At 69.2% G+C, this 57,671-nt stretch carries 41 protein-coding genes (2 of these 41 cut by a window edge); 25 read left to right on the forward strand and 16 right to left on the reverse strand.

The features are described 5' to 3' along the window. The 3 genes from KEG38_RS12310 to KEG38_RS12320 all read right to left on the reverse strand — a co-directional run. Positions 1–590, reverse strand: the 5' portion of a protein-coding gene (locus KEG38_RS12310) for a beta-ketoacyl-[acyl-carrier-protein] synthase family protein (RefSeq protein ID WP_272419576.1). 1,441 nt of this gene lie to the left of the window's left edge; only the first 590 of its 2,031 coding nucleotides appear in the window; it begins with the start codon at positions 588–590; the stop codon falls past the left edge of the window. Between the two features lie 26 nt (positions 591–616). Then, on the reverse strand, positions 617–1,615 hold the full coding sequence (locus KEG38_RS12315; protein WP_272419577.1) for a hypothetical protein: 999 nt from the start codon (positions 1,613–1,615) through the stop codon (positions 617–619). A 63-nt stretch (positions 1,616–1,678) separates the two neighbouring features. After that, positions 1,679–5,599, reverse strand: a complete 3,921-nt coding sequence (locus KEG38_RS12320; RefSeq protein WP_272419578.1) for a serine/threonine-protein kinase — start codon at positions 5,597–5,599, stop codon at positions 1,679–1,681. A 118-nt stretch (positions 5,600–5,717) separates the two neighbouring features. Between KEG38_RS12320 and KEG38_RS12325 the strand changes: the two genes are divergently transcribed. Both KEG38_RS12325 and KEG38_RS12330 read left to right on the forward strand, forming a co-directional pair. Then, positions 5,718–6,623: a DMT family transporter gene (locus KEG38_RS12325; RefSeq protein WP_272419580.1), complete on the forward strand. Its 906-nt coding sequence runs from the start codon at positions 5,718–5,720 to the stop codon at positions 6,621–6,623. A 189-nt stretch (positions 6,624–6,812) separates the two neighbouring features. After that, positions 6,813–8,630: a carboxypeptidase-like regulatory domain-containing protein gene (locus KEG38_RS12330; RefSeq protein WP_272419581.1), complete on the forward strand. Its 1,818-nt coding sequence runs from the start codon at positions 6,813–6,815 to the stop codon at positions 8,628–8,630. 32 nt (positions 8,631–8,662) lie between these two features. Here the strand turns inward: KEG38_RS12330 and KEG38_RS12335 are convergent, their stop codons facing one another. The 3 genes from KEG38_RS12335 to KEG38_RS12345 all read right to left on the reverse strand — a co-directional run bounded on the left by KEG38_RS12335 (position 8,663) and on the right by KEG38_RS12345 (position 14,483). Then, positions 8,663–12,565 (reverse strand): serine/threonine-protein kinase, encoded by a 3,903-nt coding sequence (locus tag KEG38_RS12335; protein WP_272419582.1) that lies wholly within the window; start codon positions 12,563–12,565, stop codon positions 8,663–8,665. 86 nt (positions 12,566–12,651) lie between these two features. Beyond that, a complete protein-coding gene (locus KEG38_RS12340) occupies positions 12,652–13,191 on the reverse strand; it encodes a response regulator transcription factor (RefSeq protein WP_272419583.1) in 540 nt (179 codons plus the stop codon). Next, positions 13,188–14,483 (reverse strand): sensor histidine kinase, encoded by a 1,296-nt coding sequence (locus KEG38_RS12345; RefSeq protein WP_272419584.1) that lies wholly within the window; start codon positions 14,481–14,483, stop codon positions 13,188–13,190. The genes KEG38_RS12340 and KEG38_RS12345 overlap by 4 nt, the downstream gene beginning before the upstream one ends. Positions 14,484–14,553: 70 nt before the next feature. Between KEG38_RS12345 and KEG38_RS12350 the strand changes: the two genes are divergently transcribed. Together KEG38_RS12350 and KEG38_RS12355 are read left to right on the forward strand one after the other, a co-directional pair. Beyond that, positions 14,554–15,540: a hypothetical protein gene (locus KEG38_RS12350; RefSeq protein WP_272419585.1), complete on the forward strand. Its 987-nt coding sequence runs from the start codon at positions 14,554–14,556 to the stop codon at positions 15,538–15,540. Then, positions 15,533–15,973, forward strand: coding sequence for a FixH family protein (locus KEG38_RS12355; protein WP_272419586.1), 441 nt, complete (start codon positions 15,533–15,535; stop codon positions 15,971–15,973). The genes KEG38_RS12350 and KEG38_RS12355 overlap by 8 nt, the downstream gene beginning before the upstream one ends. Here the strand turns inward: KEG38_RS12355 and KEG38_RS12360 are convergent. After that, complete coding sequence (locus tag KEG38_RS12360; protein ID WP_272419588.1) at positions 15,958–16,758, reverse strand: thioesterase II family protein; 801 nt, start codon at positions 16,756–16,758, stop codon at positions 15,958–15,960. The genes KEG38_RS12355 and KEG38_RS12360 overlap by 16 nt on opposite strands. A gap of 70 nt (positions 16,759–16,828) precedes the next feature. On the opposite strand from KEG38_RS12360, the gene KEG38_RS12365 reads away from it, so the two are divergent. After that, positions 16,829–17,482 carry a nucleotidyltransferase domain-containing protein gene (locus tag KEG38_RS12365; RefSeq protein WP_272419589.1) on the forward strand — a complete coding sequence of 218 codons (654 nt, stop codon included), beginning with the start codon at positions 16,829–16,831 and terminating at the stop codon, positions 17,480–17,482. Between the two features lie 10 nt (positions 17,483–17,492). On the opposite strand, the gene KEG38_RS12370 is transcribed toward KEG38_RS12365, so the two are convergent. Beyond that, positions 17,493–18,188, reverse strand: a complete 696-nt coding sequence (locus KEG38_RS12370) for a 3-hydroxyacyl-CoA dehydrogenase NAD-binding domain-containing protein (protein ID WP_272419590.1) — start codon at positions 18,186–18,188, stop codon at positions 17,493–17,495. A gap of 161 nt (positions 18,189–18,349) precedes the next feature. On the opposite strand from KEG38_RS12370, the gene KEG38_RS12375 reads away from it, so the two are divergent. Both KEG38_RS12375 and KEG38_RS12380 read left to right on the forward strand, forming a co-directional pair. Next, positions 18,350–19,264 (forward strand): TIGR02757 family protein, encoded by a 915-nt coding sequence (locus KEG38_RS12375; protein ID WP_272419591.1) that lies wholly within the window; start codon positions 18,350–18,352, stop codon positions 19,262–19,264. A 64-nt stretch (positions 19,265–19,328) separates the two neighbouring features. Next, positions 19,329–20,915, forward strand: a complete 1,587-nt coding sequence (locus KEG38_RS12380; RefSeq protein ID WP_272419592.1) for a hypothetical protein — start codon at positions 19,329–19,331, stop codon at positions 20,913–20,915. Here KEG38_RS12380 and KEG38_RS12385 read toward each other — a convergent pair whose 3' ends face one another. Beyond that, positions 20,916–21,824: a metallophosphoesterase family protein gene (locus KEG38_RS12385; protein ID WP_272419593.1), complete on the reverse strand. Its 909-nt coding sequence runs from the start codon at positions 21,822–21,824 to the stop codon at positions 20,916–20,918. It lies immediately after the preceding gene. Between the two features lie 81 nt (positions 21,825–21,905). Here KEG38_RS12385 and KEG38_RS12390 point away from each other — a divergent pair, with 81 nt between their 5' ends. The 9 genes from KEG38_RS12390 to KEG38_RS12430 all read left to right on the forward strand — a co-directional run bounded on the left by KEG38_RS12390 (position 21,906) and on the right by KEG38_RS12430 (position 32,539). Continuing rightward, a complete protein-coding gene (locus tag KEG38_RS12390; RefSeq protein WP_272419594.1) occupies positions 21,906–22,736 on the forward strand; it encodes an EI24 domain-containing protein in 831 nt (276 codons plus the stop codon). A 59-nt stretch (positions 22,737–22,795) separates the two neighbouring features. Further along, positions 22,796–23,830, forward strand: a complete 1,035-nt coding sequence (gene hemE, locus KEG38_RS12395; protein ID WP_272419595.1) for a uroporphyrinogen decarboxylase — start codon at positions 22,796–22,798, stop codon at positions 23,828–23,830. After that, a complete protein-coding gene (gene hemG / locus KEG38_RS12400) occupies positions 23,827–25,263 on the forward strand; it encodes a protoporphyrinogen oxidase (RefSeq protein WP_272419596.1) in 1,437 nt (478 codons plus the stop codon). The genes hemE and hemG overlap by 4 nt, the downstream gene beginning before the upstream one ends. A 29-nt stretch (positions 25,264–25,292) precedes the next feature. Then, a complete protein-coding gene (locus tag KEG38_RS12405; RefSeq protein ID WP_272419597.1) occupies positions 25,293–26,144 on the forward strand; it encodes a class II glutamine amidotransferase in 852 nt (283 codons plus the stop codon). Positions 26,145–26,466: 322 nt separating this feature from the next. Next, a complete protein-coding gene (locus tag KEG38_RS12410; RefSeq protein ID WP_272419598.1) occupies positions 26,467–27,372 on the forward strand; it encodes a GGDEF domain-containing protein in 906 nt (301 codons plus the stop codon). Positions 27,373–27,452: 80 nt separating this feature from the next. Next, positions 27,453–28,802: an aspartate aminotransferase family protein gene (locus tag KEG38_RS12415; RefSeq protein ID WP_272419600.1), complete on the forward strand. Its 1,350-nt coding sequence runs from the start codon at positions 27,453–27,455 to the stop codon at positions 28,800–28,802. 60 nt (positions 28,803–28,862) lie between these two features. After that, positions 28,863–29,978: a LuxE/PaaK family acyltransferase gene (locus KEG38_RS12420; RefSeq protein ID WP_272419602.1), complete on the forward strand. Its 1,116-nt coding sequence runs from the start codon at positions 28,863–28,865 to the stop codon at positions 29,976–29,978. Beyond that, positions 29,975–31,060 (forward strand): acyl-CoA reductase, encoded by a 1,086-nt coding sequence (locus tag KEG38_RS12425; protein WP_272419603.1) that lies wholly within the window; start codon positions 29,975–29,977, stop codon positions 31,058–31,060. Before KEG38_RS12420 ends, KEG38_RS12425 begins: the two co-directional genes overlap by 4 nt. 57 nt (positions 31,061–31,117) lie before the next feature. After that, positions 31,118–32,539 (forward strand): GAF domain-containing protein, encoded by a 1,422-nt coding sequence (locus tag KEG38_RS12430; protein WP_272419604.1) that lies wholly within the window; start codon positions 31,118–31,120, stop codon positions 32,537–32,539. 102 nt (positions 32,540–32,641) lie between these two features. On the opposite strand, the gene KEG38_RS12435 is transcribed toward KEG38_RS12430, so the two are convergent. After that, a complete protein-coding gene (locus tag KEG38_RS12435) occupies positions 32,642–32,776 on the reverse strand; it encodes a hypothetical protein (RefSeq protein WP_272419605.1) in 135 nt (44 codons plus the stop codon). Positions 32,777–32,834: 58 nt separating this feature from the next. Between KEG38_RS12435 and KEG38_RS12440 the strand changes: the two genes are divergently transcribed. Further along, positions 32,835–33,206 (forward strand): (2Fe-2S)-binding protein, encoded by a 372-nt coding sequence (locus tag KEG38_RS12440; RefSeq protein ID WP_272419606.1) that lies wholly within the window; start codon positions 32,835–32,837, stop codon positions 33,204–33,206. Here the strand turns inward: KEG38_RS12440 and KEG38_RS12445 are convergent. Then, positions 33,158–34,042 (reverse strand): radical SAM protein, encoded by an 885-nt coding sequence (locus KEG38_RS12445; RefSeq protein ID WP_272419607.1) that lies wholly within the window; start codon positions 34,040–34,042, stop codon positions 33,158–33,160. The genes KEG38_RS12440 and KEG38_RS12445 overlap by 49 nt on opposite strands. Before the next feature lie 121 nt (positions 34,043–34,163). On the opposite strand from KEG38_RS12445, the gene KEG38_RS12450 reads away from it, so the two are divergent. The 6 genes from KEG38_RS12450 to KEG38_RS12475 all read left to right on the forward strand — a co-directional run bounded on the left by KEG38_RS12450 (position 34,164) and on the right by KEG38_RS12475 (position 47,611). Then, positions 34,164–34,670, forward strand: coding sequence for a peptidylprolyl isomerase (locus KEG38_RS12450; protein ID WP_272419608.1), 507 nt, complete (start codon positions 34,164–34,166; stop codon positions 34,668–34,670). A 50-nt stretch (positions 34,671–34,720) separates the two neighbouring features. Beyond that, positions 34,721–37,372, forward strand: a complete 2,652-nt coding sequence (locus KEG38_RS12455; RefSeq protein ID WP_272419610.1) for an MGH1-like glycoside hydrolase domain-containing protein — start codon at positions 34,721–34,723, stop codon at positions 37,370–37,372. Then, the gene (locus tag KEG38_RS12460; RefSeq protein ID WP_272419611.1) at positions 37,369–42,012 is read left to right on the forward strand and encodes an AAA family ATPase; all 4,644 of its coding nucleotides are present in this window, start codon (positions 37,369–37,371) and stop codon (positions 42,010–42,012) included. Before KEG38_RS12455 ends, KEG38_RS12460 begins: the two co-directional genes overlap by 4 nt. Before the next feature lie 121 nt (positions 42,013–42,133). Next, positions 42,134–44,275 (forward strand): alpha-amylase family glycosyl hydrolase, encoded by a 2,142-nt coding sequence (locus KEG38_RS12465; protein WP_272419612.1) that lies wholly within the window; start codon positions 42,134–42,136, stop codon positions 44,273–44,275. Between the two features lie 23 nt (positions 44,276–44,298). After that, positions 44,299–46,335, forward strand: coding sequence for an alpha-amylase family glycosyl hydrolase (locus KEG38_RS12470; protein WP_272419613.1), 2,037 nt, complete (start codon positions 44,299–44,301; stop codon positions 46,333–46,335). 46 nt (positions 46,336–46,381) lie between these two features. Next, positions 46,382–47,611 (forward strand): cytochrome P450, encoded by a 1,230-nt coding sequence (locus tag KEG38_RS12475; RefSeq protein WP_272419614.1) that lies wholly within the window; start codon positions 46,382–46,384, stop codon positions 47,609–47,611. Between the two features lie 3 nt (positions 47,612–47,614). On the opposite strand, the gene KEG38_RS12480 is transcribed toward KEG38_RS12475, so the two are convergent. Next, positions 47,615–49,798 carry a hypothetical protein gene (locus KEG38_RS12480; protein WP_272419615.1) on the reverse strand — a complete coding sequence of 728 codons (2,184 nt, stop codon included), beginning with the start codon at positions 49,796–49,798 and terminating at the stop codon, positions 47,615–47,617. Positions 49,799–50,017: 219 nt separating this feature from the next. Here KEG38_RS12480 and KEG38_RS12485 point away from each other — a divergent pair, with 219 nt between their 5' ends. Further along, a complete protein-coding gene (locus KEG38_RS12485; protein WP_272419617.1) occupies positions 50,018–50,575 on the forward strand; it encodes a protease complex subunit PrcB family protein in 558 nt (185 codons plus the stop codon). Between the two features lie 92 nt (positions 50,576–50,667). Here KEG38_RS12485 and KEG38_RS12490 read toward each other — a convergent pair whose 3' ends face one another. The 3 genes from KEG38_RS12490 to KEG38_RS12500 all read right to left on the reverse strand — a co-directional run bounded on the left by KEG38_RS12490 (position 50,668) and on the right by KEG38_RS12500 (position 54,498). Next, on the reverse strand, positions 50,668–52,902 hold the full coding sequence (locus tag KEG38_RS12490; RefSeq protein WP_272419618.1) for an NHL repeat-containing protein: 2,235 nt from the start codon (positions 52,900–52,902) through the stop codon (positions 50,668–50,670). A 128-nt stretch (positions 52,903–53,030) separates the two neighbouring features. After that, entirely contained in the window at positions 53,031–53,981 is a 951-nt protein-coding gene (locus tag KEG38_RS12495; protein ID WP_272419619.1) for a hypothetical protein, read from the reverse strand. Between the two features lie 61 nt (positions 53,982–54,042). Beyond that, complete coding sequence (locus tag KEG38_RS12500; RefSeq protein WP_272419620.1) at positions 54,043–54,498, reverse strand: hypothetical protein; 456 nt, start codon at positions 54,496–54,498, stop codon at positions 54,043–54,045. A gap of 125 nt (positions 54,499–54,623) precedes the next feature. Between KEG38_RS12500 and KEG38_RS12505 the strand changes: the two genes are divergently transcribed. Then, positions 54,624–55,313 carry a hypothetical protein gene (locus KEG38_RS12505; RefSeq protein ID WP_272419621.1) on the forward strand — a complete coding sequence of 230 codons (690 nt, stop codon included), beginning with the start codon at positions 54,624–54,626 and terminating at the stop codon, positions 55,311–55,313. 303 nt (positions 55,314–55,616) lie between these two features. Here KEG38_RS12505 and KEG38_RS12510 read toward each other — a convergent pair whose 3' ends face one another. Continuing rightward, positions 55,617–57,671, reverse strand: partial view of a tetratricopeptide repeat protein gene (locus KEG38_RS12510; RefSeq protein WP_272419622.1) — the 3' portion only. 144 nt of this gene lie beyond the right edge of the window; the window shows 2,055 of its 2,199 coding nt (coding positions 145–2,199); the start codon falls outside the window, past its right edge — the gene reads right to left on this strand; its stop codon occupies positions 55,617–55,619.

The raw sequence follows: 57,671 nt of genomic DNA on the forward strand, positions 1-57,671 counted from the left end.
AACCCGGCGCCCTCGCCCAGCGTGGTTCCCACGGGCTCGCTGAACGGCGCGCATTTCGAGGGGCAAAGCAGCCCGAGCGCGTGAAAGCCGGCAAAAATCTCCGGCGTGAGCTCGTCCGTGCCGCCGGCAATGGCCAGATCACAAAGCCCCGCTTCGAGCAGATCGCGGCCGAGCCCGAGCGCGTTGGTCGAGGAGGAGCACGCCGTCGAAACGGTGAGCGTCGGCCCCTCGATCCCGAGGGCACGCGCGACCTCCGCGGCGACGAGGTGCAGTCCGTCCACGTGCATGCCGAGGCTCGTGCCGAGGATCAGGGCCACACGGCGCGCCGCAATGCCACCCGGCCCGATCTGCAAGCCGGCATTCGCGAGGGCCTCACGCGCGGCGGTCGTGGCGAATGCGATGCACAGATCGCCCGAACCCGCCCCCGGCACCATCCCGCCGAGCGACACGGAAAAACCTTCGGTCGAGAATCGCTCGATCGGGCGAATCCCGTCGTGGCCCTCCTCGATGGCGGCCCACAACGCGGGCGCGGTCGCGCCGAGCGCCGAGACGGCGCCCATTCCCGTGATCGCAACCGGGAGGCTCTGCATTGGCGAGAGCATGCTGCGCGGCGAGATCAGCCCTCGGCCGCCCGCATGATCGAGCCCACGATGAGCGTGATGAGCCCCGCAATGCCGAGGATCGCGCCGGCCGTCATCGCGAACACGCCGCCGCCCAAGCTGGCCGAGACGCAGATGCCACCGATCAGGAGCGCGAGCGCGCCAACGCCGAGCAGAATGCCGCCCACCGAGAGTACCGTGCTACTGCGTTGATGCGGGTCCGACTTGGGTGCATACGGCCCATTGGCGTCGTTCGTCGGATCGGTGCTCGCCACGTTCCAGCGCCGCGCGTGCATCTCCGTGCGCTCCCGGAGCTGGAAAAACGCATCCTCGCCCATTTGCGCGACGAGGCGGCGCTCGAACTCCGCAGCCGTCGCCGGCCGCGCCGCGACCTTGTTCACCTTGGTCACGTATTCGTCGATGAGCAGCGGCGTCGATTGCTTCATGCGCGCACACGCCTCGGCCGCAATCGAGCGCAGATGCAGCCGCCGCTCCATCGAAATGCCGGCCTTGGCCGCGTCCTCGTCGATCGCCTCGACGATACGCATCCCGAGCCCCGGGTCCTTGCGCATCCGGAGGCCGATGTCCGCGCGTTCGGTGGGGGTCAAAGCTTCGAGCTCGCTTGTCATGCCGAGCATCGCTTCGTCCATCTCGCCCATCCCGTTCCACATCCGCGCCTGCATGCCTGGATGCACGCGCGCCTCCTCGGGCAGATCGTTGAACGAGCCCACGAGGAGCAGCGAGCGGAGCGTCTTGCGGACGAGCTTCTCCTGCTTCGGATACTTCGGATCCGTAACATCGAGCTTCGGATACATCGACGTGAGATGGCCTTCGCCGGTCTTCAGCGCGTCGAGGCCTCCATCGAGGCGCGCGAGGAACCGGTCCATTTCCGCGGGGCTCATCACCGCGATCGGCGACGCAGCGGCGCCGGTCGTACCCGCGCAACCGAGCGTGCCCACCGCCGCCGTCCCCGCCCCGCCGATCACGCCCACCTTCAGGAAATCACGTCGTTCCATGGCCCACCCCGAACGTTGGAGAAGAAAAGTTCCTTCGTGAGGATGCCCAATTGCATAGAGGCGTCAAGCCGCGCCCGGTGACGCACCGAGCCACGCCTCCGCGAGCGTGAGCGTGCGGGCGTTGTCCGGAACGGCGCGCAGGAAGCGCGTCCGGCGCGCAGGATCGCCGATCTTCTCGGCCCGGCCGAGGAGATGCGCGCGCGCGGCCGAGAGCGCTTCCTTCGCGCGTTCGTGCTGGCCGTTCGCGTCGAGCGCCTCGGCATACACGAGCCGCACGAGCGGCTCGTCCGAGAGGAGCGCGCCGATCTGCTCGAGGAGCTGCGTCGCCTCTTCCGCGGCCGAGAGCGCCTCCGCAGGGCGGCCACACGCGAGCAGCACGCGCGCCAGCGTCGCGAGGTACGAGCAGCGACGGTTCGGCGGCGCGTCGACGAGCGCCACGGCCTCGATCGCGGCGCGCTCGGCGGCCTCGCTATCGCCCTGCCGCACGAGCACGAGCGCGAGGAACTGCCGCACGTCGTGCGCGGAGAGCACGAGGCCCGCGTTCGTGAGCGTCTCCAGGATGTCTTCGAGCAGCGCGCGCGCCTCGGCGAGCGCCCCGCGCGCCGCGAGCGCTTCGGCGAGCCCGTGGCGCGCGCTCGCCGCGAGCATCGGCAAGCACTGCGCTTCGGCGCGCGCGACGAGCGTGGCGAGCTCCTCCTCGGCGCGCGCATGATCGCCGAGGTCGCAGAGCACGAGCGCTGCGTAGATGCGCATCGAGATGCCGAACCTGTCGACCTCGGCCTCCTCGAAGCACCGCGCGGCTTCGAGGAAAAACTCGTACGAGGGTTCGAGGTCGCCCTCGACGAGCGCGCGTGTCGCCGAGACGGCCGCCCACTCGGCCCGCACGATCGGCTCGCCACGCGCGGATTCGGGCGCTTGGTGGAACCGCTCGGTGAGCGTCTCGGCCGCGCTGCGCTGCCCGGAGCGCAGGAGCATCCGCGCGATCCAGCCCATCGCCGCGAGCCTGCGCGTGAACGGCGAGGCCTCGCGATCGGCGCGCTCGAGCATCGACTCCGCGATCCCGAGGAGCTGCCTTCGTTCGCCACGCGAGCTCTCGGCCCACGCCGCCGCGCTCGCCGCGCCGAACCAGAGCGGGCTGTCGGGCGAGAGGAGCTGCATCGCCTCGCGCGCGCGCCGCGCCGCCTCCGCGAGCTCGCCGCGGTAGAAATGCGCCTCGGCCTGCGCTTGTCGTACCTCGCCGAGCAGGCCGCCGTCCGCGCCGCACGCCTCGGCGCGCTCGGTCCGTTCGAGCACCGCCTCGAAGTCGTTCGCGCTGAGGGCCTGTGTCGAGGCGCGCACGAACCACACCGCGGCCTTCTCGCGCTCCTCGCCGCGCTCGCAGTGCTCGGCGAGGACCATCGCATCACGCTCGCCCGCGACCTCGAGCCACTCCGCGGCGAGCCTGTGGCCGAGCGCGCGATCGACCTCCGTCAACGCCCCATACGCGACGTCGCGCAGGAGATCGTGCCGGAACGCGAGCTCCTCCTCGCCGGGAAAACGGCTCTCGCGGCGACGCATGAGCAGCTCGCGGTGGACGAGCGTCTCGATCCAGCGACCCGCGTCGACCACGCTGCTCTCGCCGCCGAGCAGCGCGCGCACGCCGCCGGTCCAGAACGTCTCGCCGAAGACGCTACCCGCGCGGAGCAGCCAGCGTGCCTCGCTCGGCAACGCTTCGAGGCGCGCTTGCAGCATCGCGAGCACCGTCTTCGGCAGCGCGGTCTCCTGGCCCTCGGCGACGGCGCGCAAGAGTTCCTCCAGGTAAAACGGATTCCCCGCGGCCTGCGCCACGACGCGCGCGAGCAAGGACGGCGGCGCGTCGTCGCCGAGCACGTGCCGCGCGAGCCGCTCGCTCGCGCGCCGCGAGAGCTCGCCGAGCCGGATCTCCTGCATGCCGCGATCCGCCCAGAGCCCCGGAAACCTCTCGTGCACGTCGGGCCGCGCGAGCGCGAGGACGAACAGCGAGCGCTCGCGCGCGAGCCGGAGCGCCGCATCGAGGAGCTGCACGCTCGGCGTGTCGGCCCAGTGCAGATCCTCGAGCACCAGCACCACGGGCCGCGCCGCGCTCGCCGCGCTCACGAAGTCCTCGAAGCCGCGGCGGAGTTGATCACCCATGAGCACGGGATCTTTCCGTGCCGCGCGCAGGAACGTGCTCGCCTCCTCGGCCGCCCACGGCGCGCCCACGAGCTCGCCGTAGAGCTCCATCACGCGCCCCGCGTCCACGCCGAGGTGCCGCGTCACCGCGCCGCGGATCTTCTCCCGCCGCACCTCGATCGGATCCTCCTCGTGCAGCGAAGAAGCCCGCCGCAAGAGCTCCGCGGCCATGCCGAAGGGCGCACCCGTACGCGTCGGATCTCCCTGCGCCAGCCAGATCTCGGGCCGCGGCTCGGAGGCGGCGAGCTTCTGCAAGAGCTCGTGCCGGATGCGCGACTTGCCGATGCCGGCCACGCCCGTCACGAGCACCGCGCGCGCCTGGGGCTCGCTCGCGCACTCCTCGTAGAGCGCGAGCAGCGTCGAGAGCTCACGCTCGCGGCCTACGCACGGCGTCAAACGCCCGAGCAAAAGCCGCGATCCATCCTGTGCCTGCGCCTCGCCGAGGAGCGACCGAACCTCCTCGCTCCCCTCGATCACGAAGCGCGCTTCGAGCAGCTCCGCCGTCAGCTCGTCGAGGCGCACCGGCCGACGCGCGCCGCTCTCCGCATCCTCGCTCTTCGCCCTGCGCAGCTCCTCCTCGCGCAAGAGCTTCGCCGCGCGATCGATGCCTTCCCCGACGGGCAGCGCATGCGACAGCACCCCTCGTCCCGTCACGAGCACCATCGGCGCATCCGGCACCATCGCCTGCAATGCGAGCGCGCACCGCGCGGCTTGTGTCGCCTGATCCGTCGCCATCCCCGCGCCCGACAGCACGAGCGCCGCCGACCCGTCTGCCAGCGCCTCCACGCGCGCCCCGTACGATCGCGCCACCGCGCGCAGCGCCGCGAGAGGCGCGATGCCGGTCGAATCCATCGTCATGCCCAGCGGATCGATGGGCAGGACCTCCTTCGGCGCGGACACCAGGATCACGCTCACGAGACGTTGCTCCCCGCTGCCGAGCGCGCCCTTCGATCGCAGCGTATGCGGCGGCTCGCTCGTGGTCTCGTCGTTCGCCACGCGCGCGAGCGCGCCCATCACCGCGTCTCCATCGGCGAGCCGCTCTTCCGGCTGCTTCGCGACCATCCGCGCGATGAGCATGTCGAGCGCGGGTGGCACGCCGGGCCGGAGTGCCGAAACCTTTGGCACTTCCTCGAAGAGCACCTTCGCCAGCACGGCCACCACGTGTTGCCCGGTGAACGCGGGCTTGCCTGCGAGGCACTCGAAGAGCACGCATCCGAGGGCGAACACGTCGGCCCGCGCGTTCACCGCGCGATCTCCGCGGGCTTGCTCGGGCGCCACGTAGCCCGGCGTCCCCATGAACACGCCCGTCTTCGTGACGACGTTCGGATCCGAGGCGCGCCGCGCGATCCCGAAGTCGAGCAGCATCGCGCGCCGCACGTCGCCGTCGAGCAGGAAGATGTTGCTCGGCTTGATGTCGCGGTGGACGATCCCGTGCCGGTGCGCGATCGCGAGCGCGCCGGCGATGCGCTCGGCGAGCGCCATCGTCTCCTCGACGCTCAGCCGTTCCCGTGCGATGCGCGCGTCGAGGCCTTCGCCCGAGAGCCACTCCATCGCGAGGTACGGCTCGCCCGAGTCGAGCTCGCCGTAGCCGAGGTATCGCACGATGGCCGGGTGCGAGAGCGTGGCGAGCACGCGCGCCTCGCGATCGAACCGCGCGCGCTCCTCGACGCTCGCGCCGTTCATGATCTTGATCGCGACCTTGTCGCCGGTCTCGCGGTCGCGGGCCTCGAAGACGGCGCCCATGCCGCCTTGGCCTGCGAGACGCACGAGCTCGAAGCGCTCGCCAACCGACACTCCTACCCGCATCTCCAGCATTATCGCACGTCAGGCGTGGGCTTCGAGGAGGCAGTTCGGTTGCGCTGCTTCTTTCCCGGTCTGTCGCGACCGGATATCTTGCGCGCCCCTTTTCCCCATGTCCATCCCTCTCGGAGAGATCGCGGCCCTCGGCACGGCCCTTTGCTGGACCGCGAGCTCGCTCGCGTTCGCGGCCGCCGGCCGCCGCATGGGCTCCTTGTCGCTCAACCTCGTTCGCCTCGTCCTCGCGTTCGTTTTTCTCGGCTTGTACAATTTCGCTCGTCGTGGCCTCCCATTGCCCCTCGACGCCTCCGCGGAGGCGTGGGGCTGGCTCTTCGTGAGTGGCCTCGTGGGATTCGTCTTTGGCGACATGTGCCTCTTTCGGGCATTTTTGCTCATTGGCCCGCGCGTCGCGATGCTCGTCATGTCGCTCGCCCCGCCGATGGCGGCCGTCCTCGGGTGGCTCGTCCTCGGCGAGCGGATCTCGAGCCTCGGCATCGCGGGAATGATCGTGACGCTCGTGGGGGTCGCGATCGTCGTGCGCGAACGAACGGACCTTACGAATACCGCGGGCACCGGGCCGAAAGGGGAATCGGGCAAGGGCGTCCTGCTCGCCTTGGGCGGCGCCACCGGCCAGGCTGTGGGCCTCGTGCTGAGCAAGATCGGCATGAAGACCTACGACCCGTTCGCCGCGACGCAAATCCGCATCATCGCGGGCATCGTGGGTTTTTCCTTCCTGTTCACGTTCATCCAATGGTGGGGCCGTGCGGCCGTGGCGGTCCGCGACCGCACGGCGCTCGGATTCGCGGCGCTCGGCGCGATTGCGGGCCCGTTTGTCGGCGTATCGCTATCACTCCTCTCCATTCAGCACACGGAAACGGGCGTCGCGGCCACGATCATGGCGACGACCCCCGTCCTCCTCATTCCGGCCGTCATTCTGGTCCACAAGGAGTACGTGAGCCTGCGCGCCATCCTCGGCGCGCTCGTCGCCGTCAGTGGCGTCGCGCTGCTTTGCATCCGGTAACGGAATGCGGTCACTGCACCCGGTAACGGAATGCGGTAAGCGCCTCCGGTAAGCGAATGCGGTAAGACGATTGTGCACTGGTTTCACGAATTTCCATAGCGAAATTCGTGCTGGACCCGGCGACATGGCTTCGGACCTTTGTTATGGTCTCGTTGTCGCTTTGCGAAAACCAATGGGAGGTCCTTCCTGATGAACTTCCGAAAGCTTTCTTGGCTGAAGGGCGCTGCGTTTTCCCTCGCTTTTGCCGCCATCGGCTGCGGGCCCACGCCCGAAAAGATCGGCGATGCGTGCGAGACCGACGGCGATCCGTGTCCCTCGGGCGCGGTCTGCGCTCCCGGCGGCGAGGACCACATCTGTCAGATCCCTCCGGGCGGCTCCTGCACACAGGGCGGCACCGACTATTGCCAGGGTAGCACCGTCTGCGGCCCCGATAACACGTGCTCGATCCCTCTCGGCGAGGCCTGCGAGTCGGCCACCCCCGATCACTGCATCGCCGACGCCGTGTGCACCGACGCGAAGATTTGCGAGATCCCCGTGGGCGGCGCCTGCGACCCGGCCGGCCCGGACCACTGCCAGGGCGACAACGTCTGCGGCCAGAACCTCGACGGCACGGGCACGTGTGGCATCGCCGAGGGCGGCGCCTGCGACCCGGCGAATAACCAGTGCGCCGGCGGCCTGACCTGCGCCGAGCTCGCCGCGGGCGGCAACGCTTGTTATCCGCCCGTCCTCATCAAAGGCATGGTGTTCGACTCGCAGACGAAAGGCCCCGTCGTCGATGCGCAGGTCATGGCGCTCGACGATCAGGGCGCCTCCGTCAGCGACGTCGCGATCACCGACGACAAAGGCAATTACCTCCTCGCGGTCCCCGTGCCGCGGCAGGACGACGGCGTGCCGGCCCCGGACGTCGCCTTCACGCTCCGCGCGAGCGCCACCGATTACCAGACCTTCCCGGGCGGCCTGCGCACGGCGCTGCCCATCCTGTCGAGCGAGGCGAAATCGGACGTGGATGGCTGGAACATCAAGTCCACGCTCACCGACATCGCGCTCATCGGTGTGCCCGCGGATCAGAAGGGTTTGCCCTCGATCTCCGGCAAGGTCGCCGCCGACGACCTGTCGGCCGGCGTGCTCGTCGTGGCCGAGGACGCGATGAACCGCGGCTTCTCCGCGATCACCGACAAGAGCGGCGCCTACACGATCTTCAACGTCCCGGCCGGCGCCTACACCGTGCGTGGTTATGCCGCGGGCCTGCAGCTCACGCCCGCCTCGGCCGACGTGGCCATGGCGAACCTCACGGGCATCGACCTCGCGCGCTCGGACAATGGCCTCGGCGTCGTGTCCGGCAACCTCAACATCGTCAATGCGCCCGGCGGCTCCGCCACGAGTGTCGTCCTCGTCGTCGCCTCCACGTTCAGCGACACGTTCGTCCGCGGCGAGGTCCCGCGCGGCCTGCGCACGCCGCTCTCCGGCCCGCCCAACGTCACCGCGGCCTTCAGCATCAAGGACGTGCCCGAGGGCCGCTACAAGGTCCTCGCCGCGTTCGAGAACGACAAACTCGTCCGTGATCCGGATCCGAACATCGCCGGCACGCAGATCGTCGAGGTGAACATGCCGAGCCCGGGCGTCGACATGCCGCTCTCGGATTCGTTCAAGATCACCGAGGCCCTGACCGTCGTGAGCCCCGGCGCCGACAAGGCCGAGGCCGTCACGACCGCGCCCATGCTCACCTGGGCCGACGACAGCAGCGAAGATTTCTATACGGTCGTCGTCTACAATGCCTACGGCGAGCTCGTCTGGTGCCTCTCCGACCAGATGATGGGCTGCGCCGGATCGAGCATCCCCGGCGTGAGCGGCGAGCCGAACGTCTCCGTGCCTTACGGCGGCCCGCTCGAGACCGGCATGTATTACCAGTTCCGGGCCACCGCGTGGCGCGCCTCCGGCGGCACGCCCGGCCCGATCTCGAACACCGAGGATCTCCGCGGCGTGTTCTACGTGGACGTCATGCCCTGAACGGGCGTCTGTCCCGTAAAACCTGAGCCGATCTACGCGCCCGGGCCGAGCCAGGCCCGGGCGAGTTCCAGCGTCCGCGCATTCTCGGGTGCGTCTTCGAGGAAGCTCCGCCGATACGCGGGGTCCGGCGTCCGATCCGCCATCCGAAGGAGCTTTTCGCGCGCCGCCGCGAGCGTCGCCCGCGCCGCGTCCCGTGCGCCCGCCGCGTCGAGGCATTCGGCGAGCACGAGCCGCAAAAAACCACCACGATAACCGAATCCGTGCACGGCCTCGTACCGCGCATGGGACTCCCGCGCCGCCGCGAGCGCCTCGTCCACGCGCCCCTCCGAGAGCAGCGCCCGCGCGAGCACCGCGCCTGCCGCGGCGCGATCGAGCGGCAGCACCCCGCCGAGCGCCATCGCCGCCCGCGCGTGCCGCGCCGCCTCCTCGTGATGGCCCGCGCGACGCGCCACCTCGGCGAGCCCCCAGCGCCCGCGCGCCTCGTCCGCCTCGTTGCCCGTCATCTTCGCCGCCGCGAAGAGCCGCATCGCCTCGTCGCGCGCCTCGTCGAGCCGCCCTCCGTCCGAAAGCGCGAGCACCCGGAAGAGCGCGCGGAGCGAGGCCACGATCGCAAAATCCTCGTCGGTCCGCGCCTCCGGCCGGAGCGTCTCGGCCGCGCGCGCGTTCGCCCCGAGCATCCACTCGTTCATCCCGACGAACACCCGCGCGAGCACCACGCCCCGCCGCGAGCCGGCCTCGTTGAAGGCCTGGAGCGCCGCGAGCGACCGAGACAAACTCTGCCAGGGGTCCTCCTTGATCCACGCCTCCCAGCGCGGATACGAGAGGTGCCAGAAGGCCCGGGCCATCGGGTCGCGATCGGCGACGGGCTCGACGAGCACGTCGAGCCTGCGTTGAATGGGCTCGACGATATCGGTGCGCCCCTCCGTCAGGAGCAGGACCGTGGCCATCGCGAGCGCGAGCGAGACGGTGCCGAGGACCTCGGGCGCTGGCTCGATCGTGGCGATTGCGTCGAGAATCGCGATCGACTCGTCGACGTGCTTCATGCGGAGGGCGTACGTGAATTGCGCCAGCGCGCCGCGCACCCAGGGCGCGCTGCCGGGCGGGGCCCTGCGCGTGAGCCGCGCGCCGTGCGTCGCCGCCTCTTCGAGGTGGTTTTGCCACATGCGCGCCTCGGACACGATGCCGAGCAGCCCGATTTCGGTCTCGGGGTCGGGGCCGAGGGCAAGGGCGCGCTCGGCGCGGCGGACGGCGTCCTCGTCGTCGCCGGCGCGATGCGCCTGCTCGGCCGCGCGCAAAAGGTGGCGCACGGCGCGGCTCGGCTTCTGGCCACGCTCGAAATGGGTCGCGAGGACGAGCGGATCCGTCTCGCCGTGGGATTCGAGCCACGCCCCCGCAAGCCTGTGCCCGAGCTCGCGGTCCTCCTCGGTCAGCATGGCATAGGCGCCCTCGCGCACGAGCGCGTGCCGGAACGCGATCTCTTCCTCCCCGGGGAGTCGGCTCTCTCCGCGGAGCGACAGAAGCTCCCGCTCTTCGAGCGCCACGAGCCGCTCGCGGAAGGCATTCTTGCCGACGCTTTCGCCGAGCAGCGCCCGCGCGCCGCCGGCCCAGAACACGTCCCCGAATACGCTGGCCGCGCGGAGCAGCCGTCGATCCTCGTCGTCGAGCGAGGCCAGGCGCGATTGCACCATCGCCACCACCGTCTCCGGCAGCTCCGCGTCCCGCCCCTCCGCCGCGGCGCGGATCAGTTCTTCCAGGTAAAACGCATTTCCCTGCGCGCGCTGGACGATCCGCTCGACGACCTCTTGCGGCGCGTTCTCGCCGAGCGCCCCCCGCACGAGTTTCTCGCTCGCCCGCTTGCCGAGCTCCGTGAGGCTGATCTCCTGCAATCGGCGCCCCTCCCAGAGCCGCGGGAATCGCTCCCGCACGTCGGGCCGCGCCGTGGCGAGGACGAAAAAGGGTTTGTCGGAAAGCGTGCGCAGCGCCGCGTCCACGAGCCGCACGCTCGGCAGGTCGCCCCATTGCAGATCCTCGAGCACCAGGAGCACCGGCGCCACGTCGCACTCGGCCCCGAGGAAATCGAGGAATGCCGCGCGGATCTGGTCGACCATGAGCTGCACGTCCGCGCGCGCGGCGCGGAGCGGCAGGTCGTCCTCGTCCGGGAACGGCGCGTCCACGATCTCGCCGAGAAACCGCGCCACGCGTTTCGCCTCCGCGCCCGAGAAGCGCGCCGACACCCGCGCGAGGAGTTTGTCACGGCGCACGTTCGGCCCATCGCCGGCCGCGATGCCGAGCGCGGTGCAGAGCGCCGGCGACACGAGCCGGAACGCAGATCCCGCCCGGCGCGCGTCTCCGCCCGAGACCCACGCGTTCGCGAGCGGCGCCTCGCGCAGCACGATCTGCACGAACTCCTGCGCGAGCCTCGATTTGCCGAGGCCCGCGGCCGCCGTCACGAGCGCGGCCTGCGCGGCCGGCTCCTCGATGCAGTCCTCGAACAGGCCCGCGAGCGTGCGCAACTCGCGATCCCGGCCCACGCACGGCGTGGGGTTGCCGAGCAGCGTGCGTGTGCCGAGCAGCGCCGGACGCTCGCCGTGCAGCGAGAAACCCGTGCCGTCCTTTTGCACCTCGAAGCGCGCGTCGAGCAGGCCCGCCGTGAGCTCGTCGAGCGCGATCGGACACTCCTCGTAGCTCGCGCCGCGATGCTCCGCGAGCGCGTGTGCCGCCCTGTCGATCGCGTCCCCGAGCGGGCTCGGCCCCGCGAGCGAGCCCCATCCGACCGCGAGGGCAAACGGCCGCCCGCCGCCGATCGACCGGAGCTCCATCGCGATGCGCGCCGCCCGCGCCGCGAGGTCCTTCGCGCCCGCGCCCGCGGTCCAGAGCGCGAGCGAGCCGTCCCGGAGGATCTCGCACGGCACCCCGCGCGCCTCGGCCTCGGCTTGCAGCAATCGATCGAGCTCCGAGGCGCGACGCTCGCGGCTCTCGAACGATCGGCCGAACGCCGGCGGCGGCAGCGAGTTTTTCGAGCGCCCGATGAGCAGCGCTGCGACGGGCCGGCGCTCGGTGCTCGTGAGCGAAGGCGGGCGGAGCGAGAGGGGCACGACGGCGCGTACCGTGGCCGCGCCGCTCTCCAAAAGCTGGAGCTCCTCCACCACGGCGCGCCCGTCACGAGGCCTGTCCGCCGGGTCCTTCGCGAGCATGCGCATCACGAGTGCTTCGAGCTCGTACGGAATTTCCGGCCGGAGCTCCACGAGCGACGGCGGCTCGGCGAAGAGCACCTTCGCGAGGATCGCGTGCAGGTGATCGCCGGGGAACACGGGCGCGCCCGCGAGGCATTCGAAAAGAAGACAGCCGAGGGCAAACACGTCGGCCCGCGCGTCGACTTCGGCCTCGCCGCGCACCTGCTCGGGCGCCATGAAGCCCGGCGTGCCGACGATGCTGTCCGTCCCGGTGATGCGCGTGCGCCGCCCGAGCTTGGCGATGCCGAAGTCGAGCAGCTTCGGCTGGTCGGGCCGGCCGTTCACGAGAAAGACGTTCTCGGGCTTGAGGTCGCGGTGGACGATGAGTTTTTCGTGGGCCGCGGCGAGCGCCTCGGCCACCTTGCGCGCGAGGGCGATGGTGTCCTCGACCGACAGCCGCTCGCGCGCGAGCGTGCGCGCGAGCTCCTCGCCGTCGAGCCATTCCATCACGAGGTAGCGCGTCCCGTTCACGAGCGTGCCGTGCCCGAGGTAACGGACGATGCCCGGGTGATCGAGGGATCCGAGCGCCTCGATCTCGCGGTCGAAGCGCGCGTCGTCCACGGGGCTCGCCTCGGTGACGAGCTTCAGCGCGACCGGCGTCATGGTCTGCCGATCCCGCGCCCGGTGCACTTCGGCCATGCCGCCGGTCCCTGCAAGATGCAGGATCTCGTACCGCTCGGCGAAGACCGTGCCTTCCCTCATCCGTAACGAATCAGTCTACTTGCAGCGCGAGGGCCTTGCAAACCTGGAAGCACGCGCGCGTCCGCGCCGCCCCGAACATCCCTCGCTCAGCGCGCGGGCGGCATTTTCGCAATCTTGCGCTGGAGCGAACGCCGGTGCATCCGCAGACGCCGCGCGGCCTCGGAGATATTGCCGCCGCAATCGCCGAGCACCCGGTGCAGATACTCCCACTCCACACGATCGAGCGAGGGCACGTCGTCCGGCGCGCCCTCCGCGGACGGACGGCCGGCGAGGGCCCGCTCGCACGCGGCCGCGTTCACGGGCTTCGTCAGGTAATCGAATGCCCCCGCGCGCATCGCCTCCACCGCATTCGCGATCGTGCCGTATCCCGTGAGCACCACGATTCGTGTCCCCTCGTCGAGGGCTCTTAGCGAGCGCACGAGGTCGATCCCGCTGCCGCCCGGCATTCGCACGTCGACGAGCGCATATTCGAAGACCTGCCGCTCGGCGAGCGCGAGCGCCGCCGCGGGGCCTTCGGCGAGCGATACCGAAAAACCCCGACGTTCGAGGGCTTCCCCGAGCGCGGACCGGAACGCGTCGTCGTCGTCCACCACGAGTAGCGTGGGTTTTCCCTCGGCCGCCGTCACGCCCGCGCCTCCGCGAGCCGGATCGTCACGCGTGTCCCCCGCGGCTCTCGTGGCCCGATATCGAGCGTGCCTCCGGCGATCTCCACGACGCGCCGCACGAGCCAGAGCCCGAGGCCCATTCCCTCGCCGGGCTCCTTCGTCGTCAAGAACGGCTCGCCGAGCCGCTCGCAGAGATCCGCGGGCACGCCCGTGCCTTCGTCCTCCACCGCCACGAGGATCCGCTCGCCTTCGCGCCGCACGTGCACGCCGATCGGCGCCGTCACCGACCCGGCCCGGCACGCGAAGAGCGCATTGTCGAGCAAGGCCCCGAGCGCGCCCTCCACCTCGGCCGCGGACAAACCCACGCGCACGCCTGGATCACACGTCGCGGTGATCGTGACATTCGCGTCCGGGTGCGCCGCGCGCCACGCCGAAACCGCGCGCGTCGCGGCGTCCGTGATGCTCGCGCGTTCGCCCTCGGCCCCGCGCGTGCTGCCTGCGGACAGACGCGTGATCACCTGCCGGCATCGCTCCACCTGCGCGCCGATCGCCGCGCCGTGCCGCTTCGCCGCGTCGGGCTCGCAGCCGTCGCCAATCTCGTACGCGAGCACGGCGATCGTCCCGAGCGGCGTGTTGAGCTCGTGCGCGGTGCCTGCGGCGAGCGTCGCGAGCGCGCGGAATCGAGCGTTCGCCTCGGCTTCGCGGCGCAGGCGCGCGATCTCGCGGCCGCGGGCGGCGAGCGCGCCGCGCACGTGCGTGACGAACGTGGCGATGATCCCCGCCGAGATCGCGAAGGCGAACCACATCCCGTAGAGGTGCGTCGAGAAGGCCCCGTTCTCCGGGTGGCTCGGACAGCAGGCCCCGGACGGCACGCTGAAGAGCGCGAGGAAGAGGCACGCGGCGAAGCCCGAGAGCGCGAGCGTCGTGCCGAGCGGCAAGACCGCGGCCGCGAGCGCGACGTGGATCAAGAAGAGCGCGCTCCACGGATTCGCCGCGCCGCCCGAGCACGCGAGGACCACGAAGATGCCGGCGAGGTCGAGCGCGAGCCCGGCCGCGAGCGCGCGGGGCGACGGCGGCGGGCGGCCTTTTCCCGCGCGCGACGCGACGAACGCATTCGCCGCGGCGACGAGCAGCGTCGCGGGCACGGCGATCTCGTAGCGGACGTGAAAGCCAAGGATGTGCTCGCTGAAGGGCAGCGTCGCGAGCAGGAGGACGGAGATCGCGATGCGCAGCCCGGACAGGCCTCGCTCGACGATCCCGATCGCGTCGTCTTCCTCGTGGGCCGCGGGCAGGCTGAGGGGAGCGCCTGACATGGGCGCGAGCGTAGCAACCACAAGGCGCGGCGGGGTGCGTCGGATCGTCGCACCGGGCCGTTCGGACGTCATGCGACAACGTGTCTCATGGATCTTCGGGCCGTGCGGCTCCATGGATGCACTCGTGCTCGGCGCCCGCAAGACCTTCGCCTCGGCCCTGCTTGGCTGTGTGCTTCTTCTGGCCTCCCGTGATGCCTCGGCCTCCGCTTGTTGCGGCAGCGGTCACGGCCTCGGCCAGCGGCTTGGCCCGCTCGAGCGCGCGGCGGTCGGGCTCTCGTTTCGCTTCTCGGATCGGTTCGGCTCGCACGGATACGCGGGCGGCTTCACGCTCGCGCCGTCCGGCACCCTCGACGCCGAGGGCCGCGCCGAGCTCGGCGTTTTGTTCGCGCCGGTGCCGCGCCTGCAGCTCGGCCTCGTCGCGCCGGTCCTCCTCAACGTCCGCAGCTCGCGCGAGGACACGTTTGTCGGCGGAGGCTTCGGCGACCTCGCGTTTTCGGCGCGCTTCGACCTCGTCCCGCTCACCACGACGAGCGCCTGGCCCGCGATCGCCCTCACGGCCGGCGTCGGCCTCCCGACGGGCCGATCCGCGGCAAACGCGAAGGACCCGCTCGCCACGGACGCGACAGGCCTCGGCGCGGCCGAGGTTCGTCCCGGCGTGTTCGTCGAGAAAAACTGGTCGGGCGAGGCCACGGCCGTCTTCAGCGCGTCGATCGGCTTTCGCACGCCGATGACGGGCGCGCGTGGCGAGCGAATCGAGCTCGGCCCGCGGGCGCGGTTTGTCGCGGCGGCGGGGCCGGTGTTCTCCTCGGGGTGGTCGCTCTCGGCGGGGCTCGTGCACGAACGCGAATCGGCGCCGTCCATCGGCGGCGTGACCACGCCCGATGCGGATCGGCGACGCACGGCCGCGCTGCTTTTTGCGGGCTACGACCTCTCCACGCGTTTCACGGCGCTCGCATCGCTTGAGGTGGACCTGCCGGTCCCCTCGCTCGGCAAGAACGAACCATCGGCCGTGGCGTTCGCCATCGGCCTACGGAGATCATTTCCGCGATATGAATGAGACGAACCGCATCTCCCGCGCCCGTTTTTCGAGGATGCTCCTTTGCGCGATCGTCTTCTCGTCGCTCGCCGCGTGCGGCGGCGCGGAGGGGACGTCGGGGAGCCCGGACCAGGAGTCGATCGGCCTGCGCGGCGCGCTCGAATTCACGCTCGTCCCCGAGGCGCCGATCATACAAGGCGAAAACGATCTGCGATTGACCCTGCACGACGCCGCGACCGGCAAGGTGATCGAGGGGGCTTCGATCCAGGTGACGGCGATCATGCCGGCGATGGGGCACGAGGCGGCGGGCGTGCTTGCGATCGAGGAGGCGGGCGACGGCGCCTACGCGGTGCGAGGCCTCGCGCTCTCCATGCCGGGACGCTGGGACGTCCACGTGAAGGTCGAGCACCAGGGCACGACCGACGAGGTCCATTTCTATTACGACGTCCCCTGAGCCCCTCGAACATTCACGAGCACCTGGGCCAGCGCCTCCACGAGCGCCGGCTTCGACTCCTCGAACAGATAAAAATGGCCGCCCTCGAAGATCCGCGAGGTGAAGGCCGCGCTCGTGTGCTCGCGCCACGGCTCGACTTGCTCGGGGCGCGTCGAACGATCGTGTCGCGCGCCGAACGCCGTGATCGGGAGCGCGAGCGGCGCTTCGGGCTCGAACGTGTTTGTCTCGTAGATCCTGAAGTCGGCGCGGAGCGGCGGCAGGAAGAGATCCATGAGCTCGTCGTTCGACAGGACGGCTTCGGGCGTGCCGCCATAACGACGGAGCTCCTCGATGAGGCGCGGCCTCGAAAGGTCGTGCAGGGGCAAACGTCCGATCGGCAGGTGCGGCGCGCGGCTGCTGGAGACGACGAGGGCCCGGGGCGCTGCGGACCCTCGTGCGCGGAGCGCCCGCGCCATCGCGAATGCGACGTGCCCGCCGAAGCTGTGCCCGAAAAACACGAACGGGAGGTCGAGCTTCGGCGCGAGCACGGGGAAGAGCGCCTCCACGAGCGGGGGCATCGACTGGTAGGGCGTCGCCGAGAAGAGCGACTCGCGGCCGGGGAGCTGCACGGCGTGGAGCTCGACCCAGGGAGGCAAACCCACGGCGAGCGCGCGGTAGGGGAATGCGCCGCTCCCCGCATGCGGGAAGACGAAGAGGCGAAGCGCGGGCGCTTCTTTGCCGGGGACGCAGACGAGGGCAGGGGACGGAGGCGGGGTCACGGCCATGGGTTCGTGAGCGTTAGGCATCACGAAGGCCCGCGGAGGTCAAGCCCGCCGTGTTGACGGCCCGCGCGCGTGTCCGTAGCCTTACCGGTCCATGGCGAATTCCTCCGAGGTGCTCGCGCACGATCCCCTCCTTGCCCGGCTCGTGAACGAATTGGTCACGCGCCATGGCTGCCACACGGTCGTTCTTTATGGCTCGCGCGCGCTCGGGGCGGCGGCGCCGGAGAGCGACTGGGACATGCTCGGGATCCGCGCGGAGGGCGAGGCGACGCGGGACGCGAGGCTCGTGGACGGGGTTTTTCTCGACGCATTCATCGTGCCCGAAAAGGACGTCGTCGACGCGGGGGCGAATTTCCTGCACGTGCGCGGGGGCGTGGCCGTGCTCGACCCGCGGGGGCTCGGCGCGCGCCTCGTCGAGGACGCTGCGGCAGCGCTCGCTTTGCCGCCGAAAGGTTTGCCCGAGGCGGAGATCCAGGCGCGGCGGGCCTGGTGCTGGAAGATGCTCGGGCGCATCCGGCGCGGCGGGCCCGCGGACGTGGAGGCGCATTATCGGCGCGTGTGGCTGCTCTTCGATTTGCTGGAGCTCTATTTCGTGTTCCGGGGCCGCCATTTCCTCGGGCCCAAGGAGAGTTTTCGCTGGCTTCACGCCGAGGATCTGGCGGCGCACGCGGCGTTCTCGGCCGCGCTCGCGCCCGGCGCGCCGGTTGAGGTCATCGAGGCGCTCGTCGAGCGCGTGCTCGAGGTCTGAAGGGCGCCCGTCAGAGCCCGCAAAAGATGCCGGGTCGCGACCGCTGCGAACGAAGGAGCCCTGCCTGAATCGCCCCGAGCCGGGCGCCTTGCGACTGAAGAAGGAGGCAAGCGGGCGTGTCGTGGACGATCACCGCGTGCTTGCCGAGCGCCTTCACGAATTGCACGGCCGTCTCGACCACGGTAGGCTGCGTCCGGTTCGTCACGGACACCTCGCAGAACCCGGCCAGCACCGGGGGGGCGAAGAAATGCAGTCCCACGAAGTTTTCACGTACGTCGAGGCGCGTCGAGAGCGTCCGGAGCAGCGCGGTCGGGGCCGTCGTGGCCAGAATGGCGCGACCGTGCGTGGCGCGCTCGGCTTGCGCGAGCAGGGTTTGTCGCGCTTTCCAGGCCGAATCGGTGGATTCGAGGACGAGGTCGGCGCTCGCCGCGGCGCTGATGTCCCCGGACGCACGGAACAGGTCGAGGGCGCGCTCGACGGCGTCCCGGTCGAGCCGGCCGCCATGGCGTTTGTCTTCGAGCGAGGAGGCCAATCGGCGGCGGGTCTCGGAGGCGCTGCCGGGCGTGGTTCGAATCATCGTGGCGAACAGGCCGGCGAGCAGGCAGGCCTCGATGACGCCGATGCTGCTCGCGGCTCCGCTGATGATGGCCACGTCCGTGATCGCGCGGGCCGTCGCATCGCCGTTCGCGTTCTCCAGCGGCTCCATGGTCCCCCTCTCGAAATACCTCCGGAACGCCCGCGTCCGAGCGCCCGGGGTGGGATGTCGTATGGGTCCTACATGGGCACCGTCAATACGGCCGCGTTCGTCTGGGCCAGGCGGCATCGCGGGCGCAATCGGGGCGGTACGTGCGTGCGAGGCGTAGGCGCATGAGCCGCGGCGGATCGTCTGTGCGAGGGGTGGACGAGGCGCTCCGGCGCGCGCTCGACGACGTGCGCGCGCGTTGCGACGTCGAGGCGCGCAAGGCGGCCGATCCGGTGCATTTCGTGCACCGGTATGCCCGCCGCGACGATCAGGAGATCGTGGCGATGATCGCGTCGGCGCTGGCGTTCGGCAACGTGAAGGCGCTTTGCGCGAAAATCGAGGATGCGCTCGCGCGGCTCGGCCCGCGTGTCGCGGCGATTGCCGACGATCCGGTGGCGGTGCGCGCGCGGCTCGCGGGGTTCCGGCATCGCGTGTATCGGGACGAGGATCTCGCGGGGCTCGTGATTGGCGCCCGCGCGGTGCAGCGCGCCCATGGCTCGCTCGGCAAAGCGCTCACGGACAAACTCGCGGCGACGGGCAATTTGCGGGAGGCGCTCGGGGCCTGGGTCCGCGAAATTCGGGAGCGGGGTGAGCTCGGCGCCGGCGCCGGGGGGCGGCGGGGCGCGGAGCATATCTTGCCGGATCCGAGCAAAGGCAGCGCCGTGAAGCGGATCCTGCTCCTCGTGCGGTGGATGGCGCGGCCGGCGGACGGGGTGGATCTCGGGTTATGGGACGTGCCGACGTCGCGGCTCATCATCCCCGTGGATACGCACATCCACAAGCTCTCGCGAAACCTCGGGCTCACGGAACGCAAGTCGGCCGATTTCCGGGCGGCCGAGGAGATCACGGCCGCGCTCGCGCGGCTCGACCCCGACGATCCAGTGAAATACGATTTTTCCTTGTGCCACCTCGGCATGCTCCAGACGTGCCCGTCGAAGCGGGACCCGGATGCGTGCGAGGGATGCGGGGTCAAGCCAGTCTGCCGGCACTGGAGGCGTGACGAGACGCTTGGTCGGCGCGGGACGCGACGTCGTTCGTAAATCGATCCAAGCCGGACGAATCTGTATACAATGCGTCCTTCCCGCATCCAAGGAGGGACTTTCCATGCTTCGATTCATTCGCCCTGCATTCGCAACCGCATTCATTTTTTGCACCCTCGCTGCCTGCTCGGGCGGCGGAAGCGGCGACGACGGCTCCGGCGCCTCGGGCGCGTCCGGGGGCTCGGGCGGCGCGGGCGCGTCGGGCGGCTCGGGCTCGGCCTCGGGCGGCGGTGGAACGGGCGGATCCGGGGGCGGGGGCGCGCTTGGCGGGCCGTTCCGGTATGGCATCAATTATGGATTTCCGAACCCTGGCTGGAACGATCAGGACCTCGCCTTCCCCTCGCACGAGGCGGGCGCGAACAGCGCGCGCCTGAAGCTTTCCGAGGGGCACCTCGAGACGTGGGGCTACGACATCGAGGTCGGGGACATGCAAGGGTACGGGTCGCTCGGAATGGGCGAGCACGTGGCGTTCCTCGGCGCGCCCACGGCCGAGCACTCGACGGCGCCGGAGGGCATTCCGAGCTGGGAGCTCGAGCATTACATCCCGAAGAACCTGTACGAGCCCGTCTTCGACGAGGATGGGTCGATCAACCCGAACAATTACTGGGGCGCGTACGTGTACCAGACCGTGACGACGTACAAGCCCTGGGTGCGGGTGTGGGAGGTGTGGAACGAGCCGGACTGGGTCTCCGATTGGCAGGTCACGCAGACGTGGGAGACGGAACCGCCGACGAAGGAGCATCTCGTGCGCTTCGGCGGGTCGATCTACGATTACGTGCGCATGCTGCGCGTGAGCTTCGAGGCGGCGAAGAAGGCCGATCCCGAGGCGCGGATCGCGCTCGGCGGGATCGGATATCCGAGCTTCCTCTCGGCCGTGCTGCGCTACACGGACAACCCCTCGGGTGGTGCCGTGACGAACGACTATCCGAAGACGGGCAGCGCGTATTTCGACGTCGTGAGTTTTCATTATTATCCTGTCTTCGGGCCCGGCGGCTCGGACGAGGGCGTCACGGGGTTCTTGAACCTAAAGTCGGAGCTCGAAAAGAAACTCACGGCCGCGGGCGTGACGGGCAAGGGCTGGATCGTGACCGAGACCGGCGCGCCGCACGTGTCCGTGGGCGGCGCCCCGGGCGGGCCCGAATACGCGCCGAATTACCTGGTCAAGGTCATGACGGCCGCGCAGACGGTGGGGATCGACCGGATCGATTGGTTCTGCCTGTCCGATGGAAAGGCCGTCGGGGAGAGCACCAATGCATTCGATTACATGGGCCTTTACGTGGACGTGTCGAAGCTCGGGCAAACGAGCGAGGCCGTGCGCACCGAGGCCGGCCGCGCGTACCGGACGCTCGGCAAGCTCCTCGAAGGCGCGCTGTTCGACCAGGCGGGCACGACAGCGCTGGGTTTGTCCGATGCGATCGGCGGCGCCGCCTTCCGTTTGCCCGACATGCGTCGCGCGCTCGTGCTCTGGGCCCGAACGTCGGGCGGAAGTGAGTCCGCGAGCGCATCGTATTCGCTCGCCGCGGAGGGCGCGTACGAGTCGTACGGGCTCGATTTCAGCGACTCTGGCGCGGTGGAGACGCTCACCCCCGAGGGCGGAAAGATCACGCTCACGCTCGGCGGCGCGCCGCGGATCTACGTGCAGAAGCCCTGATCAGCCGGGCCAATCGAGGCGAAATCGATCCATCGGCGAAACGTGCGGCGCGCCCTTGGCCAGGCCGAGGGCGCGCACGTCGAGGCCGGTTTCGTCCGGGGCGAGGGTCAGGAAGTGAAAATCGCGAATCGAGGGGCCGTCGAAGAGATCGCGGAACGTCTGCCGCTCCTTCGGGAGGAGCCGATGCCGCGGCCCTCCGCCGCCGCCGCAGACGACGAAATGGCGGCCCTCCCGGACGAAATGCTCGTAGGCGTGCACGTGCCCCGAGAGCATCAAAACGGTCTTTCGGGAACGTAGAAACGAGGGGACGAACGAGCGCTGGGTGAGGGCCGAAGGCCCGGTGACGGTGCCGTTCGTGAACGGCGGGTGGTGAACGAGCACGAGAATGCCCCGCACGTCCGGATCGGCGTCGAGATCGGCGAGGGTTTTGTGGTACCAACGGGATTGTTCGTCCCATTGGGATGACGGGAGGAAAAACCGGTTCGAATCGAGTGCGACGATGCCGAGCGGCCCGAGGCGCGTCGTGTAGAATCGGCGTCCTCCGAGCCGGGGGAACCGCGCGAAGTAATGGCGGAGGCCCCGCGGCCCGATCGACCAGCAATCGTGGTTGCCGAGGATCGGCAAGAGCTCGACGCCCGCGGTGCGGAGCGGCTCGACCAGTCGATCGAAAAAGGCCCAGGCCCGGGACGAGGCGCCGAGGAAGACGTGATCGCCGAGCAGGAGCAGGGCGTCGGGGCGTGCCGCCGCGAGCGCCGCCATGATGCCCGTCCGCTCGGCGTCGTTTTGCTCGGCGAGCAGGAAGAGACGCTCGACGAGGGCCGTGCGTTGCAGATCGGAGACGACCGCGACGCGCCCACCTTCGGGAAAAGGGGTGACGATCGAGGTCGAGCGTGTGGTGGCGGCGGTCATGGGCGAGGGAAGGGATCCTAGCGTGCTTCTTGCGCGGAAGACGTTGACCGGATGCCCGCGCGCTGGAACGTTCGTAGCCGAATGATCACCCCCGATGCGTCCCCCGGCGTCCCCGTCGCTCCCGGTCCGAGCCCGTCCGCGGCCCTCGCGCCGCTCGAACGCCCCGGCTTCGTCGCGGGACTCAAGGCCGTGCTCGGCGGCTACGGCTACCTCTTCCGCACGCCGGACATCTGGCCGCTCGCGATCGTCCCCACGGGCATCGCGCTCGTGCTCACGGCCGTGCTCGGCTTCGCGGGCGTACAACTCGCGCCGGCGCTCGTCGCGTTGATCGTGAAGGAGCCCGGGACGGGCGCGCTCTGGGCCGTGCTCACTGTGCTGCTGAAGGTCCTCTCGATCGTGGTGATGCTCGTGGCCGCGCTCGCCACCTCGTTCGCGCTCGCGAAGCCGCTCGCCGGGCCTGCGCTCGAGCGGATGGTGCGGCGCGCCTCGGCCGATCTCGGCGCGCCGCCGTGGCCCGAGGTCCCCTTTTTCGTGGACATGTGGCGCGCGCTCCAGTCGTCGCTCGTGGCGCTCGCGTTCACCGCGCCGATCCTCATCGTGCTCGGCGTCCTGAGCTTTTTCTTCGCGCCGGTGAGCGTCGTCGCGTTCCCGCTCCAGCTCGCGATCACGGCGCTCGCGGGGGCGTGGGACCTCTGCGACTGCCCGCTCTCGATCCGCGGCGTACCCGTGGGCGCGCGCATCCATTTCGTGCGCCGCAACATCGGCGCCGTGATGGGCTTCGGCCTGGGGCTCGCACTGCTCTCGTTCTTGCCGTGCGCGCTGCTCATCGTGCTGCCGGCCGGCGTCCTCGGCGCGGCGCGGCTCGTCGTCATACTCGAACAGCACGAGGCCGCGGGGCAGCAGCCGCGCTGAGCTTCGCGAGAGGCGCTTCGTCGTTGCCACGGGCGGGGCCCGAGGTCACTGTTCGGGCCATGTTCGATCGGTTTTTGCGCGCCTGCCGCCGCGAGGTGACGGACGTCACGCCCGTCTGGTTCATGCGACAGGCCGGCCGCTACATGGCGGAGTACCGCGCGCTTCGGGAAAAACACACGCTGCTCGAGATCTGCAAGACGCCGGAGCTCGCGCTCGAGGTCACGCTGCAGCCGCTGCGGCTCGGCGTCGACGCCGCCATCCTGTTCGCGGACATCCTCCTGCCGCTCGAACCGATGGGCGCGCCGTTCTCGTTCGAGAAGGGCGAAGGGCCCGTGATCCACGCGCCGGTGCGCGATCGCGCGGACATCGATCGGATGCGCGTCTTCGAGCCGGAAGAAGGGCTCGGCTACGTGCTCGAAGCGATTCGCCTGATCCGGCGCGAGCTCGACGGCAAGACGCCGCTCATCGGCTTCGCGGGCGCGCCGTTCACGATGGCGAGTTACCTCGTCGAGGGCGGCAAATCGTCGGACTATTTCCGCACGAAGCAGCTCATGTGGGGCGATCCGGAGTCGTTCTCGCTGCTCATGAGCAAGATCTCCGAGGTCGTGCGGCGCTACCTGCATGCGCAGGTCGAGGCCGGCGCGCAGGCGGTGCAGCTCTTCGACTCGTGGATCGGCGCGCTCTCGCCCGAGGACTACCGGACGCACGTGGCGCCGCACGTGAAGAACATCCTGCAAAGCATCGAGAAGACGGGCGTGCCGGTGATCCACTTCGGCACGAACACGTCGACGCTGCTCGAAGCGCAGCGCGATTGTGGCGGGACGGTGATCGGCGTCGACTGGCGTTTGCCGCTCGGCGAGGCGTGGAAGCGCATCGGCTACGATCACGCGATCCAGGGCAACCTCGATCCGCTCCTGCTCTGTGCCCCGCGCGACGTGGCCGCGGCGCGCGCGCGGATCGTGCTCGCGGAGGCCGCCGGCAGGCCGGGACACATCTTCAACCTGGGGCACGGGATCGTGCCGCAGACGCCCGTCGACAACGTGAAGGCACTCGTCGACGTGATCCACGCTTATCGGCACGAGGGCGCGGCGTGAGCGTTCGCCGCGTCGTCGTGGTCGGCGGCGGCATCACGGGCCTCGTCGTCGCCTACCGCTTGCTCGCCGCGCAAAAAGGCCAGCGGTTCGAGGTCACGCTGCTCGAATCGCGGGCGCGGCTCGGCGGCAACATTCAGACCGAGCGCGAAGGCGGATTCGTGATCGACGGCGGGCCCGACTCGTTCGTCGTCGCCAAGCCCTTCGCCACGGATCTCTGCAAGGAGCTCGGGCTCGGCGAGCGGCTGATCGGTACGACACCGAAGAATCGCCGCGTCTACATCCCGCGCCGCGGCGCGCTGCACACGATGCCCGAGGGCCTCGTGCTCGCGGTGCCCACGCGCTTTTTGCCGTTCGCGCGGACGCCGCTCTTCAGCCTGACGGGCAAGGCCCGCATGGCGCTTGACCTCGTCCTGCCGCAGCGCCCGAAGGAGAAAGGCGACGAGTCGATCGGGAGTTTTTTGCGCAGGCGGCTCGGCCCAGAGGCGCTCGACGTGCTCGGTGAGCCGCTGCTCGGCGGCATCTACGCGGGCGATGTCGACCTGCTCAGCATCCGCAGCACCTTCCCGCAGCTCGCCGACCTCGAAGATCGCCACGGCAGCCTGATCCGCGGCGCGCTCGCCGAGCGCCGGAAAAAGCCCGCGACGAAGGGACCACCGCCGAGCCCGTTCCATTCGCTGCTCGGTGGCATGGGCGAGCTCATCGAAGCGCTCGCCCGGCGCATCGAGAAGGCGGGCGGCGACATTCGCGTGGGCGCGCCCGTCGTATCGGTCGAGCGATCGAGCGGCGCGGAATCGAATGCTCCGGCGCGCTGGGTCGTGCGGTACGGGGCGCGAGACGGGCAAACCGAGTCGATCGAGGCCGACGACGTGGTGATGGCGGCGCCCGCGCACGCCGCCGCGAGTGCGCTCGGGCCCCTCGACGCGGAGCTCGGCGCGCTTCTTCGCGGCATTCCGTACCTCTCGACGGGCACCGTCGTCCTTGCGTACGCGCGGCCTGACGTCCCGCACCCGCTCGACGCGGTGGGCGTCGTGATCCCCAAGGATGAGCGGCGTCGCATCCTCGCGGCGACGTTCATTTCCAGCAAGTGGGCGGGTCGCGCCCCGCAGGATGCGGCCCTCGTGCGCGTCTTCGTGGGTGGGCATCGGGATCCTGGCGCGCTCGCGACGAGCGATGAATCCCTCGTCTCGCTCGCGCGTGAGGAGCTCGGCTCGCTCATCGGCGTCCGCGCCGCGCCCATGCTCGCGCGTGTTTTTCGGTACGAGCAGGCGAACGCGCAGCCGATCGTGGGGCATGCGGCGCGGGTGCGGCGCATTCGCGACATCGCGCGCAGGCTCCCCGGCGTGCACTTTGCGGGTGCCGCGTTCGACGGCGTCGGCATCCCCGACTGCGTACGGCAGGCGAACGAGGCCGCGGAGGCCGTCGCGGCCCGCTGAATTTTGCCTATACTCCGGAGCGCGCGGAGATGTGCGAGCTACTCGGGATGGAGTGCAACGTCCCCACGGACATCGTCTTCTCGTTTTCTGGCTTGTGCCAGCGAGGCGGCAAGACGGGCCCGCATGCGGACGGCTGGGGCCTATCGTTTTACGAGGGGTACGCCGCGCGCGTCTTCCTCGAACCCACGCCGGCGGCCGAGAGCCCGCTTGCGCGGTTCCTCTCGCAAAACCCGATCAAGACGATGCTGGCGATCGGCCACGTCCGCAAGCGTACGCGCGGGCCCACGAGCCTCGCGAACACGCACCCGTTCGCGCGTGAGCTCTGGGGCCGGCACTGGGTCTTCGCGCACAACGGCACGCTCCCGCGCGTGCGGCAGCGCAAGCTTGGCCGCTTCACTCCGATCGGCACGACCGACAGCGAGTACGCTTTCTGCGTCCTGCTCGAAGAGCTCCGACGCACCTTCGACGATTATCCGCGCAGGCCGAGCGAGCTCTGGCAGGTCGTGGCGAACGTCGGCGCGCGTCTCGCGAAAGATGGCACGTTCAACTTCCTGCTCGGTGACGGACGGCACCTGTTTGCCCGGTGCGGCACGCGGCTCTGCTACATCATCCGGCAGGCCCCTTTTGGCCTCGCGCACCTTGCCGACGACGATCTCGCGGTCGACTTTTCGGCCGTGACCACGCCGCGCGATCGCGTGGCCGTCGTGGCGACGGCGCCGCTCACGAAGAACGAGACGTGGACGCAGGGCAAACCCGGCGAGATGTGGGTCTTCGATCATGGCCGGCTGCTCGCGACGTTACCGTCGGGCGCTCCGGATCGACGGCCTGCGCGGGCGTCCCGGGAGCCACGCGCGACCGCGGCGCGAGGCCTCACGGCTTGACGTACTTCGCGACGTCCCGAGCGCACGAGTCCGTCGCTGCTGTCCCGAGCGGGCACCTTGCATTCGTACAATCGTCGCACAACAATGATGCAAATCTCGCCGTGGTAGCACTTGGGCAACCGGGCTTCCGCGACGAGACGTGATGAGGACGAAACCCAGTAATCGAATTCACCTTGACGCCTGCGCGGGGGGATGGATACGCTGAAGCTGGAAGACTGGCTGGATCCGGGTGATTGAGCTTGGAAAGGGCGTCTTTCGAGGGGCCCAGCTTCGATTGCTTGTCGACGAGACCGAAGTAGCAGGCAGACCGGGCTGAAACCGCGTGAACGACTTCGACGAAAAGACTCGCGTTACCACGGTGGTGCAGCCCCCGCCGGGTGGGGGTGAGGCGCCTCGGCTCGGGACCGACTGCCTCGTCGTCATTTACACGAAGGAGCCGACGTTGCTCGGCAAGCGCTTCGTGCTCGAGCACAACCCGACGCGGGTCGGTCGTGGCGCGGACAACCACGTGGTCCTCGACGGCGACTCGGTGTCGCGCCGCCACGCGCAGTTCCGCCAGCAGGGCGGCTACTGGGTCGTCGTCGACGACGGCAGCACGAACGGCACGTACTGCAACGATGAGCAGATCTCACGCGAGGTCGTCCTGAAGAACGGCGACCGCGTGAAGATTGGCCCGACGATCTTCAAGTTCCTCTCCGGCGCCGACGTCGAGGCGCAGTACCACGAAGAGATCTACCGGATGACCATCATCGATGGTCTCACGCAGATCTACAACAAGCGCTACCTCTACGAGGCCCTCGAGCGCGAGATCATCCGCGGCCGCCGCCACGATCGGGATCTGTCGATCCTGATGTTCGACATCGACCACTTCAAGCGCATCAACGACGTGCACGGTCACCTCGCGGGCGACTACGTGCTGAAAGAGGTCGCGCGCGTCGTGCAGTCGCGCATCCGCCGCGACGAGGTCTTCGCGCGCTACGGCGGCGAGGAGTTCTCGATCGTCCTGCCCGAGACCTCGCTCCAGGGAGCCATCGCGCTCGGCGAGACGCTCCGGCAGAAGGTCGCGGACAACGCGTTCGTTTTTCAAGCCGACAGCATCAAGGTGACGATCAGCCTGGGCGCCGCCCTCCTGCAGGAGAGCGATCGCTCGGCGCAGGACCTCATCAAGCGCGCCGACGAAAAGCTCTACATGGCGAAGAGGACCGGCCGAAACAGGCTGTGCTCGTAGCCCCCAGGGTCCCTCGGTCCCCCGGGGGACGCTTGTGTCCACGCCTGCCCGCCACGCTCGTGCGTGCTAGTTGAAACGACATGCCCCTCAGCGAGTTTCCCGCCCCCGCAGAGGAACAGACGGGTGATCAGCTTCCCGAGATCCGTGTACCACCTCCGGGCCCTGCATCGCGCAGCCTCCTCGGCAGGCTCGAACGCGTCGAGTGCCCGGCGTTCGGGACGCGGAGAAAGACACGCGAGGAGTCGAGCGGCGCCGAGATGACGCCGATCGTCCTTGCCTCGGGCAAGGGCGCGAACCTGTTCGACGTCGACGGCAACCGCTACGTCGACCTCGTGGCCGGCTTCGGATCGCTCCTGCTCGGTCACGGCGCGACGAGCGTCACGCGCGCGATCGAGGCGCAGACCGATCGGCTCATCCAGGCGCTCGGTGACGTGTACGCCGCCGACATCAAGGTCCAGCTGCTCGAGCGGCTCGCCTCGCTCCATCCGGGCACGGCGCCGCGCGTGCTGCTCTGCCAGAGCGGAAGTGATGCCATCACGGCCGCGCTGAAGACGGTGACGCTCGCCACGGGCAAACCCGGCGTCGTCGCGTTCGAAGGCGCGTATCACGGCCTCGGGTACGGGCCGCTCGCGGTGCTCGGGCTGCGCGAGAGTTATCGCGAGCCGTTCAACCTGCAGCTCAACCCGCACGTCTCGTTCGCGCCGTATCCCGCGGCGGAGGCCGATCTCGATCGCTCGCTCGGCGCCGTGGAGAAGGCGCTCGCGGCGGGCAACGTCGGCGCGGTGCTGGTCGAGCCGATCCTCGGTCGTGGCGGCATCATCGTGCCGCCCGAGCGGTTCTTGCGGGACCTCTGCGAGCTCGCGCATCGGCACGGCGCGCTCGTGGTCGCCGACGAGATCTGGACCGGGCTCGGTCGTTCGGGCTCGATGCTTCGATCGACAGCCGTGGGCGCGCCGATCGACATACTCGTGCTCGGCAAGGGCCTCGGCGGAGGCTTGCCGATCGCGGCGTGCATCGCGGCCGACGAGGTCATGCAGGCGTGGGCGCGCGAGGGCGAGGTCGTGCACACGTCCACGCATGCGGGCGCGCCGCTCGCGTGCGCAACGGCGATCGCCACGCTCGACTCGCTCAGGTTCCGGCAGCTCGTCACCAAGACGCGTGAGATCGGCGCGCGAACGAAGGAGTATCTCGCGGCGGTGCTCGCGGGCGCGCCCGGCGTCGTCGAGGTGCGCGGCGAGGGCTTGATGCTCGGCGTCGCGTTCGAGAGCGGCGCGCTCGCCTTGCAGACGATGCGTCGCATGCTCGAGGCCGGTTACGTGGTGATCACGGGCGGACAGAAGGGCGAGGTGATCACCTGGACGCCGCCGCTCACCATCGCCGAGGAGCAACTCACGGCCGCGGCAAACGCGATGAAGGCGTCGCTCGGTTGACGGTGTGGGTGAGGGCCGCTCGCTTGGCGGCCTTGCCTCGCTCCTGCTAGGAATCGCCGCGTGACGGTACGGCCCACGAGCGAAGCGCTGCATGAGCGCGTGCGGGGGTTCGTCGAGGGTATCTTGCGCGGCGCGCCGCCCGAGCCCTTCGACGAGCTCGCGCTCGCCCTCGCGCGCTTCCAGGCCGCACACGTGCCCGCCCTCGGGCGCCTCGTTCGCGCGCGCGGCATCGACCTCGCGAGTGCGCGTGACGCCTCCGTGATCCCCGCGCTGCCTTGTGACGTCTTCCGCCTCGCGCGCATCGCCGCGCACGCGCCGGACGAGGACATGCGCGTGTTCCGAACGAGCGGCACGTCGCAGGGCAAGGAGGCGCGCGGGGAGCATCCGTTCCGCACCACCGCGACGTACGAGCTCGTCGCGCTGCGCTGGGGCGAGCGGATGCTCTGGCCGGATCGTCAAAATCTTGGCGTCCTCGTGCTCGCGCCGTCCCTCGATGAGGTCGCCGACTCGTCGCTCGGCTTCATGCTCGACCTCTTCGCCCGCGAGCACCGCGGCCTCGGGGGCTTTTACGTGCGTGAAGGCGTGCTCGACATCGAAGGCGTGGCGCGTGCCGCGGCTGAAGCGCGCGCCTCGGGAAAACCTGTGCTCGTGCTCGGAGCATCCTTCGCGTTCGTGCATCTGCTCGACGGCGCCGGTTCGAGAGATCTCTCCCTGCCGCCGGGCAGCCGCGTCATGCAGACCGGTGGCTTCAAAGGTCGCTCGCGCGAGGTCGAGCCGACCGAGCTGCGGCGTGCGATCGCCTCCCTGTTCGCCGTCCCCGAGGCCCACGTGGTGGGCGAGTACGGCATGACCGAGCTGTCGAGCCAGCTCTACGAAGGCACGCTCGCGGCCGCGCTCGGCGCTCGAACCCCGACGCGGCACGGCGTCTACGTCGCGCCACCGTGGATGCGCGTGACGGCCTGTGATCCCACGACGCTCGCGCCGCTCTCGCCGGGCGAGACGGGCATCCTGCGGTTCGTCGATCTCGCGAACGTCGACTCGTCCGTGGCGATCCAGACGTCGGACCTCGGGCGCGTCACCGACGAGGGCGTCGAGCTCTTCGGCCGCGCGCCCGGCGCCACGCCGCGAGGATGCTCGCTCGCGATCGACGAGGTCCTCTCGCGCGGTTCGTCATGAGCGCCGAGACCGAGGCGCGGGCGCGCGTTCTTCGCGTGATCGCCGCGGGCCGGCGGATCCAGGATCCGAACGATCCGCTCGGCGCCGAGGCGCGGGCGCGTTTGCCCGAGGTCACCGGGCTCGATCCGAAGGGCGTCGAGCTCGCGCTCTCCGCGCACCTGGAGACGCATCCGACCGATGCCGAGATCGACGCGCTCCTCGCGCGCACGGGCCGCGCGCCCCGCTGCCACGTCGTCCTCGCGGCCAACGTCTGCACCGCCCCGCTCCGCGCGCTCGCGCTCGCCGCCGCGACCTCGCCCGACATCGTCGTCCGTCCTTCGCGCCGCGATCCCGTCGTCACCGATCTCCTCGTCCGCGCGCTTTCTACCGACGAAGCGTTCGTCCAAACGCACCACGCCTCCCTCACGCGCGCCTCCTCCATCGCGCCCGCGCCGGGCGACGAGCTGCACGTCTACGGCTCGGACGCCTCGATCGAAGCCGTCACACGAGGCCTGCCGGCAGGCGTCTGCGTGCGGGGACATGGTACCGGCATCGGACTCGCGATCATCGGCAGGGACGCCGCGCTCGAGGACGCAGCCGAGGCCCTCGCGTGGGACGTCGTCCCCTTCGATCAACGCGGCTGTTTGTCCCCGCGCTTCGTCCTCGTCGAGGGCGGCGAACACCACGCGGAGGAGTTTGTCCAAGCGCTCGACGCGGCCCTCTCCCGCGCCGCCGCGCGTGTCCCCCGCGGCTCCCTCGACCCTGCGCTCGCCGCGGAAATCGCGCTGTATGGCGCCTCCATGGACGCCGTCGGCCTCTTCCTCTCACGCCCCTCGCATGCCGTCGGCTTCGATCCCTCCCCACGAGCGCTCGTCTTGCCTCCGGCTGCGCGCGTCGTGCACGTCGTCGCGCTCGCGCCTACCGATGCGCCAAACCTCCTCGCCCCGTGGGCCCCGTACGTCACGTCCGTGGGCCTTTGTGATGACGGTGCCCTCGCGCGCGCCGTCCTCGATCGCGCACCGTTTGCGCGTCGCGCGCCGCTCGGTGGGATGCAGCGCCCGCCCCTCGATGGGCCTGTGGACTTGCGCCCGTCCCGCGCTTGATCGGGACCGTCCGCGACCGCTTTCCAAGACCGCCCCTCCTGGTATGGTACGGCCCGAATGCCGTCGCGTCCCTCCGACGAAGTCCTCGAAAGCGACCCCGCCGTGACGCCGGTCGTCTCGACCTTGCCCCCGCCGCCCGAGTCGCTGAACCCCACGCGACGCGAGGCTCGCCTCGACCGCGTCCTCGACTTCGTTTCGTTTGTGGCCAAACCGATGCCGCTCTCGGTCTTCCTCGACGAGGCCCCGAAGCGCATCGCCGCCATCGCCCAGGCCGAGATCGTCTCGCTCTACCTGCTCGAAGGCGACGGCGACGCGCTCGTCCTTCGCGGCAACGTCGGTTTTCCCGTGGGCGCGCGCGGCACCGTGCGCATGTCCGTCGGTGAGGGCCTCACGGGCACGGCCGTCGCGACCCGGCGGCCCGTCGCCGTCGTGAAGGCGCCTGGCGATCAGCGCTGGCGCGCGTTTCCGTTCATCGACGAGGACCGCTACCCCGTCTTCCTCGCCGTCCCGATCCTCGGCTTCGACCGCGTGCTCGGCGCGATCGTCGTGCAGCGCGCGGGCGACAAGGCGTACCGCCCGAGCGACGTCCGCCTGCTCGTCGCGCTCACCGCGCCGATCGCCTCGGCGATCCGGCATGCCGAGGTGCTCCGGGAGCTGCGCGACAAGAAGCTTCGCCGCACGGGCGGCGGCACGCGCAAGGTCACGCTTCCCGGAGTTCCTTCGGTCCCGGGCCGCTCGCTCGGCGCCGTCGCGGCCTTGCGCCGCCCGGCCACTTCACCGCAGCGCAAGGCCACGGCCGAGGATGCGAAGCTCTTGCGAGGTGCCTGGGGCGCGGCCGAGAAGGCGCTCTCCTCGCTCGTCGCCCGCGCGCAGAACCTCGGGCTCACGCGCGAGTCGGCGTTCCTCTCGACGTACGAGCTCATGATCGGCGACCTGCGCTTGCGTCAACGCGCGTTCGAGCTCGTCGCCGAGGGCCACGGCGTCGCGCAAGCGCTCGGCCTCGTGGCGCGCGAGGGCGTGCGCGCGGCGAACGGCATCGTCGGCGATCCCTTCCTGCAAGAGCGCGCGCGCGACATGGAAGACCTCTGCGACGCGCTCGTCATGCTCGCGACGCCCGACGCGCGCGCGGAGCTCCCGACGAAGGCGGTGCTCATCGGCGATCGTCTCACCGTCTTCGACCTCGTCGTCTCGGCGCGCACGCGTCCCGTGGGCGTCGTGCTCAGCGAGCGCGCCTCGGATCCTCGTACGCCCGTGCTCTTGCGGCTCCTCGGCGTCCCGTCGATCACGCAGGTCGAGGGCCTCTTCCAGTGGGCGTCTCCCGGCGACGTGGCGCTGCTCGACGCGGATCACGGCTTCCTCGTGATCAACCCGTCACGCGCGGAAATGGCCTCGATTCGCGCCGAACGGAAGAAGGGCAGGGTGCCGCCGGACGCGTCCGAAACGACCGAGGTCGAGGCGGACAGCGGCGAGATGGAATGAAGCTTCCACGCGCGGCGTGCTCACGCGCGCTCGGCTTCTTCGTGCGTCGAGAACGTCCGTCCGGTGCCGTGCGCGCGGAGACGCACGGCACGGACGTCGACTTCAGGAGGCCGGCTTCGGCGCGGGGCTCTGCTGCGCCTGCGTCTGGGCTTCGGCAGCCTTCTTCGCGCGCCAGCGGGCGAGCCTGCGCGTCTGGCGGACCTTCTCTTTGGCACGAACCTGCGGTTTCTGAGGCATGCCCCCCGTATAGCCGATCCCCCCGGGGGGGCGCTACCATCCCGCGAGAGGTTCGCGCATGAAAACCCTGGTTTGCCGCTGTGAGGACGTGACGCTCCACGAGCTCGAAGCGGCCTTCGAGCGTGGCTACCGCGACATCGAGTCCGTCAAGCGATACACCGGCTTCGGAACTGGCTGGTGCCAGGGCAAGTGGTGCCTCGCGCTTTGCGCGCGCCTCGTGCACGAACGCGGCGGCGACGTCGACAAGCCCATCACGCCGCGGCCCCCGTACCACCCCGTCTCGCTCTCCGTCCTCGCGGGCCTCGACGACCTCGACCTGCCCGGCGGCGGCCCGCACCACGACGAGGGCGAGGGCGCGGCCCCGAAGGCTGAGTCTCCGTCTCACGCCGGCACGCTGTTGACCTCGTCCCCGCCGAACCGCTCCACGTAGTCGGGCCTGAGCCCCGGGCACGCATCGAAGAACCGGCAGCCCTCGCAACCCGCGAGCTTCACGCCTCCCGTGAGGCGCGAGTTTTTCAGATCGAACACCTCGTCCGGCGTCACGACCCGCACGAGGTCCGCGCCCGGATGCCGCACGTGCTCCTCGTATCCCGGCAAAAAGCAGCGCGGGATGTGCAGCGCGTGCACCTCGTAGCCTTTTTCTCGCGCCGCCTCGAACGCGCTGCGCGCCTTCGCGGCCACGTCCGTGAGCCGCGGGAGCTCATGCACGTTCGCGCGATTGTTGTCCGTCAGCGACACGAGCCAGAGCCGAAACTGCCGGATCCCCTGGGTGAAAAGTGCTTCGACCCAGGCGCGCACGTCCCGGTACGTATCTTCCTTCAGGATCAGATCCGCGATCGGATCGAGCCTGCGCGCGACCAGGTTCTCGATCGCCTTCCGCCGCAGCTCCGCCGTGCCCTCGCGTTGCACCGTCTCCTCGTACGCCGCGTCGCTCGGCGCGTGCATCGACACGTGGAACTGATCGACACCCGCCTCGACGAGCAGATCCAGGTACGGCGCGTGCGCATATCGGAGGCCGTTCGACGCGACCTTCACGTGCTCGAATCCGCGCTTTTTCGCGTACCGCACGAGCGCTGGCAGATCGCTCCGGATCGTCGGCTCGCCGCCGGTGAACGCGACGTCGCGAAATCCTCGTGTGGCGGCCCGATCGATCTCCCGCGCCACCTGCTCCGTGGACAGCGCGCGACGCCGCATCGCTTCGGTGATCGTGCAGTAGGTACACGCGAGGTTGCAGTCGTAGCCGAGGACCACGTCGAGCAGCGGCACGCCTCCATCGTATCAGACGCGCCTTCCAAGCCTTTCGACGCTTGGGGCTACGCTCGGACGAGCCGAGCTACGCCCCAAACCCCCTTGCGCGCCCGCGGCCCCTGGTCCACGTTCCCGCCCCATGGCAGCCCTCGCTGGCCGAGTTTCCGTTCTCCTCGCGCTCGCGTTCGTCTGTCCCGCGTGCACCTCGCTCGCCACCGGGCCGGACTGGACGGGGGGCGGGCTCGAAACGATCGGGCCTGCGCGGGCGGCCGAGCGCGAGGCCGTCGAGGAGCGTGAGCGACAGCGGCTCGCGCGCCTGCCGACCCGCATCGGCGCGCGCCACATCCTCGTCATGCACCAGCGCTCCCAGCAGCGCCCCGAGGACGTGAACCGCACCCGCGAAGAAGCGAAGAAAAAGGCGCAGGAGTGTTTGCGCGCACTACGCTCGGGCGCGGCGTGGGAGTCGGTCGTCACCGAGTGCTCCGACGAGCCCGGAGCGGCCGAGCGCGGCGGGGATCTCGGCCAGTTCGAGCGCGGCGCCATGGTCAAGTCCTTTTCGGACGCGGCCTTCGAGCTCCAGATCAACGAGATCAGTGAGGTTGTCGAGACCGCTTACGGTTTCCACATCATCCAGCGCACCGAGTGATCGTTCCCCTCGGGCGCTTGGGGGGCCCCGAATCCTGTTATGTTTGAGGCATGCAGGCGTGGAGGACGGAGGAGCACCATCGACTGGCCCAGGAGCGCGAGCGCGTCCTCCGCTGGAAGGACTGGGGCCCCTACGTCGCGGAGCGCGCCTGGGGCACGGTGCGCGAGGACTACAGCGCGAGCGGTGATGCCTGGGGGTATTTCCCGCACGACCACGCGCGGAGCCGCGCCTATCGCTGGAACGAGGATGGCCTCGCGGGGATCTGCGATCGCACGCAGATCCTCTGCCTCGCGCTCGCCCTGTGGAACGGCCGGGATGCCATTCTGAAAGAGCGCCTCTTCGGCGTCACCAACGCCGAGGGCAATCACGGCGAGGACGTCAAGGAAGTCTACCATTACGAAGACGCGACCCCGACGTCGAGTTACCTCCGTTTCCTCTACAAATACCCCCAGCGCCGTTATCCCTACGAGGAGCTCGTCGCGGGAAACCGGATGCGCGGCGGCGACGAGCCCGAGCTCGAAACCTGGGACCTCGGCCTCTACGACGAGGGCCGTTATTTCGACGTCCGCGTCGAATACGCGAAACGCACGCCCCATGACATCTTGATGGTCGTCACCGTCGAGAACCGCGGCCCCGAGGACGCCCCCCTTCATCTCCTGCCGCACCTCTGGTTCCGCAACACCTGGTCGTGGGACGAGGTCGTCGTCGCGCCCCCCGAGATTCAAGAAGGCGAGCGCGGCGAGGGGTTTGTCTCTCTCCGCTCCAGCCACCATGATCTCGGCTCTTTTTACCTCTACATCGAGGGCGACGACACGACCCTCCTTTTCACGAACAACGAGACCAACACCGAGCGCCTCTTCGGCTCGCCGTCGCGCACGCCCTACGTCAAGGACGCCTTCCACGCGCGGGTCGTCCACGGCGACGAATCCAGGACAAACCCCGAGGGCCGTGGCTCGAAGGCGGCGGCGTGGCGCGTCTTCAACGTTCCTGCCGGCGGCCGCGTCGTCCTCCGCGCGCGGCTTTGCCCCGGACCCGAGCGCGCCCCGTTCGAGGGCTCGGACGAGCTCCTCGCGAAACGCAAGGCCGAGGCCGACGAGTTTTACCTGGCCCTTCAAGGCCCGCACATGTCGGACGAGCGCCGATCGATCCAGCGCCAGGCCTCCGCGGGCTTGCTCTGGTCGATGCAGTTTTACCATTACGACGTCGACGTCTGGCTCCGCGGCGACGCGATCGCGCCGCCGGCCGCGCGGCTCCGCGGCCGGAACAAGGATTTCCACCACCTCTCGGTCGCCGACGTCATCTCCATGCCCGACAAGTGGGAATACCCCTGGTTCGCGGCCTGGGACCTCGCCTTCCATGCGCTCGCGCTCGCGCCGATCGACATGGACCGCGCGAAAAACCAGCTCAAGCTGATGGTCAAGGAGTGGTACCAGCACCCGAACGGCCAGATCCCCGCCTATGAATGGGAGTTCGGCGACCTCAATCCGCCGATCCTCGCCTGGGCCGCCTACCAGCTCTACAAGATCGAGCGCAAGCAGCGCGGCAAGGGCGACCGCCTCTTCCTCGAGCGCATGTTCCACAAGCTGCTCATCAATTTCGCCTGGTGGGTGAACAAGCGCGACGCCGAGGGGAACAACGTCTTCGAGGGCGGCTTCCTCGGCCTCGACAACATCTCCGTCTTCGATCGCAGCGAGCCGCCCCCGCCCGGCATGAAGCTCGAACAGGCCGACGCCACCGCCTGGATGGCGATGTATTGCATCGACCTCATGCGCATCGCGCTCGAGCTCGCCCTGGAAAACTCCGCGTACGAGGACGCCGCGAGCAAGTTCTTCGAGCATTTCCTCCGCATCGCCTACACCTTCCACCACGCCGAGCCCCCCGAGATCCCGCTCTGGGACGACGCCGAGGGGTTTTACTTCGACATCCTCACGATCCACGGACAGCCCCACCACCTGCCCGTGCGCTCCATGGTCGGCCTCATTCCGCTCTTCGCCGTGCACGTCATCGGCCCCGAGGTCTATCGCAAGCTCGACAACTTCCGGCGCCGCATGGAGTGGTTCCTCGGGAAAAACCCCCACCTCGCCGAGGCCCTCGTCAAGCGCCCCGACGGCCGCTACGTCCTCACGGCCGTCCCGCCCGGCAAGCTCGAACGCGTGCTCGGCCACCTCTTCAACGAGGACGAGTTCCTCTCGCCGTTCGGCCCACGCTCCCTCTCGAAGGAACACAAAAAGCGACCCGTCGTCGTTTGGCAGGGCGAACGGCGGCTCGAGGTTGGTTACGAGCCGGGGGAGTCGAAGAGCCGCATGAAAGGCGGGAATTCGAACTGGCGCGGGCCCGTCTGGATGCCCACGGCGTACATGATTTATCGCTCGCTCCTTCGCCTCGAGCACGGCTTTGGCGACATCCTGCGCGTCCCGGCCACGCGCACGCACGGGCCGCGCACGCTCGGCCAGGCCGCCGACGAGATCGCGGCCCGCCTCGTCGCCTTGTTCGAGCGTGGCCCCGACGGGAAACGGCCCGTCTACGGTGACACCGACATCTTCCAGTTCGACCCCCATTTCCGGGACAACCTTCTCTTTTACGAATACTTCCACGGGGACACCGGTGAGGGGCTCGGGGCCTCGCACCAGACCGGCTGGACGGGCCTCGTCGGGGACCTCGTGCTGCGACTCGAACGGCATCGGAGGCACGATTCGGCATGAGCCGCCTGGGCAAAGGAGACGAGCGTGAGCAAACGACCCTCGCCGCCTTCCTCGCGTCGTCCATGCAACCCCCCGACGCGGCCGCGCGGCTTTCGCTCGCGCTCGCCGTCACGCTCGACGAGCTCCACCGCGCGGGCCGCGTCCACGGCGATCTGTCCCCCGCCACGATCGTCGTCGAGCCTGGGTCGGAGGACGCATTCCTCACGGATTCCGGCCCCCGCAGCGGGGCCGACGGGCGCGGGCCTTCCCGCGAGGCCTCGCTCGCGTATGCGGCCCCGGAGCGCACGAGACGCGCGAGCCGCGGATTCGACGGGCGCGCGGATCTCTATTCGCTCGGCGCCGTCCTTTACGAAATGCTCACGGGCGCGCCGCCGTTCGTCTCCGCTGACCCTTTGGCGCTCGCCCACGCGCACCTCGCGCGCGCGCCCGTCCCCGTGCACGAGCGTATGGCGTCCGTCCCGCGCGTGCTCTCCGACATCGCGCAGAAGCTCCTCGCGAAGGCGCCCGTGGATCGTTATCAAACGGGCCGCGCGCTCGCGCTCGACCTCGAACGATTCCTGCGTGAAGGCCCCGAGGTCGCGCCCTTTCCGCTCGGCACCGGCGACGGCCCCGATGATCGTCGTATCTGGGACAAAACCTTCGGCCGCGAGGCCGAGGCGCGCGCGATTGCCGAATCCGCGCGGCGAGCCATGTCCGGCGCGCCCGAGCTCGTGCTCATCGTAGGCCCGGCCGGCTCTGGCAAATCCACGCTCGTCGCCGAGGCGCGCGAGCGAATCATCCACCAGGGCGGCCTGTTCGTCGCGACAAAACCGGGCGAAGGCGCGGCGCCCCGCGCGCCCCTCGCCGAGGTCATGACGGCCCTCGCACGCCGCGCCCTCACCGAGCCGGAAGAGCGCCTCGATGCGATTCGCGCCCGCCTCCTCGAGGCCCTCGACAGCCAGGGCGCCGTGCTCGAAGACCTCGCGCCGGACGTCGCCCTCGTCCTCGGAAAATCGCCGCCGCTCCCGGAGCTCGGCGCCGCAGAATCACGAAGGCGCGTGGGGCGCGCCGTGTCCGCCTTCCTCCGCGTCTTCTGCGAGCATTGGCCGCTCGTCGCCGTCTTTTTCGACGACCTCGATCGCGCCGATTCCGACACGCTTTCCATTCTCGGCGACGCCCTCGCCGAGGAGGGCCTCTCGCATCTGCTCGTCCTCGGCGCGGCACACGAGGAAGACACCGCGCCCACGCGGCCGCTCGGCGCGTTCCTCGAATCCATTGTCCCGCGCGGGGTCGCCCTTCAAAAGGTCCTCCTCGGTCCGCTCGAGCCCGAGGACGTGGGGCGCATCGTCGCCGACGTCCTCTCCGTGCCGGAGCACGAGGTCGCGGCGCTCGCGCGGCTCTTGCACCGCAAATCGCGCGGCAATCCATTTCTCGTCCTGCACGTGCTCGACGCCCTCTTCTCCGAGGGCCTCGTCGATCGGGACCCAGCGACAAACGCTGTTCGCTGGGACGAACGGCGCATCCTCGACGTGCCCATTCCGGACGACGCCGCCCGCTTCGTGGCCGAGCGTCTGAGCAAGCTCTCCCCCGAGGCGCGCCGTGTCCTCGGCGCCGCGGCCGTGCTGGGCCATGGATTCGAGGAGGACAAACTCGACGTCGTGCTCGGCGCGCCCGAGGCCGGCTTCTCCGCGGCGCTCGCCGAGGCGATCGATCTCGGGATGATCGTCCCGGGGACCGGCACCTACCATTTCGTTCACGAAAAAGTGCGCGAGGCGGCCCGGTCGTTCCTCGAAGGAGACGAGCGGGCGCGCGTGCACCTCGCCATCGGCCGCGCCATGCGCGCCGAACCCGGCGCCGAAGGCGATCGGCTCTTCGAGGTCGCCCACCATTTCCGCGAGGGCGCCTCGCTGCTCGACGACGAAAACGAACGCCGCTCCGTCGTCCGCCTGCTCTTCGAGGCTGGCCGCAAGGCGCAATCGCAGGCCGCATTTCGCGTCGCCGTCGATTTCTACGACGTCTCGGCCGCCCTCCTCTCGGCGCCCGCACTCGCGGTAGACCCCGCATTCGCCGTCGGGCTCTTCTCCTCGCGGGCCGAATGCGCATACATCGAAGGCCACGCCGAGCGCGCCGAGGCGCTCTTCTCCGAGGCGCTCTCGCACGCGCAGACGCCCCTCGAACGAGCGCGCGTGCACGGGCAACGCCTCTCCCTCCGGGTCTCGCGCGGCCGATACATGGACGCGATCGCCGCCGGGCGCGAGGGTTTGTCCGAGCTCTCCGCCGTTTTGCCCGAGCGAGGGGCCGAGGCCGCGTCCCTCCCGGCGGCGCTCGCCGAAATCGCGCGCCTCGTCGGCGGGCGTTCGCCGGAGGACCTCGCCCGCGCTCCGCGCATCGAAGATCGGCGCGTCGTCGCGCAGCTCGACCTGCTCACGGCGCTCGTCCCGCCCACGTACATCGCCGATCAAGCCCTTTATCTCGTGGTCGTCGTGCGCCTCGTCGCCGCCTGCGTCGAGCACGGCCACGCCGACGTCGCGGCGTATGCGTATGCGAGTTACGCCCTCATGCTGGCGATGATCCTCGGCGACGCGAAGGCCTCGCGGGCGTTCTTCGACCTCGCGGTGCTGCTCGAAGATCGCATCGAGAACCCGGCGCTCCGCGGCAGGACGTCCTGGACCATCGGCGCGTGTGCCACGCCGTTCTTGCCCGTCCGGCGCGTGCTCCCGTTCGTCGAGCGCGGGCTCGTCCATAGCCTTCAAATGGGCGACATCCCGTACGTCTCGTATTCGCTCCACCTCGGCGTCGCCTTGCGATACTGGTCGGCCGATCCGCTCGCCTCCGTGCGGGAGGCGTGGAGCAAAGCGACGGGGATCTTGCCGGACGTGCGGGACCCGATCGCCACGCACACGCTCACCGCACTCGGTCGGATGCTCCACGCCCTCGAAGGGCGCACGCAGACGGAAACTTCGTTCGACGGCGACGATTTCGACGACACGGCGTTCGTCCGGACGATCGAGCCGAATTTCGGATATGCGGCGTGCATGCACCACGCCCTCCGGACGCAGCTCTGCTTGCTCCACGGCGATCTCGATGGCGCGCTCGTATGGGCCGAGCGCACCGAGGGACAGATGGCCGCGGGCATGTGGCTCTACCTCGAGACCTTTTCCACCTTCACCATCGCCCTCACATTCGCGGCGCGCCTCTCCGGCGCGGACGAGGTCGAGCGCGCGCGCCTCCGGGAGCGCCTCGCGCCCCACCACACGAAGCTCGGCGCCTGGGTCACGCTTTATCCGGACCACTGGCTCCCGCTGCATCGCCTCGTTTCTGCGGAAATTCAGGTCGCGGACGGGCATCACGGCGAGGCCCGCGAGCTTTACGACGAAGCGATCGAGGCGGCCCGGAAAAACGGGTTTTCCCATCACGAGGCGCTCGCATGCGAGCGCGCGGCCCAGTATTACGCCGGTCGCGGAAGGCCCGAGCTTGCGCGGCCGTACCTTGAAGCCGCCATGCGCGCGTATACACGCTGGGGCGCGACGGCCAAGGTGCGCGACCTCGAAGCGCGGCACCCCGACGTCTTCGGCGGAAAATCGTCCGAAGATGGGGGGAGCGGCCCCGCGGACAAACCGACGCGCCTCACCGATCGTCCCTTGCGCGGCGGCCGGTCGCTCGATGTCATGGCCATCGTGCGCGCGGCGCAGGCCATTGCCGGCGAAATCGACCTCGATCGCCTGCTCGAACGCCTTCTCCGCACGGTCCTCGAAGTCGCGGGCGCCGATCGCGCCGCGCTCGTCCTCGTGCGCCGCGGCGAGCTTTTCGTCGGCGCCACGTTGACCGTCGACGGCGCGGACGTCGGCGCCATGCGCCCGCTTGCCGAGGCGACGGGCGTCGCGCCGAGCGTCGTGCAATACGTCGCCCGCACGCGCGCGCCTATCGTCATCGGTCGCGGCGCGGCCGGAACGCCGTTCGAGGCCGATCCGCACCTCGGGAGCGCCGCGCCCCGCTCCTTCCTCGGATTGCCGCTCGTTCACCGCGACGCGCTCTCGGGCGTCCTTTATCTCGAAAATCGCCTCGTCGAGGACGCATTCTCGGAAGACCGCGTCGAGCTCCTCTCGCTCCTCTCGTCGCAGGCGGCGATCGCGCTCGAGAATGCAATTCTCCTCGCTGACGTCCGGCGCCGGACGGACGACCTTGCGCGGGCGAACGACGGACTCCAGGCGGAGCTTTTGCGCCGGGCCAAGGCCGAGGCGGAGCGCGCCTCGTTCGAGCAGGCGATGATCGAAATGCAGCGCGCGCGCCTCGCCGAGCTCTCTGCGCCGCTCGTGCCGATCACCGACAACGTCATGGTGATCCCGCTCGTCGGCACGGTGGACGCTGCGCGCGCCGAGGATCTCCTGCGCGTCGCGCTCGAAGGCGCGAGCAAGCGTGCTTTGCGCGCTCTCATCATCGACATCACGGGCGTGCGCGTGGTCGACAGCCACGTCGCGAGCCGCCTGCTCGACACGGTGCGAGCCGTCGAATTGCTCGGCGCCGAGGTCGTGATCACTGGTATCCGCGGTGACGTCGCGCAGGCGCTTGTGAAGCTCGACATCGACTTCGGCGCGAAGGTCCCCACGCGGAGCACGCTCCAGGCGGGGATCGCGTATGCCCTCTCCCGCTGCCGACGCTAAAATCGATTCGAACCAGGACCCCTTACCAACCTTAGCCGATCCGTCCCTTGCGCTCGTGCGTCTCCGCGTGCTCCACGCATGACGAACGTCCGCTCGGTGTGGTAATGCATAACGAGGAGCCATGCGAACGACGTACTTCCTTCACGCATGGGTTTTGGCGCTCGGGCTCGCCTCCGTGGGTTGCGGCGGGCCCGAGGTTCCGCGGCGCGATTGCACGACCGTGATCTGGGCCGAACCCGGTTCGGGAGGCGACATACGTGTCGAGGGGAGCTGGGACGACTGGGCCGAGGCGAAGCCTCTGGAGCAGCGCGACGATGGATGGTTTCTGCTCCCATTGAATCTTTCTCCCGGTGAGTACGGATACCGCATCGTTCGCGGCGGCGAGAGCTCGCTCGATCGGCTCAATCCGTTGACCACGTGGAAGGGCGAGGAGGAGGTTTCGCTCGTGATCGCCGAGAGCTGCGGCGCGCCCGAAATTCGTGTCGACGCGGTCGAGGTCTCCGGCGACGAGGTCACGGTGAGCGGGGTTTTTCTGGCCGCGCCCGAGGGATCCGCGCTCGACCCCGCGTCGCTGCGGGCCGAGCACCGCGCCGGCGGCGAGATTTTGCCCTCGAATGCGCAGGCGTCCGACGGTCGATTCACGTTTGTCGCGCGGGGACTCGGCCGCGGCAAACATACCTTCACGCTTCGCGGCGCCGACGAATCCGGCAAAGAGGCGAATCCCGAGATTGCCGTCGCATGGGTCGATCCGGCCCAGGCCTCGTGGCACGAGGGGCTTTTGTATCATCTCATGATCGACCGATTCCGGGGCGACGGCGGCGCGCCGCTCGCGCCGCTATCTCCGGACAAATCCGGCTCGCGCGCGGGCGGCACGCTCGACGGTGTGCGCGCGGAAATCGAGCGCGGCACGTTCGACGAGCTCGGCGTCACGGCAATCTGGATTTCGCCCGTCTACACGAATCCGATCGAGGTCCGCGAGGGCCGCGGCGATGGCCGGCCTTATGAAGGATATCACGGCTACTGGCCGCTCGAATCACGCGGGGTCGAGCCGCGGATCGGCGGCGAGGACGCCCTCCACGCCATGGTCGACGAGGCGCATCGGCACGGGATCCGCGTGATCTTCGACCTCGTGCCGAACCACGTCTACGAGCACAACGAGCGATACATCCAGAACCGGAACAAGGGCTGGTTCAACGACGGCGTCGACAAATGCGTGTGTGGCTCGCCCGGCTGCGGCTGGAGCGAGAAGCTCCCCACGTGCTGGTTCACCTCGTACATGCCCGACGTGCGATTCGAGCACCCCGATTCGATGCGCGCCGAGGTCGACGATGCCGTCTTCTGGATGAAGGAGTTCGACGCGGACGGCGTGCGTATCGACGCCGTCCCCATGATGCCGCGGGCGGCCACGCGCCGGATCACGCACGCATTCAATCGCCTCGAGACGGGCAAGGACGCGCTTTTTTCGATCGGCGAGGTCTTCACTGGCCCCGGCGCGATTGGCATCGAGAGCATCCGCTATTTCCTCGGCCCGCATACCCTCTCCGGCGCATTCGATTTTCCGCTCATGTGGAAGCTTCGCGAGGCCTTTGGCCTCGACCGCGGCAGCCTCTCCGAGCTCGAAGAAATCCTCGTCTCGACCGACGCGGCAATCGAAGGCTCGGGCGCGGCGCTCGGCCGCATGATCGACAACCACGACACCTCGCGGTTCGTCTCGGAGGTCACGGGTGACGGCGCAAACGACCCCTGGTACGACAAACCCACGCAGTCCACGGATCCGGTCGTGTATGCGCGGGCGAAAATGGCGCTCGCGTTCATCTTGACGCTTCATGGTCTGCCGGTGCTTTATTACGGCGACGAGATCGCGCTTGCCGGCGCGGGGGATCCGGACTCGCGGCGGGTGATGCCGGATCCCGCGAGCGTCGGGCCGCTGCAATCCGAGGTGCGGGACCTCGTCCGCCGGCTCGGCCAATTGCGCCGCTGTTCGCCTGCGCTCCGCACGGGCACGCGCAGGCCCATCGTGGCGACGAAGGACGAATATGCTTATCTGCGCGACGCGGGGGATGGGGATCCAGTGCTCGTGTTTTTCGCGCGCAAGACGGCGCTCGTCTCCGTGCCGACCGGCGCCGTGCCGCTCGGCAGCTACGTCGACGTCATGACCGGCGAGACGATCGAAATCACCGCCGGCGGCGCCGTCCCGCTCGAAGCCCTCTCCTTCCGCGTGCTCGTGCGCGCGGGGAGCCCTTGCCGTAACCCCTCACCCTGACGGGCCTCCGAATGAAAACTTCGATGAACACGTTCACAGCGCTCGCCCTCTCGGGCCTCCTCGTCGCGCCCTTGCTCGGCGCGGCGTCGTGCTCGAGCGACGACCTCAATGGCTACCAGCCGCCCGATGGATTCGGCGGCTACGATCCGGGGGAAAAACCCCCGGTGCTCAGCGGCTCCGGCTCCGGCGTCGGCGCGGGCGGCCCCGGCCAGGGCGGCGCGGGCGGCGGCGAGCCTCCGGGCCCGCCCATGTGTGACGATAGCTTGAAGCGCTGCGATTACCTCTTCACGCTCGCCGACATGGGCCAGAGCAGCGTCGTCGTGCGCGGAAACTTCGCGGCGGACGGCTGGGACGTCGGCGTACCCCTGGAGAAGGCGAACGGGCAATGGGAGGCCACCGTCCCGATCCCGTACAACCAGCCCGTCCAGTACAAGTTCGTCATCGACGGCAGCAACTGGATCACCGATCCGGGCAATCCGAACACGATCGACGATGGGTTCGGCGGGAAAAACAGCCTCGTCTCGCTCACGACCTGTGACCCCTGGACGTGCGACGATCCGCCGGAGAACAGCCCCGTCGAGGCCTGGCGCGATGCAGTGCTTTATTTCGTCTTCGTGGACCGCTTCCTTGACGGCGACGCCTCGAACAACGGCGCGCCCGTGGCGAACGTCCCGCAGGCGTCCAACTACCAGGGTGGCGACTGGCAGGGCGTGATCAACAAGATCAAGGAGGGGTATTTCACGAAGCTCGGCGTGAACTCGCTCTGGCTCACGGTCCCGATCGACAACACCGAGCTCGCCGGCTTCGGCAACGACGGCAAGAACTACAGCGCTTACCACGGCTACTGGCCGAAGGATTTCTACAAGGCCGAGGAGCGTTTTGGCACGATGGCGAAGCTCAAGGAGCTCGTCGACGAGGCGCACAACGTGAACATCACCGTCCTCATCGATTACGCGGCGAACCACGCGCACGACTCGGCCCAGGTCTACAAGGACAACGCGAGCTGGTTCTGGCCGAACACGAACGGCAGCGGCGGCAACTGCGTCTGCGGCGAGGGCTGCTCCTGGGACGGCGCGACCACCGAGAAATGCTGGTTCACGCCGTATCTGCCCGATTTCAATTACGAGAACGCGGCGGCGCGCAAGTACAGCATCGACAACATGGTCTGGTGGTGGCAGCAGACCGGCATCGACGGCTTCCGCCTCGACGCGCTGAAGCACATGCACATGTCGTGGCTCACCGATCTCCGCTCGCGTGTGACGGCCGAGATCGACGCGGTCACGGGCAAGCATTTCTACATGGTCGGCGAGACGTACACCGGCGATAAATCGCTCATCAAGAAATACGTCAATCCGTCCACCATGCTCGACGGCCAGTTCGACTTCCCGCTCCGCGCCGAGATCTGCTCGAAGGTCCTCATGCGCCAGGGCACGATGCAAGATCTCGAAGGCTTCCTGAACGGCAACGACGACGCCTACGGCAATGGCGTCATGAGCACGTTCATCGGCAATCACGACCTGCCGCGCGTCATTCACCTGGCCCAGCAAACGCCGCTCTGGAGCGACGCCTGGGACGGCGGCAAGAACATGAACTGGCAAAACCAGCCGGGCTTGCCCTCCGGGACGGACGCATTCGAGCGCATGGCGAACGGGTTCACGCTCATCATGACCACGCGCGGCGTGCCGCTCATCTATTACGGCGACGAGATCGGCCTGCCCGGCGCGGGTGACCCGGACAACCGGCGTTTCATGCAATGGAACGGTTACTCCACCGGCCAGACCTGGCTACGCACGCACCTCGAAAAGCTCGGGCAAATCCGCAAGGATCACATCGCGCTTCGTCGTGGCAAGCGCTCGTCGCTCTGGGCCTCGGCCGATACGATGGCCTACAAGATGGTGCACGCGACCGAGACCGTCTACGTCGCCATCAACCGCGGCGACATGGAGGGCTCCGTCGGGAACCTGCCGAGCGGCAACCTCACGAACTTGCTCACGGGTCAGACCGTGAGTGGTCCCACTGTAAACCTCCCTCCACGCAGCTCGATGATTCTCGTGCAGTAATTTTCCACGTCAGTCATGCGCATCATGGCGTGCTATGAATACGCCCATGATGACGACGACGATCCCTCCTCTGCGTTACGATCCGATGGATCCTTCCTACGCGAAGGATCCGTACCCCTTGCTCGCCCGCTTTCGTGAAGAGGCTCCCGTATACTACTGGGAGCAGGGAGGCGGGCCGGTCTTCTTCCGTTACAAGGATTGCATTGCCCTGATGAGGGACGCCCGGCTGGGACACGATCCCACCCTCGGGGCCGGCTTCCCGCAAGAATTGAAGGCCGCCTATCCCGACTTCGCGACGCTGCGCGAAAATGACCTCTTCATGGTCCCCTCGGAGGCGCACGCGCGGCTGCGCAGGCTCCTGAACCCAGCGTTCGGCCCGCGCGCGGTCGAGGTGCACCGCCCGAAGGTGAAGGCCATCATCGAGGGGCTGCTCGAGAAGTTTCCTCTCGAGGGGGTGATCGACGTCTCCTCGGATTACACGCGGCAATACCCCGTTCGCGTGATCGCCAGCGTCCTCAACATCCCCCCGAACCACGAGCCGGAGTTCATCGCCTTCGCGGAGAGCCTCATCTCCACGATCATCCCGGGGCTCCCCCCCGAGCGATTCGCGGCTTGCATGCCGCCGGTCTCGCGCGGCATGGCGCTCGTGCGCGAGATCATCGCCGACCGTCGGGCGCATCCAATGGAAGACGACCTCATGACCCAGCTCATCAACGCGTGTGACGAGCAGGATCGGCTGAGCGATCCCGAGCTCGTCTCGCTCGTCGCGGGGCTTCTGGTCGGCGGCACCGACACCACGTACCACGGGACGAACCAGACCCTTCTCTCGCTGCTCCAGAACCCGGAGCAGCTCGCGATCTTGCGCGCGGAGCCGAGCCTCGCGCGCAACGCATTCGACGAGACCCTCCGGTACAACATGTTCGGCCGCGTGCCGTTCCCTCGGTACGCGACCGAGTCGTTCGAATTCGCGAACGTCTCCATCAAGCGCGGCCAGCCCGTATTCATGTTCCTGATGTCCGCATTCCGGGATCCGGAGTATCTCCCCGACGCGAACGTGTACGACATTCGTCGCCAGCACACGGGGACCCACTGGTTCGGCCTCGGCCCCCATTTCTGCCTCGGCGCCTCGCTCGCCCGCATGGAGGCCGAGATCGCGCTCCAGAGCCTCCTCGCGCGGTACCCCAAGATCGAGCTCGCCGGCGAGCCGGTCTGGGGGAAACACCCGATCATGCGCACGATGGATAAATTCCCCCTCCGCGTCAGCGCTTCGGCCTGACCGTCATTCCGGACAAACCGTCCGCTCCGCGATCGTCTGCCCGTCGATCCCGAAGACCGCGATGTCCTTGCCGGTCACGACAGCGCCGATCGCCCCATACCCATAACTCGACAGGAGCTTCCGTTCGGGCCGACGCACCTCGCCGTTCGGCCCGAGCTCGATCGTGATCACCTCGCGGGCAAACGGCCCGGTCGAAGCAATCAAGAAGCCCTCGGCCGTGCCGATCACGAATGGATTCCGGAGGAGCGCATTGGGCTCCGACGCGAGCGAGGGCGCGCCGATCGCCTTTCCTGTCTCATCGAGGCGCAGCACGCGGATCACGCTGGTCTCGGTCCGCTCGGTGCCGGTCACGCACGCGAGGAGCAGCCCCTTCGGGCCCTGGCCGAGCGCGCAATCGCCGGGCTGGAAGGGCATTCGCGCCGCTGGCGCGGGCTGGGAGACGATACGCGCGGCGCCGTCGAGCAGCGCCGTCACGACCGCGCCCCCGCGCGCGTAGGCGACCACGAGGCCCTTGCTCGTCCAGGCGAGCCCGGGCTTGCTCGTCTTTGGATCCCCGGGCAGGCGCGTCGTTTTTCGCATCGCGCCGGCCTCGTCGAGCCGCCCGACTTCGATTGCGCCATTCTCGTCGATCCACGCCGCCGCGAATCCCCCGGGGACACGCGCGAGCGTGGGTTCGCGTCGCCCGGTCGCCGCGGGAAGGACAGCGCGCGTGATGGTTTTTCCGTCACGATCGACGCGCACGAAAACCGCCTCGTCCTTCTCGAAGAGGAGCGCGGCCCATGCGCCGTCGTCGAGTTGCAGGACGGAGGCCTCGACTGCGCGCGGAGGCAGGCGTAAGGCCTCGGGCGCGGGGCGTGTGCGCGCGTCGCACGGGCCGTTCGAGGTCACCTCGCTCGGCGCCGGCGCCTCGCGGCACGCGAGGCGGGCCGCCACGATCTCCGGGGTTTTCCCTTTCTGCAATCGATCCCGATTGTACACGACGAGCCATTCCTTCCCGGTCCGCAGGACGGCCGGCATTTCCCCGGAGGAATCCTCGTCGTGCAACGTCAGCGGCGGGGCGGCGGCGCCGCTCGGATCCACGACCGTGATCAGGGCCTCCGGACCCCGCGCGACGAGGACCGACGCGTGGAAATGCGCCTCGTAGGCCACCGCGAACCGCGCGCCGTCCCAGCCGAGGATGGGCTTGCGCGGCGTCGCAATGGGATCGGGGTGCGTCGCGACGATCCGCGGCGAAAGCTTGGGGTTCCCCGCGGCGTCGAGGACTGCGAGCCATATCTTGCGGTCCTGATCCCAGGCGACGGCGAGGCCCGCCGGCGTGGGCAAAAGGACGGGATTGAGCCCGCTCTGGAGCGTCGCGCCCACGCCCGTGAGCCCTTCCCCCGTGAGCCGCCGGATCTCGACATTGCCGCGCGTCTCGCGCGAATGCCAGCCGACCCAGTACGCCTCGCCGTCCCACACGATCGAGGGAACGCCGGGATTTTCGCCCGCGGAGAGCTCGAACGTGCGCTTGACCTTGCCCGTCTTCGTGTCGACGAGCGCGACGCGCACCGATTCGTGCATCGGGTAAGGGCCACGCGTCCAGGCGACGGCGATGTCGTCTCGGCCCCACGCGAGCGCGGGCGTGCCGTCGAGCAGCGGCGAGGGATCGATCCGGGCCGACCAAAGCGGTCGATCCTGCGCGTCGAGCCGCACGAGCTCGATATCGGCCTCCTGCTGGGCGTGATACACGACGGACGCGACCACGACGTCACTCCCCCGGAACGCCCCCACGACGTGCGAACGCTCGTGTTTGTCGGGGAACACGATCTCGTGGACACTCTTCGCTGCGCCCGACGATTCGATCCGCGCCACGAAGGCTTTTTGCGTGTCGTGATCGAGGTACACGTACCCCGCGCCGGAATCGAGCCGGCCGAGCGAGGGCCGGTCCTCGTAGAAATAGGCCGCGGCGCCGCCCGCGATATCGACGGAGGCGCGCTCCTCGAGCCCGTGCGCGCACGAGGCCGGCGGCGGTGCCTCGGCGCCCGAGGCCGACTGCGCGGGGCTCTGGCCCTCCTCGGGCGTCGTCGGCGCCGGGGCCGGGCCGCTCTTCATGGGCACGACGCTGGGGGTGCCACATCCGAGCCAGAGACCCAGGAGCGCGGCCGGGAGGCCGATGGAAAGGCGCTTGCCTCTAGAAATCGTCAACATCGTGTCCTCCGGATCTTGCGACGGGCAGGCTGAGCCTAACGCGCGGCGCGCGACCCGTCCACGGTCCCTGCGCCGCGCCCGCGGCCCCGAACCTGGGGTTTCTTCGAATTCGGAAGGCGGGATGATTCCACATTCCGGGTCCGCGACGCTGGAAAAGCGGAATGCGTGGCTCCGCCTGGTCGGCCCGGGTCTTGCCGGGCACCTCGCCCCGGGGGAATCATGAAGACGTTTTCCCGGAAGAACGTGCTCGGCTGGGCTCTCGTGGCGATCGTTTCGTGCACGGCCCTCGGTGATGCCTTGGCCAGGGAGGGGGCGGGACGTCCGCCGCGGGCTCCGAACCCGGGCGAGATCGCCCTGCCTTTCCGAAAGCTCGAAGTCAGCGCCTTCGGCCGGCGGCGCGGCGAGCACCGGACCCTCTTGACGTCGCCGCGGATGTATCAGACTTTCGTCGGCAGCCCGCCGCCGGAAGGCCTCGATTTCCAGCGAGAATGGGTGTTTCTGTACGCGCCCGGCACGATGCCGACCGGCGGCTACGAGGCGGATATCTCGTACATCGGGCGATCGACGGACGGGCGCACGCTCACGATCGAGACCCGGCTCTTCGAGCCGGGCCACCATTGCTTCGTGACGCAGGCGCTCACGAATCCGTACGTGCTCGTGAGCTTCCCACGTCCCGAGGCCGTGCAGCGCGTGGTGTTCACCCACGTCACGGAGGTGCGGGACTGCCCGTCGGAGCCGACGCTCTCGAGCCCGGACGTCGAGGCCGAGCCCGAGTGAACGCGTGACGAGGTGATCGAAGCGCGCACGCCCGCGGCCCTGTGCGAGCCGCGGGCGTGCGAAGAATGGTGTGTCCGGACGTTACGCTTCGATCACTGCGCCATCTTGATGAGAACCACGTCCTCCTGGCCGTTGTTCACCGTGAAGTTCCCGTCGCCGAAGAGCACGTTGGTGCTCCGGTAGCTGCCGCCGAGCCATACGGCGGCGTTGCCGTCCGCGGCGACGGTCTCGCCCGATTCGCTCAGACCGCCGCCGAACTTCTTGGTCCAGGCCGCCGTCCCGGCGGGGTTGTACTTCGCGACGAAGATGTCGTGCTCGCCGTTCGACGAGACATTGCCCTTGCCGAAATCGGTGCTGGCCCAGAATTGACCCGTGACGATCACGTTGTTGAATGGGTCGACCGCGATGTCCTTGCCGCGCTGTGTGCTCACGCCGCCCATGGCCTTGCTCCACATGTGGAAGCCCGAGGGGCTGTACTTCGCGATGAACACGTCCTCCGAGCCGCCGCTCGTGACAGTTCCGTTGCCGAGGTCCATCGAGCCGTTGTACTCGCCGGTCACGAGCACGTTGCCCGCGCTGTCGAGCGCCACGGCGTTCGCGCGCTGGAGCTCGCCGTCGCCCGCGCCGAGCACGAAGATGGGGTTGCCCATCGTGTCGAGCTTCGCGACGAAGATGTCATAACCGCCGGCGCTCGTGAGCGTCTTGCCGCCGCCGAAATCGATGCTGGTCTGGAACGCGCCGGCGAGCGCGATATCGCCCGCGGGCGAGACCGCGAGGTCGTAGGCGTATTGCGTCCCGGGGCCGGTGATCGCCTTCGCCCAGAGCGGCGTGCCACTCTTGTTCAGCTTCGCGACGAACACCTCGAGGCCGCCCCCCGCGATCGGCGAGATGACGTTCGCGCCGATGGTGAGGTTGCTCGAGAACGTGCCGGAGACGTAGACGTTGTCCGCCGCGTCCACCGCGACGCTCGCTTCCTCCTGCGTGTACGCGTTCGCGATCGCCTGGCTCCAGACGTGATCGCCCGTGGCGGCGGCGAGCTTCGCCACGAAGATGTCGCGCGAACCATTGTTGCTCGTGAGCGCCGTTCCGCCGAAATTGATGGTGCCGAGGAACTCGCCCGCGATGAGCACGTCGCCCGCGCTGTCGATGGCGACGCTGGTGACGTCCTGCCCGGCCGCATCGCCGTACTTCTTCGCCCACACGACGGTGCCCGTCGAATTGTACTTGATGACGAAGAGGTTGTCGTTGCCCGTGGCGGTCAGCGTGCCGATCGGCGCGGGGAGGGTGATCGCCCCCGAGAACCTGCCGACGAAGACGCCATTGCCCTGCGCGTCGGTCGCCACGGCCAGACCGATCTGGTTCTGGTTGTTGCCGAAGGTACGCACCCAGGTCGTGTCGCCGGTGCACGCGGGCGCCTGGCCATTGCAATCGTCGTCGCCCGTGGTCGCGCAGTTCTCCGGCGTCGGAAGGACCTCGCCCGTGCACGGACCGTATCCGGAGCCGTCCGGCGCGCACGTCTCGACGCCCGACTTGCAGAGGCCGACGCCCGACGTGCCCATCGGGCCCGTGTAGCAGGCCTTCGTCGAGTTCGGCGCGCACGCGCAGCTCGCACCGTCGTCCACGAAGCTGTCGCAATCGTCGTCCGCTGCATTGCAGGCCTCGGCCTGCGGCAAGACCTGCCCCGCGCACGCGCCGTACGAGAGGCCGTCGGGCGCGCACGTCGCGGTGCCTTCCTTGCAAATGCCCACGTTCTTCGTACCCGCGGGACCCGTGTAGCAGGGCATCGTGTTGCCCGGCGTGCACAAGCAGCCCGCGCCGTCGCCGACCACGCCATTGCAGTCCTCGTCGGTCAGGCCGCACGTCTGGACCCCGGGGACGACCTCGCCCACGCACGGGCCATACGAGAGGCCGTCGGGGCTGCACGTCTGGACGCCGGCCTTGCAGGCGCCGACGCCCATCGTGCCATCGGGGCCCGTGTAACAGGCCTGCGTGCTGCCCGGCGTGCAGCAGCCCTCGTCCGTCTGGCCGTCGCAGTTGTTGTCGATGTTATCGCCGCAGACCTCGTCCACGGGCTCACACACGATTCCGCCGACGCCGCCGGTCCCGCCCATGCCGCCGCCCACGCCACCCATGCCGCCAGTGCCGCCTTCGCCGCCCACGCCGCCGGTGCCGCCGCCGCCCTGTCCACCGGCACCGCTCGACGAGCTGCTCGACCCCGTGCTCGTGGTGCCCGGGGCCGGGTCGTCGCTGCAGCCCGCGAGGCCCGCGCCGACGATCAGCGCGAGGGACGAAAATGTGAACGAAGCAAGGTGACGCCGATGCAACATGGAACGAACCTCCGGAATGGAAGTGGCTGCAAGCCAAATGCAGCGCATCATCCACGAAATAGGGCCTCCCGCACAATAGGCCAGGCAAGAAATGCGCGCCCGCGCGGAGGGTTGGGGTGTGGCCTGTGTTACTGTCCCGTCTTCGGGAAGATCAGCACGAACGAGCCCTTTGCGGGCCGAAAGACCGTGGTCTTCGTGGGATGCGCGTCTCGCTTGAAATGCGGCATCCAGGGCAGCGCCTTCCACGCGTCGTTGTCTTGAATGAACTCGGGCACCACGAGATCGAGCTCGACGTACCGGTCTGCCGTGGCGGCCGCGAGATCCGGCCCGAACGTCCACTTCTCGCGTCCGGGGCGCGCGGTGAGGTCGTTGTGAATGGCGCCGCCGTACGTGAGGACCATCTTCCCCGCGCCGGCGTTCGCGTTGCGCGAGGCGAGGGACTTGGCCTTTTCATCCATGAGCCGCGCGATCATCTCCAGCATCACGAGGACCGAATCCGGCCCCGCCTTCACGATCGCGTCGTAATCGGCGCAGCTCGCGCGCAGGATATGGGGCTTCACGCCGAGCGCGTACGCCGCGTCGCCGAGCGTGACGAACTCGTTCTGGTTCGTCTTGGCTTGGCTCTGCGTGACGGGCTTCTGCTGCTCGGCGACTTGCGCCTCTTTTTCCTTCCCGCATTTCCCCTCGGACACCCAGATCTCGAGCACGATGTCGCTCGCTTTGCCCGCGACCATGGGCAAAAACGTCTCGGTGAAGCGCTTCGTGGCCGTGGGGATGCCCTCCTTGCCCTTCTGCGCGTGCGACTCGCCGATGCCGAGGATGAGCGGGTTTTCCGCGAGGATCGCGGCAAACGCGTCCTTGGGCGTGTCGTAGAGCATGCAGCCCATCTCGCCACAAGGCTCGGGCGGGGCCGCGGAGACGGGGGCCGCGGCGCTCGCGGAAGGCGCGGGGGCGGGCGCGGCGCTCGGGGGCGGCGCGGCGGAGGCCGTCGCGGGCGGCGGAGGCGAAGCGCTGTCGGGCGTGCGGCACGCGGCGACGGTGGCGAGGCAAAGGAGCGGAAGGAGGCGAGCGCTCAGCATGGCGTGGAGGAGTGACGCGAGGACACGGAAGTTCCTCGGCCCTGTCAAGCGCCTCGGCGGTTCAGCGGTGCCCGTCGATTCGTTCGAGCTGCATCTGGTACGATTTCGAGAGCTTCGACTCGTCGACGCGCGGCCGGAGCGCCTTCAGCGCCGAGCGCGTCGCCACGTCCACGTCGGCGCCGAGCCGCGCCGCTTCGAGGTGGAGCTCGAGGGCGCGTTTGTAGCCCGCCTGCGCCTTCCACACCTCGCCGCGCAGATCATCGAGCTCGGCCCGGTGCTGGGTGAGCATTGCGCAGGCCGAGACCTTCTCGCGGCTGCCGAGCATCATCGCCGCGCTCGAAGCGTCGTGCCGCGTCAGCGTTTCCCACATGGGGCCGAACAGATGGAGCGAGGTCGTTTGGACGAGCTCCACCGCCTCGTCGAGCCGTCCCGCGCGCTTCAAGCCGACGACGCGGCCGAAGACGTCGGCGAGCTGTTGGACCATGCGGACCTTGAGGTCCTTGTGCGTGCTCGACATGCGCTTCCCCGCATCCCCTGGCGGAATGTGCACGTTACCAAACGAAGGCCCGGGGGTCGACATTCCGGCGACGGTTGACGGCGCGGCGCCCGTGCATGGTAGCTTCGCCGCGCAGAGAGGAGCGTATGGCCACACATCTCCGCGAAGACATGGCGGCCCAGACCGCCGCTGATATCTGCGCCGCGATCACGAGCGCGCTCGACAGCGATCCGATCACGCGGCCGCTCGCGCCGTTATGGGATGCGCTGGCGCAGAAGGGGGACGGGCTCGCCGCGCAGCGCCGCGCGCGGGAGCGTACGCTCGGGCGGGCGAGGGCGCGGCTCTTCGTGGCCGACGCGCGCTGGGACGCGGAGACGGCGAGCTTCGGTCGATATGTCGTCAACGAGTCGGAAGGGCGGCGCGATCGGCCGCCCTACACGCGGTTCTTCGTGGGCGTGACCCCGTCGGACGCGCAGGCGTTCGGGATCGATCGGGAGGTGAAGCAGGGGCGCGCGTGGATCGAGGAGCTCGGGCGGGAGCCGGGGTCGGCGCTCGCGGAGAAGTGGACGCCTCGGCTGACGAGCGCGACGGACACGCTGGAGGCGAACAGCAAGGAGCGCGAGGCGGGGATGTCGGCGCTCGCGATGCAAGGGACGTCGGAGCTGCTCTACATCGGCGAGATCAACGTGGAGATCGACAAGCTGGAGGGCGCGCTGCTCCAGCTCTTTCCCGGGCAGCCGAAACGGGTCGCGTCGTTCCTCACGGCGACGAAGCCGCGCCGGAAGCGGAAGGACGACGACGGCGAGGACGAGGGGTCGGGGGGCGGCGAGGGCTGACGGACGGCGAGAGAGCGTCGCTCGAAGGAGGGAGCGAGCGACGTGCGTTACGCAAGAGGGGGGATCGACGCGGGGAGGAGGGATCTTGCGTGGCGCACGGGGGGTGCTGGGCGCGAGGAAGGCAGGGGCGTGCGTGACGCACGGAGGTCACTCGGGGCGCCGAGGGACCATCTTGCGTGGCGCGCGGGGGTGGATCCTTACGTCGATGCACCGTCGTGCGTGACGCACGAGGGGCAGGGGAGGCGGCGAGGGACGGCCGTGCGTGCGGCGGAGCCGAGGCATGGGCTCGGGGGGGTGTCAAGGTCACGAGGCGGGCGGGGGTTCGTCGAGATCCTGGTCGCGTTGGGCTTCGACCTCGGCGGCTTCGAGGTGGCGACCCTGGGCGCGGAGGGCGGCGGCGAGCTCGTTCCAGAGTTCCTTTCGGGCCTCCGGGTGCATCCCAAGGAGAAGACGTGTGTCGTGCACGAACGCGACGAGCGCATCGCGGGACACGAGACCGAGGAATCGTGCGTCGAGGTCCACCTCGACCGGGAGCGCGAGGAGCTTGCGGAGCAAGACCTCGGCGTCCGCTGCGCGTCCCGAGCGGTTGAGCGCGATGGCGACGAGAGGAATGCGATGGCCGCCTTCCCCCCGGATTGACCACGCATAAGGAGTTTCGCGTTTCAAGGAGGCATCTGCGACGGTGAGGGCCTCGCGAGGCTCACCGCGTTCCAGACGCAGTCGCATCCGGAATTTGTCGATGTCGAGCAGCAATCGCTCGTACGCCGATCCCCCTCGGCCGGCAATCTCTTTGGCGATGCCCTCCGCCATGGTATCGGCCTCGTCGAAGCTCCTTCGCGTGAACGCGCACCATGCGAGCGAGAAACGAAGCTTGGCGCGCTCTTGGTGATCCTTCGTCTTGTCCAGCGTCGCCTTCAGGATCGCCTCGGCGCGCTCCACGTCGCCCGTACGTCGGAGGAGACCCGCGATGCGCCGCAGATCTTTCGGTCGGGTGCGCGGCTCGTCCACGAGCATGAGCGCACGCTGGAGCTGCCAGACGTGGCTCGGGTCGACGCCGATCTCGAATCCGATCTCGGCCAGCAGCGAATAAAGCGTGAGCAGGTCCTCGGGCGGCATGTCGCCATCGAGCATCGGCTCTGCGTGGATGAGCGCCTGCACGCCCGCCCGACGTAGCGTCGCCGCGGCAGGATGACCTGCTTCCCAGTTCAAGTGCGAGAGCTCCGTCAGGGCGATTCCCTGCAAGAAATATCCGATTGCGCTTTCCTGTATCTCCAGCGCTCGGCTCGCCCACGTCTGCGCAGCGTCGAAGTCGCCATGGTCGTACGCGAGCCGCGAGAGCTCGATCCAGCGCTCCGGCGTACGCTCGCCCTGGCAGAGGAGGAATTCGATCCGGGGCGCGCGGTCGATGAGGAGAGGAAACCCGCCGTTCCCGTCCAAGATTTCAATACCCTCGACCTTCCGGGCGGGGCGGCGCGAGAGGCTCCACAGCCCGATGCGTTTGCCGAGGTGGCGCTGGACGTGTGGAGGGATGAAATAACCTTGAATGGGCGCCCGCGCGAGGCCGGCGCTCAGGATTCTCTCGCCGAGACCTGCAGCCGCATCCGTGGAGCGGAGCATCGCCGCGAGTAGCTCCTCCTCGGCATATCCCCTGGACAATAGGCCGATCAGGCATCCGATCACGCCCGTCTCCTGTCCGGAGACCGCAGCCAGCCTTCCTGGGTGTCTCGCGCCTGCGTTTGCAAGGTGCTTCGTCACCATGTCGAGGGGGCCCCAGACATGGTCCGAGATGTTCCAGAAGCGATCCTGGTAGTAATTGGGGACGAGCAGGATCGCCCGCGTCTTGCGCCGCGCCTCCGCGAGCGCCCACCGGAACCGCGCGGCATGCTCGTATCCCACGGCGTCGCACGCGACCCACGCCCGCCCCGCATTCTGGATCTCCGACACGACCTCGGCATAAGCCTTCATCGTATCGATCCACCGGATCGTCCGTCCCGGCAGAGCCTCCCGAAAGACTTGCTCGAACCGCTCGATGCGCTCTTGCGGGTCTTTCCGGTAAAGCTTGTCCGCGTGTGCAAACAAGATCCCCGGCGCCCGACACCGGAGTGCCTGCCGGATGCCAAAAACCGCATGCTCTGCGACGCCGGGCGGGCACTCGTGCCGCTGCGCGATCCAATCGTAAAAGTCGGGCGCCTCCCGAGCCAGCACCTCCGTGACCTCGCGCCGGCAGAAGAGGACGACCTTCAGCGATTTCCGCGCGAAGACCGGCCGGTTCATGTTGAGCCAAAACGCGTCCTCCGCCTCGGGGACGAGCACCACGGCCGAGCCGTCGGGGAGATCCATCAGCCCGCTTGGCTTCGC

The organism is Polyangium jinanense (genome assembly GCF_028435265.1).
Lineage (GTDB): Bacteria > Myxococcota_A > Polyangia > Polyangiales > Polyangiaceae > Polyangium > Polyangium jinanense.

Excerpts from the sequence above, each read along its gene's own strand:
- KEG38_RS12485 (WP_272419617.1), top strand. The coding sequence starts at position 50,018 with ATGAAGACGTTTTCCCGGAAGAACGTGCTCGGCTGGGCTCTCGTGGCG.
- KEG38_RS12390 (WP_272419594.1), top strand. The coding sequence starts at position 21,906 with ATGATCACCCCCGATGCGTCCCCCGGCGTCCCCGTCGCTCCCGGTCCG.
- KEG38_RS12490 (WP_272419618.1), bottom strand. The coding sequence starts at position 52,902 with ATGTTGCATCGGCGTCACCTTGCTTCGTTCACATTTTCGTCCCTCGCG.
- KEG38_RS12480 (WP_272419615.1), bottom strand. The coding sequence starts at position 49,798 with ATGTTGACGATTTCTAGAGGCAAGCGCCTTTCCATCGGCCTCCCGGCC.
- KEG38_RS12360 (WP_272419588.1), bottom strand. The coding sequence starts at position 16,758 with ATGCCTAACGCTCACGAACCCATGGCCGTGACCCCGCCTCCGTCCCCT.
- KEG38_RS12500 (WP_272419620.1), bottom strand. The coding sequence starts at position 54,498 with ATGTCGAGCACGCACAAGGACCTCAAGGTCCGCATGGTCCAACAGCTC.
- KEG38_RS12435 (WP_272419605.1), bottom strand. The coding sequence starts at position 32,776 with ATGCCTCAGAAACCGCAGGTTCGTGCCAAAGAGAAGGTCCGCCAGACG.
- KEG38_RS12440 (WP_272419606.1), top strand. The coding sequence starts at position 32,835 with ATGAAAACCCTGGTTTGCCGCTGTGAGGACGTGACGCTCCACGAGCTC.
- KEG38_RS12465 (WP_272419612.1), top strand. The coding sequence starts at position 42,134 with ATGCGAACGACGTACTTCCTTCACGCATGGGTTTTGGCGCTCGGGCTC.
- KEG38_RS12365 (WP_272419589.1), top strand. The coding sequence starts at position 16,829 with ATGGCGAATTCCTCCGAGGTGCTCGCGCACGATCCCCTCCTTGCCCGG.
- KEG38_RS12315 (WP_272419577.1), bottom strand. The coding sequence starts at position 1,615 with ATGGAACGACGTGATTTCCTGAAGGTGGGCGTGATCGGCGGGGCGGGG.
- KEG38_RS12330 (WP_272419581.1), top strand. The coding sequence starts at position 6,813 with ATGAACTTCCGAAAGCTTTCTTGGCTGAAGGGCGCTGCGTTTTCCCTC.
- KEG38_RS12325 (WP_272419580.1), top strand. The coding sequence starts at position 5,718 with ATGTCCATCCCTCTCGGAGAGATCGCGGCCCTCGGCACGGCCCTTTGC.
- KEG38_RS12380 (WP_272419592.1), top strand. The coding sequence starts at position 19,329 with ATGCTTCGATTCATTCGCCCTGCATTCGCAACCGCATTCATTTTTTGC.
- hemE (WP_272419595.1), top strand. The coding sequence starts at position 22,796 with ATGTTCGATCGGTTTTTGCGCGCCTGCCGCCGCGAGGTGACGGACGTC.
- KEG38_RS12355 (WP_272419586.1), top strand. The coding sequence starts at position 15,533 with ATGAATGAGACGAACCGCATCTCCCGCGCCCGTTTTTCGAGGATGCTC.
- KEG38_RS12455 (WP_272419610.1), top strand. The coding sequence starts at position 34,721 with ATGCAGGCGTGGAGGACGGAGGAGCACCATCGACTGGCCCAGGAGCGC.
- KEG38_RS12430 (WP_272419604.1), top strand. The coding sequence starts at position 31,118 with ATGCCGTCGCGTCCCTCCGACGAAGTCCTCGAAAGCGACCCCGCCGTG.
- KEG38_RS12505 (WP_272419621.1), top strand. The coding sequence starts at position 54,624 with ATGGCCACACATCTCCGCGAAGACATGGCGGCCCAGACCGCCGCTGAT.
- KEG38_RS12450 (WP_272419608.1), top strand. The coding sequence starts at position 34,164 with ATGGCAGCCCTCGCTGGCCGAGTTTCCGTTCTCCTCGCGCTCGCGTTC.
- KEG38_RS12370 (WP_272419590.1), bottom strand. The coding sequence starts at position 18,188 with ATGGAGCCGCTGGAGAACGCGAACGGCGATGCGACGGCCCGCGCGATC.
- KEG38_RS12385 (WP_272419593.1), bottom strand. The coding sequence starts at position 21,824 with ATGACCGCCGCCACCACACGCTCGACCTCGATCGTCACCCCTTTTCCC.
- KEG38_RS12345 (WP_272419584.1), bottom strand. The coding sequence starts at position 14,483 with ATGTCAGGCGCTCCCCTCAGCCTGCCCGCGGCCCACGAGGAAGACGAC.
- KEG38_RS12350 (WP_272419585.1), top strand. The coding sequence starts at position 14,554 with ATGCGACAACGTGTCTCATGGATCTTCGGGCCGTGCGGCTCCATGGAT.
- KEG38_RS12475 (WP_272419614.1), top strand. The coding sequence starts at position 46,382 with ATGATGACGACGACGATCCCTCCTCTGCGTTACGATCCGATGGATCCT.
- KEG38_RS12425 (WP_272419603.1), top strand. The coding sequence starts at position 29,975 with ATGAGCGCCGAGACCGAGGCGCGGGCGCGCGTTCTTCGCGTGATCGCC.
- KEG38_RS12375 (WP_272419591.1), top strand. The coding sequence starts at position 18,350 with ATGAGCCGCGGCGGATCGTCTGTGCGAGGGGTGGACGAGGCGCTCCGG.
- KEG38_RS12470 (WP_272419613.1), top strand. The coding sequence starts at position 44,299 with ATGAACACGTTCACAGCGCTCGCCCTCTCGGGCCTCCTCGTCGCGCCC.
- KEG38_RS12415 (WP_272419600.1), top strand. The coding sequence starts at position 27,453 with ATGCCCCTCAGCGAGTTTCCCGCCCCCGCAGAGGAACAGACGGGTGAT.
- KEG38_RS12405 (WP_272419597.1), top strand. The coding sequence starts at position 25,293 with ATGTGCGAGCTACTCGGGATGGAGTGCAACGTCCCCACGGACATCGTC.
- KEG38_RS12495 (WP_272419619.1), bottom strand. The coding sequence starts at position 53,981 with ATGCTGAGCGCTCGCCTCCTTCCGCTCCTTTGCCTCGCCACCGTCGCC.
- KEG38_RS12335 (WP_272419582.1), bottom strand. The coding sequence starts at position 12,565 with ATGAGGGAAGGCACGGTCTTCGCCGAGCGGTACGAGATCCTGCATCTT.
- KEG38_RS12460 (WP_272419611.1), top strand. The coding sequence starts at position 37,369 with ATGAGCCGCCTGGGCAAAGGAGACGAGCGTGAGCAAACGACCCTCGCC.